Source organism: Alcanivorax sp. DG881 (genome assembly GCF_000155615.1).
Taxonomy (GTDB): Bacteria; Pseudomonadota; Gammaproteobacteria; order Pseudomonadales; family Alcanivoracaceae; genus Alcanivorax.
This window is the reverse complement of the sequence record NZ_DS989915.1, coordinates 2,303,775-2,360,661: the sequence shown is the minus strand read 5'-3', so window position 1 is coordinate 2,360,661 and position 56,887 is coordinate 2,303,775. Positions and strand designations below refer to the sequence as shown.

49 protein-coding genes are annotated in these 56,887 nt (G+C 57.5%); 27 read left to right on the top strand and 22 right to left on the bottom strand.

The window, feature by feature from the left end; genetic code table 11:
* A partial coding sequence (locus ADG881_RS17755; RefSeq protein WP_232211721.1) for a ComEC/Rec2 family competence protein occupies nucleotides 1–350 on the top strand: 350 nt, incomplete at its 5' end.
* 68 nt (nucleotides 351–418) lie between these two features.
* Nucleotides 419–655, top strand: coding sequence for a DUF5062 family protein (locus ADG881_RS10655; protein ID WP_007151596.1), 237 nt, complete (start codon nucleotides 419–421; stop codon nucleotides 653–655).
* A gap of 18 nt (nucleotides 656–673) precedes the next feature.
* On the opposite strand, the gene ADG881_RS10650 is transcribed toward ADG881_RS10655, so the two are convergent.
* The 3 genes from ADG881_RS10650 to ADG881_RS10640 all read right to left on the bottom strand — a co-directional run bounded on the left by ADG881_RS10650 (nucleotide 674) and on the right by ADG881_RS10640 (nucleotide 5,184).
* Entirely contained in the window at nucleotides 674–2,059 is a 1,386-nt protein-coding gene (locus tag ADG881_RS10650) for a PepSY domain-containing protein (protein WP_007150892.1), read from the bottom strand.
* A gap of 17 nt (nucleotides 2,060–2,076) precedes the next feature.
* On the bottom strand, nucleotides 2,077–4,149 hold the full coding sequence (locus ADG881_RS10645) for a TonB-dependent receptor domain-containing protein (RefSeq protein WP_007149584.1): 2,073 nt from the start codon (nucleotides 4,147–4,149) through the stop codon (nucleotides 2,077–2,079).
* A 177-nt stretch (nucleotides 4,150–4,326) separates the two neighbouring features.
* Complete coding sequence (locus ADG881_RS10640) at nucleotides 4,327–5,184, bottom strand: metal-dependent hydrolase (protein WP_050760146.1); 858 nt, start codon at nucleotides 5,182–5,184, stop codon at nucleotides 4,327–4,329.
* A gap of 154 nt (nucleotides 5,185–5,338) precedes the next feature.
* Here ADG881_RS10640 and ADG881_RS10635 point away from each other — a divergent pair, with 154 nt between their 5' ends.
* From ADG881_RS10635 to ADG881_RS10625, 3 genes are all read left to right on the top strand, one after another.
* A complete protein-coding gene (locus ADG881_RS10635; RefSeq protein ID WP_007149302.1) occupies nucleotides 5,339–6,025 on the top strand; it encodes a TetR family transcriptional regulator in 687 nt (228 codons plus the stop codon).
* Between the two features lie 88 nt (nucleotides 6,026–6,113).
* Nucleotides 6,114–8,294 (top strand): OsmC domain/YcaO domain-containing protein, encoded by a 2,181-nt coding sequence (locus tag ADG881_RS10630; RefSeq protein ID WP_007148577.1) that lies wholly within the window; start codon nucleotides 6,114–6,116, stop codon nucleotides 8,292–8,294.
* A gap of 27 nt (nucleotides 8,295–8,321) precedes the next feature.
* The gene (locus tag ADG881_RS10625; protein WP_083787477.1) at nucleotides 8,322–8,786 is read left to right on the top strand and encodes a hypothetical protein; all 465 of its coding nucleotides are present in this window, start codon (nucleotides 8,322–8,324) and stop codon (nucleotides 8,784–8,786) included.
* 32 nt (nucleotides 8,787–8,818) lie between these two features.
* Here the strand turns inward: ADG881_RS10625 and ADG881_RS10620 are convergent, their stop codons facing one another.
* A complete protein-coding gene (locus ADG881_RS10620) occupies nucleotides 8,819–9,775 on the bottom strand; it encodes an NAD(P)-dependent alcohol dehydrogenase (protein WP_007148682.1) in 957 nt (318 codons plus the stop codon).
* A gap of 149 nt (nucleotides 9,776–9,924) precedes the next feature.
* Nucleotides 9,925–10,341, bottom strand: a complete 417-nt coding sequence (arfB, locus tag ADG881_RS10615) for an alternative ribosome rescue aminoacyl-tRNA hydrolase ArfB (RefSeq protein ID WP_007150564.1) — start codon at nucleotides 10,339–10,341, stop codon at nucleotides 9,925–9,927.
* Nucleotides 10,342–10,390: 49 nt separating this feature from the next.
* On the opposite strand from arfB, the gene ADG881_RS10610 reads away from it, so the two are divergent.
* Both ADG881_RS10610 and ADG881_RS10605 read left to right on the top strand, forming a co-directional pair.
* On the top strand, nucleotides 10,391–12,079 hold the full coding sequence (locus tag ADG881_RS10610) for a molecular chaperone HscC (RefSeq protein ID WP_007150896.1): 1,689 nt from the start codon (nucleotides 10,391–10,393) through the stop codon (nucleotides 12,077–12,079).
* The gene (locus tag ADG881_RS10605; protein WP_007148542.1) at nucleotides 12,079–13,353 is read left to right on the top strand and encodes an RDD family protein; all 1,275 of its coding nucleotides are present in this window, start codon (nucleotides 12,079–12,081) and stop codon (nucleotides 13,351–13,353) included. Before ADG881_RS10610 ends, ADG881_RS10605 begins: the two co-directional genes overlap by 1 nt.
* Nucleotides 13,354–13,435: 82 nt before the next feature.
* Here the strand turns inward: ADG881_RS10605 and ADG881_RS10600 are convergent, their stop codons facing one another.
* The 9 genes from ADG881_RS10600 to ADG881_RS10560 form a co-directional block, all read right to left on the bottom strand.
* Nucleotides 13,436–14,788: an SPFH domain-containing protein gene (locus tag ADG881_RS10600; protein ID WP_007150065.1), complete on the bottom strand. Its 1,353-nt coding sequence runs from the start codon at nucleotides 14,786–14,788 to the stop codon at nucleotides 13,436–13,438.
* A 103-nt stretch (nucleotides 14,789–14,891) separates the two neighbouring features.
* Nucleotides 14,892–15,428 carry a cytochrome b gene (locus ADG881_RS10595; protein WP_039926608.1) on the bottom strand — a complete coding sequence of 179 codons (537 nt, stop codon included), beginning with the start codon at nucleotides 15,426–15,428 and terminating at the stop codon, nucleotides 14,892–14,894.
* A gap of 164 nt (nucleotides 15,429–15,592) precedes the next feature.
* Nucleotides 15,593–16,849, bottom strand: coding sequence for a hypothetical protein (locus ADG881_RS10590; protein ID WP_007148562.1), 1,257 nt, complete (start codon nucleotides 16,847–16,849; stop codon nucleotides 15,593–15,595).
* Nucleotides 16,850–16,852: 3 nt separating this feature from the next.
* On the bottom strand, nucleotides 16,853–17,512 hold the full coding sequence (locus ADG881_RS10585) for a DUF4393 domain-containing protein (RefSeq protein ID WP_232211720.1): 660 nt from the start codon (nucleotides 17,510–17,512) through the stop codon (nucleotides 16,853–16,855).
* A 166-nt stretch (nucleotides 17,513–17,678) separates the two neighbouring features.
* A complete protein-coding gene (locus ADG881_RS10580) occupies nucleotides 17,679–19,565 on the bottom strand; it encodes an MFS transporter (protein WP_039927381.1) in 1,887 nt (628 codons plus the stop codon).
* Between the two features lie 164 nt (nucleotides 19,566–19,729).
* Nucleotides 19,730–20,329 (bottom strand): TetR/AcrR family transcriptional regulator, encoded by a 600-nt coding sequence (locus tag ADG881_RS10575; RefSeq protein ID WP_007149083.1) that lies wholly within the window; start codon nucleotides 20,327–20,329, stop codon nucleotides 19,730–19,732.
* A 106-nt stretch (nucleotides 20,330–20,435) separates the two neighbouring features.
* Nucleotides 20,436–21,134 carry a PspA/IM30 family protein gene (locus tag ADG881_RS10570; protein ID WP_007148575.1) on the bottom strand — a complete coding sequence of 233 codons (699 nt, stop codon included), beginning with the start codon at nucleotides 21,132–21,134 and terminating at the stop codon, nucleotides 20,436–20,438.
* Nucleotides 21,135–21,206: 72 nt separating this feature from the next.
* The gene (locus ADG881_RS10565; protein WP_007149258.1) at nucleotides 21,207–21,479 is read right to left on the bottom strand and encodes a YiaA/YiaB family inner membrane protein; all 273 of its coding nucleotides are present in this window, start codon (nucleotides 21,477–21,479) and stop codon (nucleotides 21,207–21,209) included.
* A 105-nt stretch (nucleotides 21,480–21,584) separates the two neighbouring features.
* The gene (locus ADG881_RS10560; RefSeq protein WP_007148370.1) at nucleotides 21,585–22,214 is read right to left on the bottom strand and encodes a DapH/DapD/GlmU-related protein; all 630 of its coding nucleotides are present in this window, start codon (nucleotides 22,212–22,214) and stop codon (nucleotides 21,585–21,587) included.
* A gap of 231 nt (nucleotides 22,215–22,445) precedes the next feature.
* On the opposite strand from ADG881_RS10560, the gene ADG881_RS10555 reads away from it, so the two are divergent.
* A complete protein-coding gene (locus ADG881_RS10555; RefSeq protein ID WP_156790390.1) occupies nucleotides 22,446–23,156 on the top strand; it encodes a DUF4197 domain-containing protein in 711 nt (236 codons plus the stop codon).
* A 202-nt stretch (nucleotides 23,157–23,358) separates the two neighbouring features.
* Here ADG881_RS10555 and ADG881_RS10550 read toward each other — a convergent pair whose 3' ends face one another.
* The 3 genes from ADG881_RS10550 to ADG881_RS10540 form a co-directional block, all read right to left on the bottom strand.
* Nucleotides 23,359–24,090: a glutamine amidotransferase gene (locus ADG881_RS10550; RefSeq protein ID WP_007149567.1), complete on the bottom strand. Its 732-nt coding sequence runs from the start codon at nucleotides 24,088–24,090 to the stop codon at nucleotides 23,359–23,361.
* Nucleotides 24,091–24,226: 136 nt separating this feature from the next.
* Nucleotides 24,227–24,790 (bottom strand): DNA-3-methyladenine glycosylase I, encoded by a 564-nt coding sequence (locus ADG881_RS10545; RefSeq protein WP_007150220.1) that lies wholly within the window; start codon nucleotides 24,788–24,790, stop codon nucleotides 24,227–24,229.
* On the bottom strand, nucleotides 24,787–25,503 hold the full coding sequence (locus tag ADG881_RS10540; RefSeq protein ID WP_007149703.1) for a YafY family protein: 717 nt from the start codon (nucleotides 25,501–25,503) through the stop codon (nucleotides 24,787–24,789). The genes ADG881_RS10545 and ADG881_RS10540 overlap by 4 nt, the downstream gene beginning before the upstream one ends.
* Nucleotides 25,504–25,728: 225 nt before the next feature.
* Between ADG881_RS10540 and glyQ the strand changes: the two genes are divergently transcribed.
* The 5 genes from glyQ (at nucleotide 25,729) to ADG881_RS10515 (ending at nucleotide 30,777) form a co-directional block, all read left to right on the top strand.
* Nucleotides 25,729–26,733 (top strand): glycine--tRNA ligase subunit alpha, encoded by a 1,005-nt coding sequence (glyQ, locus tag ADG881_RS10535; RefSeq protein WP_007150609.1) that lies wholly within the window; start codon nucleotides 25,729–25,731, stop codon nucleotides 26,731–26,733.
* Nucleotides 26,733–28,805, top strand: a complete 2,073-nt coding sequence (glyS, locus tag ADG881_RS10530; protein WP_007149971.1) for a glycine--tRNA ligase subunit beta — start codon at nucleotides 26,733–26,735, stop codon at nucleotides 28,803–28,805. Before glyQ ends, glyS begins: the two co-directional genes overlap by 1 nt.
* A gap of 152 nt (nucleotides 28,806–28,957) precedes the next feature.
* Nucleotides 28,958–29,500, top strand: a complete 543-nt coding sequence (gene gmhB, locus ADG881_RS10525) for a D-glycero-beta-D-manno-heptose 1,7-bisphosphate 7-phosphatase (protein ID WP_007150797.1) — start codon at nucleotides 28,958–28,960, stop codon at nucleotides 29,498–29,500.
* Nucleotides 29,501–29,502: 2 nt separating this feature from the next.
* Nucleotides 29,503–30,231: a 1-acyl-sn-glycerol-3-phosphate acyltransferase gene (locus ADG881_RS10520; RefSeq protein ID WP_007148963.1), complete on the top strand. Its 729-nt coding sequence runs from the start codon at nucleotides 29,503–29,505 to the stop codon at nucleotides 30,229–30,231.
* A 189-nt stretch (nucleotides 30,232–30,420) separates the two neighbouring features.
* The gene (locus ADG881_RS10515; RefSeq protein WP_007150019.1) at nucleotides 30,421–30,777 is read left to right on the top strand and encodes an H-NS family nucleoid-associated regulatory protein; all 357 of its coding nucleotides are present in this window, start codon (nucleotides 30,421–30,423) and stop codon (nucleotides 30,775–30,777) included.
* 116 nt (nucleotides 30,778–30,893) lie between these two features.
* Here ADG881_RS10515 and gyrB read toward each other — a convergent pair whose 3' ends face one another.
* From gyrB to dnaA, 4 genes are all read right to left on the bottom strand, one after another.
* Nucleotides 30,894–33,311: a DNA topoisomerase (ATP-hydrolyzing) subunit B gene (gene gyrB, locus ADG881_RS10510; RefSeq protein WP_007150837.1), complete on the bottom strand. Its 2,418-nt coding sequence runs from the start codon at nucleotides 33,309–33,311 to the stop codon at nucleotides 30,894–30,896.
* Between the two features lie 9 nt (nucleotides 33,312–33,320).
* Entirely contained in the window at nucleotides 33,321–34,430 is a 1,110-nt protein-coding gene (gene recF / locus ADG881_RS10505; protein ID WP_007151545.1) for a DNA replication/repair protein RecF, read from the bottom strand.
* 84 nt (nucleotides 34,431–34,514) lie between these two features.
* Entirely contained in the window at nucleotides 34,515–35,615 is a 1,101-nt protein-coding gene (gene dnaN, locus ADG881_RS10500; RefSeq protein ID WP_007149562.1) for a DNA polymerase III subunit beta, read from the bottom strand.
* A 51-nt stretch (nucleotides 35,616–35,666) separates the two neighbouring features.
* Entirely contained in the window at nucleotides 35,667–37,091 is a 1,425-nt protein-coding gene (gene dnaA / locus ADG881_RS10495; protein ID WP_007151109.1) for a chromosomal replication initiator protein DnaA, read from the bottom strand.
* A gap of 511 nt (nucleotides 37,092–37,602) precedes the next feature.
* Between dnaA and rpmH the strand changes: the two genes are divergently transcribed.
* From rpmH to ADG881_RS10460, 8 genes are all read left to right on the top strand, one after another.
* On the top strand, nucleotides 37,603–37,737 hold the full coding sequence (gene rpmH, locus ADG881_RS17370; protein ID WP_011590025.1) for a 50S ribosomal protein L34: 135 nt from the start codon (nucleotides 37,603–37,605) through the stop codon (nucleotides 37,735–37,737).
* 38 nt (nucleotides 37,738–37,775) lie between these two features.
* Complete coding sequence (gene rnpA, locus ADG881_RS10490) at nucleotides 37,776–38,141, top strand: ribonuclease P protein component (protein WP_007151384.1); 366 nt, start codon at nucleotides 37,776–37,778, stop codon at nucleotides 38,139–38,141.
* A 40-nt stretch (nucleotides 38,142–38,181) separates the two neighbouring features.
* Nucleotides 38,182–39,930, top strand: a complete 1,749-nt coding sequence (gene yidC, locus ADG881_RS10485; protein WP_007149389.1) for a membrane protein insertase YidC — start codon at nucleotides 38,182–38,184, stop codon at nucleotides 39,928–39,930.
* A gap of 107 nt (nucleotides 39,931–40,037) precedes the next feature.
* Complete coding sequence (gene mnmE, locus ADG881_RS10480) at nucleotides 40,038–41,408, top strand: tRNA uridine-5-carboxymethylaminomethyl(34) synthesis GTPase MnmE (protein ID WP_007149537.1); 1,371 nt, start codon at nucleotides 40,038–40,040, stop codon at nucleotides 41,406–41,408.
* 423 nt (nucleotides 41,409–41,831) lie between these two features.
* A complete protein-coding gene (locus ADG881_RS10475) occupies nucleotides 41,832–43,478 on the top strand; it encodes a hypothetical protein (RefSeq protein WP_198005003.1) in 1,647 nt (548 codons plus the stop codon).
* 8 nt (nucleotides 43,479–43,486) lie between these two features.
* A complete protein-coding gene (locus ADG881_RS10470) occupies nucleotides 43,487–44,158 on the top strand; it encodes a hypothetical protein (RefSeq protein WP_007148464.1) in 672 nt (223 codons plus the stop codon).
* Between the two features lies 1 nt (nucleotide 44,159).
* Nucleotides 44,160–45,482 (top strand): hypothetical protein, encoded by a 1,323-nt coding sequence (locus tag ADG881_RS17245; protein ID WP_007149870.1) that lies wholly within the window; start codon nucleotides 44,160–44,162, stop codon nucleotides 45,480–45,482.
* A gap of 9 nt (nucleotides 45,483–45,491) precedes the next feature.
* Complete coding sequence (locus ADG881_RS10460) at nucleotides 45,492–47,645, top strand: hypothetical protein (protein WP_007148511.1); 2,154 nt, start codon at nucleotides 45,492–45,494, stop codon at nucleotides 47,643–47,645.
* Nucleotides 47,646–47,691: 46 nt separating this feature from the next.
* On the opposite strand, the gene ADG881_RS10455 is transcribed toward ADG881_RS10460, so the two are convergent.
* Entirely contained in the window at nucleotides 47,692–48,258 is a 567-nt protein-coding gene (locus ADG881_RS10455; RefSeq protein ID WP_007149360.1) for a carboxymuconolactone decarboxylase family protein, read from the bottom strand.
* Nucleotides 48,259–48,422: 164 nt separating this feature from the next.
* Here ADG881_RS10455 and ADG881_RS10450 point away from each other — a divergent pair, with 164 nt between their 5' ends.
* The 6 genes from ADG881_RS10450 (at nucleotide 48,423) to ADG881_RS17750 (ending at nucleotide 56,867) form a co-directional block, all read left to right on the top strand.
* On the top strand, nucleotides 48,423–49,028 hold the full coding sequence (locus ADG881_RS10450) for a TetR/AcrR family transcriptional regulator (protein ID WP_039926600.1): 606 nt from the start codon (nucleotides 48,423–48,425) through the stop codon (nucleotides 49,026–49,028).
* 83 nt (nucleotides 49,029–49,111) lie between these two features.
* Nucleotides 49,112–50,491, top strand: a complete 1,380-nt coding sequence (locus tag ADG881_RS10445) for a lyase family protein (protein ID WP_007148776.1) — start codon at nucleotides 49,112–49,114, stop codon at nucleotides 50,489–50,491.
* A gap of 257 nt (nucleotides 50,492–50,748) precedes the next feature.
* Entirely contained in the window at nucleotides 50,749–52,380 is a 1,632-nt protein-coding gene (locus ADG881_RS10440; protein WP_007150197.1) for a fatty acid--CoA ligase, read from the top strand.
* Between the two features lie 244 nt (nucleotides 52,381–52,624).
* The gene (locus ADG881_RS10435; RefSeq protein ID WP_007149615.1) at nucleotides 52,625–53,773 is read left to right on the top strand and encodes an efflux RND transporter periplasmic adaptor subunit; all 1,149 of its coding nucleotides are present in this window, start codon (nucleotides 52,625–52,627) and stop codon (nucleotides 53,771–53,773) included.
* A complete protein-coding gene (locus ADG881_RS10430; RefSeq protein WP_007151523.1) occupies nucleotides 53,770–56,763 on the top strand; it encodes an efflux RND transporter permease subunit in 2,994 nt (997 codons plus the stop codon). Before ADG881_RS10435 ends, ADG881_RS10430 begins: the two co-directional genes overlap by 4 nt.
* Nucleotides 56,670–56,867, top strand: a complete 198-nt coding sequence (locus tag ADG881_RS17750) for an efflux RND transporter permease subunit (protein WP_369699528.1) — start codon at nucleotides 56,670–56,672, stop codon at nucleotides 56,865–56,867. Before ADG881_RS10430 ends, ADG881_RS17750 begins: the two co-directional genes overlap by 94 nt.
* Nucleotides 56,868–56,887: the final 20 nt, after the last annotated feature.

The following is a 56,887-nucleotide window of genomic DNA, read 5'->3' as shown; positions in this document are numbered from 1 at the left end:
CCATGCGTGCACTAGTAATGCTGATCGTGGTGGCACTGGCCCAGTGGTGGCGAGTGCCGGTTTCGCTGTGGCGCGCCTTGGGTATGGCCTTGTTGGTGGTGTTGTTGATCACGCCGCTGGATGCGTTGTCAGCGAGCCTGTGGGTGTCATTAGGTGCGGTCGCCTGTATCGCCAGGTTGACCCGCAGCCATGCGACACGGCAGTTGAGCAAGCATCGCTTCCCACAGAAAATCAGGTTTGTTGAGCCTTTCCAGAGTTGCCCCTGCCTGACGAGCCGAGCAGGCTCCCAGCCTTTATGGGCCTCGCGCTTGTTTGCCACTCCGCAACCACTGCTGTTATCACTGGAGTAACCCGCCTCTTATTCCTCCGCCTGCTTTGTGCCAAGCTGCAAGTCGAGCCAGCGGTGACGGAGAGACCCATGAAGAAACTGAAGAACGAGAAAGAACTGGTCAAGAAAGCCATAGTGATGGGCGTCGCCTACGCGGAAAAGCGCGGCGTGGTGGAATTTGAAGCCACCGATTCCGCGTCCGAGAAGCTGCTTTATATTTACCGCCTGCTGGTCCATGACAAGGTCATCCAGCCACTGCCGGAAGACCAGGTGTCACAGCCGGCCATTCAGCACAAGCTGGCGATCTGGGCCTCCAAACAAAAATAACGGAACAATAAAGTCGCGCTACGCCTTGGCGGTTTTACGCGCCGTGAGTACGACATCCAGCAAAATAATGCCGAGCAAGGCGGCAGCGGATAACGGGAAGGCCAGGGCAACCACCAGCATGATCACGGCAACCGCACGGGCCGGTGCTCGCTCCGCCTTCGGTGGCGCCCGCCGTGACTGACGCTTCCACCACAGCAGCGCGCCGGTGACGATCAATGCCATGATCAGGCACACCAACAGCACATTCAGTAGCCAGTTCCACAATCCCAAATCCCCCTGGTGCAAGGGAATAGACGCGGCCATGGCCTTGCCCATAACGGGGTAGTCCGCAAAGCGGATGTCCTGCAGCACCTGACCACTGTGTTGGCCCAGATGCACAATGCGTTCGCCGGTCGGGTTTTCGATATCACCCGCGATGGTGGTGGCAGACACCGTCCACACGCCACTGTCGCCTTGCGGGAAGTGCACCCGGAAATGCTCCAACCCCTGATGAGCGGCCAATGCCTCCACCTCATCCAGTTGCAAGGTGGCCTCCCCGGACGCCGACTCGGGCATGGGGGTTTGCTCCACCGCCCAGGGCACTCGATGCAAGCCTGCCTCGTTCATGGAGGCATGATCGGTCACCGGCGGCCGTTCTGTTTTCTGTTCCGTCTCAACGGCCTGCCTGGCTTTATAGGTGGTGCCGGGCAGCGAGCCCCAGGGCTGTACGATCTTGCCACCCCAGATATTGGTCCAGGCCAGCCCGGAAACCAGAAAGAACAGCAGCGGCAACGCGATCAACCAACCCAGGCTCAGATGCCAGCGGCGCCAGCCTTCCCGTTGGCCTGCTTTTTTGGCCGGCGCCGGAGGCCGCTCGCCGCCCTTGGGCCAGGCCAGATACAAGCCAGAGACGATCATCAATACCGCCAGGCCAGCGGCAATCTCTATCAACGCATCCCCCAGCGAACCCATAAAAAGCGAGCCATGGAATGTTTTGATACGAGAATACAGGCTTGCCGCCGGGTCCTGGTCACCCAGTATCTCGCCGGTGTATGGGTTCAGGTACACCAAGGTAGAAGGCGCATGGTGGCCACCATGGCCCGCATGCGAATGGGGCTGCAGGGAAAATCGGGCTGACTGATCTTCCGCCTCCGGCGGCAAATACAATTTCACCGACGCCAGTGGATAGTGCTGCTCGACGCTCTCCAGCAACACGGTTACCGGCAGCGGCTTCTCGCCCACTTTCACCGTCAACAACGATTCGTTCAGAACACTATCCAGTGGCTTGCTCAACAGCATGAGCAAACCACTGAACGCCAGCAGGAACAGGAAGGGAATGACCAGCACGCCAATCATAAAATGCCAGCGCCATACGGCCGCATAGAAACGACGGGACGCAGACGAAGAGGGTAATGTGCGGGTCATGTCAGACACTCTTTAATTCAAAAGTCGAAACGGACGCCAGCATAAACAGAGCGCGGTTCGCCCGCCTGAATGCCGACCGGATTAATGGTTTCGTCGTTACTGACGCTCACATTGGTGACATACACTTCGTCGGTGAGGTTGCGACCTTCCAGATAGACTTCCCAGCTATCGCGGGTAACGCCGGTGCGTAAACCCAGCAGCTCATAACCGTCCACATCCTTGTTATTGGCGAAGTCACCGTAACGATCATCGACAATGTCGAAGGTGGGGCCGGCGAAGAAGCCATTGCCATGGCGATACATGACTTCGCCCTTGATGAAAAAGGTTGGCGCCACCGGCAGTTGGTTATCGCCATACTCCGGGTCGTTGTCGAAGGTGAAATCGTTGTAGGTCATGCTCAGCAGCGGTTCAATACGCTGGCCGTCATTACCCAACGCAAAGCTGGCGCCGACCAGCGCTTCCACGCCGGCGTGAATGGTATCTTCCACGTTCAGGGCCAGGCTGGTGCCAGATGCCGACGGGTTATCCATGGACAGGATTTCATCTTCCAGCTGGGCATAGTAAACCGATACTTCCCAGTTCCATTCGCTGGCCTGCCCCAAAGGGGCCGCACCGCGGGTACCGATTTCCCCGACCACGCCCTGCATGGCATTCAGGGTTTCATCGCTGGCATCCGCATCGTCTTCCAGTTCGTACAAGGTAGGCGCTTCATAAAGCTTGCTGACATTGGCAAACAACTCACTGCGGTCCGCTACCTGATAAATCACCCCCACACGCGGATTGATGGATTCATAGTCATCTTTGGGATTGCGTTCCGCGCCTGAAGCAACCGTCACATTATCCACTTCGCGGGTGCCGGTAACCGCCTGGGCGCCGTAGATCAGCGTCCAGCGATCGGCAAAATGCCAGCGATCCATAGCGAAGATTTCCAGGTTATCGGCCTTGTTATCGACCCGTACATCAAGGGCGCCACGAATGCCGCCAGTATGAGAATAATTACCACCCTTCACCCGGGTTTCGCCATAGTTGAGGCCAAACAGCAAATCGTGGTTACCCAACTGCTTGTCATAACGAATGTTGGTACCAAAGGTGGTCTGGTCGTTATCGATAAGCAGGCTGAAGAAAGGGTTTTCAACGATGGGGTGGTAAAGGTGCTGGTCCTCAAAGGAGAAGCCCACAACCAGATTGCTGGTGTCGCTCAATTGCCACTGGGTACGGTTGGCGACACGCCAGCTTTCCACATTCTTGAGGAAGTTACCGGGGATATTATTCGGGTTCGCCTGATAGGGGTCGTCGTCAAACTGAGCTTGTGTCAGTGAGCCGGGAAGCTCCTGATCATTGTCCACATAGGTGAAATAAAACCGGTTCTCCACCGCGTCATTGATCTGCCAGCCGGTGTTGGCATAAACGCTACCACGCTGTTGTTCCTGGTGATCGCGAAAACCGTCATAGCTGCGCTGCTCCACCGTCACCAGGCCATCCAGATCACCCTCAACACCACCCGCCGTAATGCGGCTTTGTACGGTGCCGTGGCTACCGCCGCTCAGGTAAATCTGATTGTCGGTATTGCGCGCCGTGGGGCTGATGAAATTAATCGCACCGCCCAGGGTGCTGGCCCCATACGTGAGCGCGTTGGCGCCACGGGCAATCACCGCATATCGGGCCGCCAGCGGATCGATAAAGCTGTTGTGGTTGTTGCCATCGGCAGCAGTCACCGGCAACCCGTCGACCATCAACTTGATGCCATTACCATCGTAGGCAACCGCATCCAGGTTGGAACCCCGGCTGGAAATAAAGGTGTCGTCACCGGTGGAGCCAGTGCCTGTCCACATCCCCGGCACATAACGCAGCATATCGCCGATACTGACCACGTTACGCTCGGTCAGGTCTTCCGCTTCCAGCAAGGTGACCCCGCCCGGCGTCAGGGCCTGCTCGCGCTCCAGGTCCACTTTGCCTTGTGCTGTCGGACCAGGTTGAGCCTGTACCGTCACCGCATCCAGAACATACGCATCCTGGTCTTCGGCAAACGTGACCAGTGGCAGGAAGACGCCCAGACAGGCAATAAAAGGCTGGCGTGCGGTCAGAAACATGGCGTACTCCCCCAATGAACCGATTCCGGTTCATGAATGACTTTAATGCGCAGTGCATCGGCGGGGGGATTCTATGGGACCGGCCGCACCACCAACATGCGGCATTTTGTCGCAGGTCGGTGAATGCCGAAGGCAAGAGGGAGGCACTCCCTTCTATACCAACGGCCGGGCGATGGATCAGGCTGCCTCTATTTCCTTTTCCAGTGTGTCAATCTGGGCAAGTAAAGCACGGTTGTCATGGTCCCAGGGATGAAACGATGGCCGAAAATAGTCCATCCACGGACCCGCCAGTTTACGCAGGACACCGATTCCCCCAAACGCATACTGAAACAGCTGCCCCCAGCCCTTCAGATTGGTCAACTGCTTTTCGTGAAAAATCACCCGGAGGTAGAAAGGCACAGCTATCGACCAAAAGACTACAGACGCCACCAGCAACCCTCCTGTGCGCAAGAGATACGCGTAAGGGCCTTTGCCCATAACACCGACCCAGACATCATAAGCCACGGCCTTATGCTCGGTTTCTTCCAGGGCGTGCCAGAGCCACAAGCGAGAATAACGTATATCCGCGTCTTCCAGGATGCGCGGCTCGGTAAGCAGAGCATCCGCAAGAATGGCCGTAAAATGCTCCAATGCGATGGTTGCAGACAGCTGCCAACTTTTCGGCAGTCTCTGTACCTGCCTGAGAAGCCCTGCCACAAACGCTTCCATTTTTCGTGTTGCAGGTATGCGGTCAAACAACGCACCGTTATATTCGTCATGCTCCCGGCCGTGCATGGCTTCTTGGCCAATAAAAGCCGACACCGCCTTTTTCAGCTCGCTATCACTCACTGTGTCACGATAGTTACGAACACTATCAATGAAGAAACGCTCCCCCACAGGGAAAAATAGCGACAAAGAGTTCATGAACTGGGAAAGATGGATGCTCCCCTTGTTCCAGGTGGCAATTTTTTGCGGGTCCAGATTGAAACGCAGATTGCGCAAGGTCGGCATATATGTCATGCCGGATTCTGGTCGGTTAGTTGTTGATGTTGTCATGATAAAACCTCCTCCAGTCGGGCCGTCATCACCCTGACGGCAAAAGTATACATCTGTGCACTAACGGCAATGTAGACACTCGTATACCCACTGTCAACCAAGCCATTCTCATGACTGCTTGGAATCATTCCCGAAAACTCCGTAACCTATAGGCATGAGTGACAAGAATGAATCCAGGCAAGACAACAAAAAGGGAGGCGGCCGGGATCGATTAATCCAGGCCGCCTTGATATTGGCCTCCACCACACGAAGTCTGGCTTCACTGGGATTGCGGGAAATCGCGCGCGTAGCCGGGCTGAACCCCAATACCTTCTACCGCCATTTCGAGAATTTTGACGACTTCGCCCTCACCATGATTCACCAGCTTGGCGCAGGACTTCGAGCTTCTGTGCGTGATTGCTGGCGCCTCCCCATGCGCGACATTCCACAAAGCAAAACCAAGGAGTTGGCTGCAATCATAGAACGTGCACAGCGGGTGGTGAGTGCGTCTCTGGACCTGACGCTGGATCATTTTGCTGCCAACAGAAATGCTTACATCACAGGCATCCGTGAAATACACGGTGCCTCGCCACTGTTGCGCAAAGCGACCCAAGAGCTGGTGAGTAACATCGCCAAGGATTTAGCCAATGATCTCACCCTCGACCTGACACTACCGATGACGGATGAAAAAATGATTCCCGATATCGCCCATGCCGTTATCCGGCAGATGACTTTTATCGGCTTTGAATACCTGGAGGAGCCTGAGCGGCGTGAAGAGCTAAAGGAACAGGCAGAGCGGTTTATCCTGTTGCTGGGCTGGGGGGCACTGGCCATGCAGCAGGGTAACGAAGGGCAAATATAAAGACGCTCGCGCCCGCCGCCCAAGACGGCACCCCCCAAAAGCTGGATAATGGCCGCCACAGTCATTCCCCCGACCCGGTAGCCCCGCCATGGAAATCAACGTCAACTTCCTCGACAACCTTCGCCTGGAAGCCAAGTTCGACGACTTCACCGTCATCACCGACCAACCCATCCGCTACAAGGGCGATGGCTCGGCACCCAGTCCGTTTGACTATTTCCTGGCATCGTCCGCCATGTGCGCGGCCTATTTCGTAAAGGTGTACTGCAAGGCCCGGGACATCCCCACCGACAATATTCGCCTGTCGCAGAACAACATCGTTGACCCTGAAGACCGCTATAACCAGATCTTCAAGATTCAGGTGGAGCTGCCGGAGGATATTTCCGACAAGGACCGGCAGGGAATTCTGCGCTCCATCGACCGCTGCACAGTGAAAAAGGTGATCCAGACCGGGCCGGACTTCCAGATCGAACAGGTGGACAGCCTCACCGAAGACGCCCAGGCCCTGCTGATGGTGGAGCCGGACGAGGCCCACCGCACCTTTATCGAAGGCAAGGACCTGCCGCTGGAGCAGACCATCGCCAACATGACCGCGATCCTCGCGGAGCTGGGCATGAAGATCGAGATCGCCTCCTGGCGCAACATCGTGCCCCATGTGTGGTCACTGCATATCCGTGATGCGGCCTCGCCCATGTGCTTTACCAACGGCAAAGGCGCCACCAAGGAAGCCGCCCTGTGTTCCGCACTGGGCGAGTTTATCGAGCGCCTCAATTGCAACTTCTTCTATAACGACCAGTTCTTCGGCGAAGACATTGCCAACAGCGACTTCGTCCATTACCCCAACGAAAAGTGGTTCAAACCCGGACCCAACGACGCGCTACCCGAGGGCATTCTGGATGACTACTGCCTGGGCATTTACAACCCGGAAGGGGAACTGGGCGGCTCCAACCTGATTGATACCAACTCCGGCCGGACCGACCGGGGAATCTGCGCGCTACCGTTCGTGCGCCAGTCTGATGGCGAGACGGTGTACTTCCCCTCCAACCTGATTGAAAACCTGTACCTGAGTAACGGCATGAGCGCGGGCAACACCCTGGCCGAAGCCAAGGTCCAGTGCCTGTCGGAAATTTTCGAGCGCGCGGTCAAGAAGCACATTATTGAAGAAGAAATTGCCCTGCCGGATGTGCCCCAGGACGTGCTGGCCAAGTACCCCGGCATTGTCGAAGGCATCAACGCACTGGAGGAGCAGGGCTTCCCGGTGCTGGTGAAAGATGCGTCCCTGGGCGGGCAGTTCCCGGTCATGTGCGTAACCCTGATGAACCCGCGCACCGGCGGCGTTTTTGCCTCCTTTGGCGCCCACCCCAGCTTTGAAGTGGCCCTGGAGCGCAGCCTTACCGAACTGCTGCAGGGGCGCAGCTTCGAAGGCCTCAACGATTTGCCGCCACCCACCTTCAATAGTCAGGAAGTCTGCGAACCCAATAATTTCGTGGAACACTTCATCGATTCCAGCGGTGTGGTGAGCTGGCGCTTCTTCAGCGCCCAGGCGGACGAAGATTTCTGCGAGTGGGACTTTTCAGGCACCACCGAGGAAGAAAGCGCGCGCCTGTTCGGCATCCTTGAAACACTGGAAAAGGACGCCTATGTGGCCGTGCACGAAGAGCTCGGTGCCCCGGTGTGCCGCATCCTGGTTCCCGACTTTTCCGAGGTGTACCCGGTGGAAGACCTGATCTGGGACAACACCAATATGGCGCTGGATTATCGCGAAGACATTCTCAATCTGCACCGCCTCAGCGATGAGCAACTGGGGCAACTGGCCGAACGTCTGGAAGAAAGCCAGATCGACAACTACACCGACATCATCACCCTGATCGGTATCGAGTTCGACGAAAACACCGTGTGGGGGCAGCTCACCATCCTGGAACTGAAGCTGCTGATTTACCTGACGCTACAACGCCATGAAGACGCCCTGGAGCTGGTAGAAATGTTCCTGCAGTTCAACGACAACACCGTGGAACGGGGCCTGTTTTACCGGGCCGTGAATGCGGTACTGGAAATCACCCTGGATGACGAGCTGGAACTGGACGACTACCGTCACAACCTGGGGCGCATGTACGGCGAAGAGACCCTGGCAACGGTCATCGGCGCGGTTGAAGGCAGCGTTCGCTTTCCCGGCCTGACCCCCACCAACATGCAACTGGACGGGCTGGAAAAACACCAGCGCCTGATTGAAAGCTATAAGAAGCTGCACGCTGCACGGGCAGCGAAAACCTGAGTGTAAACGAAACGCGGTGGAGTCCCGATGACAGCCATTACGAACTCTGTTTGGCGAATAGTGTTCTTCCTGTTACCCGCTGTTGTACAAGCCGATACAGCCTCGCTGGACGCCTTTCTTTCCGCCACACCGTTGCAGTTGGAAGTGCGTTATTGTGAATGCGCGGCTGTGGCCCCTGATGGGCACTCGCCAGACCCGTTGCCGGCCTTTATGGACGCGGCCAACGAGCTGACCGTTGCCGTTCATATCGGGGATAAGAGCTTCGTCTCCTCCCAACAGTTTCTGCTGGGCTACGCTGTACAGCCAGCGCCAGACACGGCCAATGCCTTCCGGTTTGAATACGCCGGTGACTACACCACCCGAAAAGGGCGCAGTACAGCACAGGGCACACTGATTTTGGAAAGAGGGCGGTGGATCAGTCTGTTCGGTTCTCAACATGGCGACACCGCAACGGGCGTTGCGGTGCGATTGATGGGGACAAGGAGCGACTAACGACGGTGTTTGGGAAGAGGCTGAAGCGCCTCTTAATCGCTGGCCACTTCAATCACCACCTTCCCCCGACAGCGCCCGGAGCGGCTGCGGTTATAGGCCGCCTCGCTTTCTGCCAGCGTGAAAGTGCTGTCGATAATTGGCGTCAGGGTACCGGCTTCCACCATGGCCTTCAGGGTTTCCAGATCACGACGATAGGATTCCACCACCACTGTGCCGGCTTTTTTGCCCAACAACCGGTAGAACGGCGTGCCCAACATGGATTTTCCATCGCCACCGGTAGAAATGAAGTAGCCTTTCTTGCCCAGCAACGCCGCGCAGGTCAGCGGGGTTTCATAGGACGTCACATCAAACACCAGGTCGAATACACCGGCCGATTGGCGGTAATCCCCCTGGGTGTAATCAATCACCGCATCGGCACCCAGCTCGCGAACAAAGTCCGTATTCCGGCCACTACACACCCCGGTCACATGCAGGCCCAGATTTTTCGCTATTTGCACTGCAAAGCTACCGACGCCACCTGACGCGCCAATAATCAGCACGGATTTTCCGGCTTCGGCCTTCCCTTTATGCAACCCCTGCAACGCAGTGAGGGAGGCCAACGGCATGGCCGCGGCTTGCGCAAATGACAGGCTCTCCGGTTTTTTGGCGATGCGACGCTGGCTAATGCGGGCCAGCTCGGCCAGGGATGCGGTGCGCAGGCGCATGTCCATACCGTAGACCGCATCACCGATCTCGAAATCTCGCACGTTGCGGCCCTTGTCCACCACGATGCCGGCCAGATCATCACCAAAAAGCGGCGGCAGGTGTCTGACCATGACCGGGCTGGCCGCCACCGCCAGATTGTAATTCAGCTTCCAGTCCTTGGGATTCACCGACGCCGCATGGACCGACACCAGCACGTCATCCGGTTTCAATCCGCCGGGTTCATCAGTCTCAATCAGGGAAAGGACGGGCTTGAGGCCCCAGCCAGTGGTGGCAATGGCTTTCATGGTATGGCTCCGCAGGGGTGGATGCGTAAGGATTGATGCGGCCCCAAGCTTAACAAAGGGCAGGGCGATGTGAGCAATCCAATAGCGCCAAAGAGACGGGTCCATTGTGTCAATCCGGCGCGTCGCTGGTGACGCTGCTGCAGAAAACGTCAGTTCGGATCCACCTTGCCGCGCAGGGACTTGGTCTTGCCCCGTTTGGTCTTGCTGTCCAGGCGTCGGCGCTTGCTGCCCAGTGTCGGGCGCGTGGCCTTGCGGGGCTTCTGCTCCACGGTCACACCCTTGATCAATTGAGCCAGCCGCGCCAGGGCATTTTCCTTGTTCATTTCCTGGGTGCGGAACTGTTGGGCCTTGATGACGACGACACCGTCGCTGGTAATACGCTGGTCACTCAACGCCAGCAGTTTTTCCTTATAACGGTCGGGCAGGGACGAGGCGCGAATGTCGAACCGCAAATGGATCGCCGAAGCGACCTTGTTCACATTCTGGCCACCACTGCCCTGGGCACGGATCGCCTGCAGGTCGATCTCGTTGTCGGGAATCTGTAAATTACGGCTGACTTGAAGCATAACCACGGCGACTGCATCGGGGCTGTCAGCCTAACAACAAGGAACGCGCATGACCATTATCGGTATCGACCTGGGGACCACCAACAGTGCCTGTGGCATCTGGACGGACGAGGGGGTCAAACTGATACCGAACCGGCTGGGCGAGGTGCTGACGCCCTCGGTGGTGGGGCTGGACACCCAGGGCGAGCTGATCGTCGGCCGTACTGCCCGGCAACGCTTGATCAACCACAGCGACAGGACAGTGGCCGCTTTCAAACGGCTGATGGGCACCGACCACAAGATCAAACTGGGGCGCCAGGCCTTTACGGCCACGGAGCTGTCGTCGCTGGTGCTGCGCTCGCTCAAGGATGACGCCGAGGCCTACCTGGGTGAGGCCGTCACCGAGGCGGTCATCAGCGTGCCCGCCTACTTCAACGACAACCAGCGCCACGCCACCAAGCAGGCCGCCGAACTGGCGGGCCTGAAAGTGGAGCGCCTGATCAACGAGCCCACGGCGGCAGCCATTGCCTACGGCCTACACGAAAAACAGGAAGGCCTGTTCCTGATTCTGGATCTGGGCGGCGGCACCTTTGATGTATCACTGCTGGAATTTTTCGACGGCATCATGGAAGTCCACGCCAGCGCCGGGGACAACTTTCTCGGCGGCGAAGACTTCGTCGATGCCATGGTCGATGACGTGCTCCGCGAACATGCCCTGCGTCGTGATGACCTGAAGCCTCAACGGCTGCAACAACTGTACCTGCAGATGGAAGGCGCCAAGCGCAAGCTGGGCCCGGCAGACCAGACCCTGTCACTGGACCTGGGCAGCAAGACCGTGGAGCACGTGGTCACCAGCGACTGGTTCACCCAGGTCAGCACGCCGCTGCTGTTGCGCGCCAAGCACCCTATCGAGCGGGCGCTGCGCGATTCCAGTACCCACCCGAGCAAGATCGACGACGTGGTGCTCGTGGGTGGCTCCACCCGACTGGCCATTTTCCGCTCCACCGTGGGCAAGATGTTCGGCCGCCTGCCGTCCTGTCATCTGGACCCGGATACCGTGGTGGCCATGGGCGCGGCGATCCAGGCCGGCCTGATGATGCGCAACGAAGCCCTGGACGATGTCGTGCTGACCGATGTGTGTCCGTACACCCTGGGCACCGGGGTGATCAACCGCGACAACAGCAAGCTGGGCGATTATTTCATGCCCATCATCGAGCGTAATTGCGTGGTTCCCGTGAGCATTGCCCGGCAGGTATGCACTGCCTACGACGACCAGACCGAACTGACCATCAAGGTATACCAGGGCGAAAACCGCTACGTGGAAAAGAATGTCTTTCTTGGCGAATTGAATGTGCGGGTGCCCAAAGGCCAGCGAGGCGAGCAAGCGGTGGATATTCGCTACAGTTACGACATGAACGGTTTACTGGAAGTGGACGTGACCGTGGAATCCACCGGCCAGGTCCACAGCCACCTGATCGAACACGCCCCAGGCGCCCTGAGTGACGAGCAAAAACAGGCCGCCCGGGAAAAACTCGCGGCCCTGAAATTTCATCCCCGTGATGGCGAAGACAACCGCGCCCTGATTGCCCGAGGCGAGCGCCTGTACGAATCCAGCCTGGGCGATCGCCGTGAGTATATCGCCGACGTCATGAAGCGGTTTGAAAAAGTCCTCGACGATCAGAACCCCGCAGACATTGCACGCATTCAGAAACAGGTGAAAGAGGCGCTGGATAGCCTGGAGAGCGAGGACTGGTTCTGATGCCGCCCTGGGATAGCCTGCAGATTGAACCGACCGCCGACGCGCGGGCAATCAAGCGCGCCTACGCCAAACAACTCAAACAGACCCGCCCGGACGAAACCCCCCAGGGCTTCCAGCAACTGCACCAGGCTTACAAGCAGGCACTGGCCTGGGCCGAACAACAGTCATCGCAAGACGCCCCGGCGTCACCCCCGGAAGGCTGGCACAGCGAGCCGCTCTCGCCCGCGCCCCAGGAACCAGTGGAAACCAGGCCGGAACCCGAGCCGGAACTGGTGCCGGGCCCAGCCCATACCCCGCCGCCCAGCCACGACACCTTTGTCACTGACCCGGAACCGGACGAAACGCTGAAACAGGCCAGCTGGTCGGTACAACTTGCGCCCACGCCGCCCCCTCCCATTGACGACGAACCCGCCCCTCTGGATACCCCTGGCGGGCCCGTGGTCGGTACCGATGAGCAGGATCAAACGCTGGCAGCACTGTTGGCTCAAGCCCGCGAGCTTCTGCAGCAACCGGAGGGGGCGCAACAAGCTGATCGCTGGCATTTTCTTACCCGCACACCACTGATACTGGACGACGCCTTTAACCACCGGCTTGGCCATGCCCTGTTTGCCGTGCTGGCTGAACAGCAGCAATCCGGTCAGCCGCCGCTGTCGTACCCGGTGGTCCGTTACCTGAACGGACTGTTCAACTGGGAAGGGCAGCGGCGCTGGCTGAATGAGGATTTTGGTGAAGACACCTGCGATTCACTCTTTCGTATCCTCGACGATACCCCGCTGAACCAGGACGCCATCAAGGCCGTACGCGGTGGCCAGGGGGTGTTCGCACAGAAAAAGAAACCCCCGCAAGTGGCACCGGAGGAAGTGATCATGGGCAGTTATTTGCTGCGCATGCTGGCCTTTGCCATGGACATGTTTCTGGTGGTGGTCGGCGCTATTTTTGTGGCCGAGGCGCTGCACCGTTTCGGCGGCAGCAGTGACGAAAGCGGCGCACCACTCGCCATAATACTGGCCGTACCACTCTATTTGCTGATGGCGCTGATCATGGAATCCAGCTCGATGCAATCCACACCGGGGAAACGATTGTTGGGCATGCGCGTTACCAGTCGGCGGCTACAGCGACTGCACCCATTACACAATGTCGGGCGCATCATCGCATTTTGCCTGACCGGTATTTTGTGGAAGGTGATTTTTATTGTGAATGCCTTTATGAAAGGGCATCTGCTGCACGACCGCATCAGCCGCAGCTATGTGATTCAGTATCGCAAATCGGAATAGGGCGGGGAAATATCCACGCCCGGCCAAACAAAACGACCAGAAGGACGCCGAGTTAGCAAGGCGCTAACCCGGCGAGCCGGGCTTACTTATTCAGGTCCCGTTCATAACTCAAGCGCTTGGCCGCATCCAGCGTCAACATCTGCATAAACGCCTTGGTTTCCGTATCCGCTCCTGTGGGCGTGCCATTGCTGCCACCACCAAACACATACTGCGGCACTTTGCGCTGCGCAAAGGCTTCTGCCCAGATCTTCTGAATCTGGATTTCGGCATCCAGCTTCTGGGCCAGGGCGTTATCCGCGCGCAGAATTTCCCGCTTCTGGTAAGCTTCTGCATCGGCCAGGGTGCGACGTGTCTCCGCTTCTACCCGCGCTTTCTCCAGATTGATTTCTGCAGTCTGTTTTTCAATTTCCGCCTGTTCCTTAAGCTTTTGTGCCTTGGTAATCGCCAGCTGCTTTTCGGTTTCCGCTTCCGTGGTGCGCTGAATCTGGTCTACCTTGGCTTCCGCCTGGCGCTCAGCCACTTCCCGCTCACCACGGGCAATGGCCAGCAGCCGCTGTTCTTCTTCCTGCACCCGTTGCTCGCGGGCGATGGCCCGGTCTGCAGAGGCTTTCTGCTTGAGCTGCATGCGTTCCACGAAGCGCTGGTTGGGATCCATCTGGGTCACCCGGGCTTCCACTACGGTGACACCGTAATCAATAAAACGCTGGGACTTCCGCCGGGGCACGCCGGTATCGTCGAGCATCTTGCGTACCACGAAGACCACCTTGGCATCGTCGCCGTAGTCTTGTTGCTCGGTGCCCATGGCCACGTTGGCACTGCCTTTGATTTCACCCACGCGTTTCTGGCTGATTTCTTCACGGCGGACAATGTAGATGCCATTGATCATCTGGTTTTCGAACTCGGTATTGAATTCGGTACGCCCGCCGGAGTAATACTCTTCGGCGCTCATCAATGACGCATTGGCTTGCAGGGTTTCCTTGAACGCAGGGATCAGTGCCGTGCGTAGTAGATTCGCTGGCGTACGGTACTCATGGGCCAGGTGCAGAAAGCTTTCCTGATCGGTGGGAATGGTAAAGCGCACCGTGGCCTGGGCATTGGCATCCACCTGGTCCAGGAACATGATGTTCTGCGGTGGCAGGGCCGCCGACGTTTCCGAGTTCTCCACTTCCACGTAATCCAGGGTTTCACTGCCACCCCGCACCGCCTGCACGGTCAGGGCGCGTTTCCAGGAATTCCAGCGGCCGAAAAGAAAGAACTGATAACCCACATCCGACACCACCTTTTCCTGCCCGGTGATGGTACGCACGTGATACACGTAACCCGGTTCCGCGTAGAAAATGGATTTGTTGGCAACAATAAGCAGCGCCAGAATGCTGATAACCCCAACCGCAACGCGCCCTAACGGCATTGCCCCCTTCAATTTTTCCGTAATCATGATGCCCCCAGTCTCATTTTTAGAAGGGCATATTTTACGGCGCGATTTCAATAACGGTAGTGGCCAATGTCTTACATTTCGAAAACTCGCACAGGGTCCCGATTCAGTCTTTTCCCCACATGCGTGGCAGCACATTAATCTGCCCGGATTGCTTGCGGTGCAGCAGGGCCATACCGATATGGCCAACGATCATGGCCAGCAGCACCCAACCCAGCACACCGTGAAGCAGGTTACCCGGTTCCACCATCCAGGCTATCTTGTCGCCGTCGAAACCTGACATCAGTGGTAGCCCGAACGGCTCAAATGCACGGCCGGAGCCGTATTGACGCAGCAGGGCAAGGGCGGGAATCAACAGTAATAATCCATACAGTCCGGCGTGCCCCAATTTAGCCGCCAGGTTGATGGAAGGCGGGCGCCGACTCAGATTCACCAGCGCCCACCCCAACCGGATCACTGTCAATACAATCAAAATCAAGCCAAGGGGTTTGTGCGTTGGCCAGAAAAACGATTCAAACGCCGTGTCTTCGAATCCGTAATGCGCCAACGCAGAGAGAAACTGCCAGATTAACAACAGCGCCATACTCCAGTGCAGCAACCGAGTGAAGCTACCGTAACGCTTGGGGGAATCGTTCAAAGACATGGACCTCTCCTGTTAGGTGGCGCAAGGGCTGCCTGGGGATGTTCGTGTAAAGGCTATAACCATGGCAGGGAAATGTGCAGACAATATGGATCTAGACACGGTTTGGGAGAAGAATCGAAGCGCAGGCCGACCCGATGTCGACCTGCTCTTATGGTCTTGTCCCGTCAGACTACCGGAACAGCAAAGTGGATCATCACATGCACCTGGAGCTCGCCGACCAGGAACCCCAGCAGCGCCCCCACGGTAATCAGAATCCATTCATCCTGCTGGAATGCCGGGCGCAGTAACCCTTCAAATTCTTCCTCGGTGAGTTCCTGCATTTTTTCCACCATCAGGTTTTTCAGGTCCATGGCTTCTTCCGCATACGCCTCCATGTGGCTGAGGGTTTCCGGCAAATGCTGCATGACCTTTTCCGACACCGAGCGTTTCATTTCCTGATATTTGGTGCTGCCAACAGCAAAGACGACCAATGGCTTGGCGAACCCTGACTGTTCATCCAGGGTTCGCTGCACCTGCTTTTGCACCAGGCCGAACAGACGGTCCGACATGGGGCCCTTGAGAATGGCTTCGATCACCGCTGCCGGGGTAACGATTTCACTGGCGACCAGCTCCCCGTAACGGGCAGCAACCTGTTTGCGCCGCTTGAGGAACAACCCCTGCCATTCGAACAGGCCCAGATAGCGCACCGGCTGTTTGGGGTTAAAGATCATTTTCAGCGCCAGCCAGTCGGTGAACCAGCCGGTGAACAACCCGAACAGGGGAATCACCCAGATATTATGAGTAAAGGCCCATACCACCGCCTGAATGATGCCGATGGCAAAACCGAAATAGATGCCGGAATTACGGATGAACTTGAATTCCACATGGCCGGCTTCCAGAAACACCCGGTTGAGCAATTCCTTGTCGCGCACCAACGCATTGATCACCAGATCCTTGAGGTCAAACACCCGGGTAATATTGCTTTTGATGTCCTCCATGATCTGCTCGACCATGTGGGGTGCTTCATTCTGGATCCGCTGGATGATCAGCCGTTTCACTGATTCCGGTGCCGCTTCCCACAGGCCCGGCTGATATTCCGCCGCCACTTCCCGGGTGATGTCTTCCACTGATCGGATCAGCGGATCACGAATTTCCTCCGCCACCCGGTGAGGATCCAGCTTGTTGAACACGTCCTCCGGTTTCAGCAACCGTTCCATCATCAAATCGCAGGCAATGCTGGCCATGGTGGCCGCCTTGCTGGGCACGATGCCCTGCCAGCCAAAAAAAGGACGCCAGCCGACAAACTTCAGTGGCTTGAACATCATCTTGATGGCCACCACCTTGGTGCCATAGCCAATCGCCGCTGCCACAAACGGCATGGAAAGATACAGTATCCAGTTAGCCTGCAAGTCGGCCAGAATCAAATCCAGATCGGTAATCACGGGCTACTCCTCAACGTCCGCAGGGATGGTCATCAACGCCCACAGCTGACGACCCAATGGACTGATTCGCAGGGTTTCCCGGCGGGTGGACAGTTTTGGCAGGTGGGTTTTCAGCTCGGCTTCCGCTGAGCGGAAACCGCTATCGCCTTCGCACAGCTCGTAATCCGTGCGCAGGGATTCGGTGAACGCGCTGGCAATCACCAGGCCCTGGGCAAACAACCGGCTCAGGTACAGGGCAATAAAGTCATTGCACTGAATCCCGGCGGCCCGGCCCACGTTGGAATAACGATGCAGCACTTCGCCACGGGAGAAACGCCCACCGCTTTGTACCGTCAGCAGGGGAAAGGCACTGCCGTCAGAAAGCGCAGCCAGCAACCGTGCCTCATCTGCGGTGAGCTGCTCCAGCTGGCGCTGCAACAACATGGCCTGGGCCTGGGAAACACTTTGCTCCATGGACACATCCAGCAACTCGTGCAGGCTGTGCGGCGGGCCTTCCAGCTCACCGGGCTCATTGAGCGATTCCAGGCGATGCTTCAAGCCGTGAAGCAGCTCCTGCTCCACCTCGTGGTAACGGGCGTCTGCCCGTTGTACCGGAGGCAGCTGCAACAACAGCTGCTGGATTCGCGTCCGCAGCGAAGCGGGCGAGAGGGGGGAGTCAGACACATTCGTTCCCTGTTGTTATTGTCGTTGTGGGCGCCACTTGGCTTACGTTCCATCCATACCCGCAAAGGATACACAGCGCCCTTTATTATTGAGTGTCCGGTCTTTTTAACCGACTGCAAGTTACTGTGCGTATGTTTTACGCAACCGACCTGCCCGCCAGGCTGAATCAGGGGCGCTCGCGCAGGGCCAGCACCCGCTCACGCAGATCACTGGCCTGCACGTCCTGGGGAGGCACACCGGTGCCAACGGCCAGTTTGATACGCGACCAGAAACGGCGGGGCAGACGGGTCAGGGCCTTGCCGCCCTTATGGCTGAAAAAGCTCCCCCACAACCCCGACAGGGCCATGGGGATCACTGGCACCGGGCTGTCATTGACAATTTTCTCAATACCGGCGCGGAATTCATCGATCTCACCGTCTTCGGTCAACCGCCCTTCCGGAAAGATACAGACCACTTCCCCAGCGGCCAATTCTTCCCGGATACGCTCAAACGCCTGCTGATAAATCTCCGGATTACGGGTCTTGGAATCAATCGGGATGGTCTTGCCGGTGCGGAAAATATAATTGAGCAATGGCATGTCATAGATCGGTTTAAACATGACAAACCGGACCGGGCGGCGAATGGCACCCCCCAGCAACAGGGCATCCACATAACTGACGTGGTTGCAGACCAGCATGCAGGGGCCTTCATCGGGAATATTGTCCATGCCCGTGTGTTTTACCCGGTACATGGTGTGGGTGAGCATCCACACCAGCAAGCGGATCAGGAATTCCGGTACCACGGTGTAAATGTAGGAGGCCACCAGAATATTGGTCAGCGCCAGGGCCAGGAAAAACTGTGGCACAGTCAGTTCCAGCAACCCGATCAGCACAATCCCTGCCACCGCTGACAACACCATCAGCAGGGCATTGAGAATATTGTTGGCGGCGATGATCCGTGACAGGTGTTTGGGGTTGGCCCGGTGCTGGATAAAGGCAAACAGCGGCACGATATAGAAACCGCCGAACACCCCGATACCAAGCAGGTCCATCAACACCCGGTAACCACCGGCCTGCTGCAGGAAACTGGCAATGCCGATGGTGTTACCCGTTACCTGCCCCATGCCTGCCAACCCGGCATAGGAGAAGAACAAATCGATACCGAACACACTCAGGCCAATGGACCCCAACGGCACCAGCCCCAGCTCTACCCGTTTGCCGGAGAGTTTTTCACACAGGAATGAACCCAAACCAATCCCCACGGAAAAGGTACCCAGAAGCAGAGCGTACAAACCATCGGTGCCGAACAGGTAATCGTCCACATAGACCTTGAGCTGGGTGGTATAGGCCGCGCCCATGAACCAGAACCAGGAAATTGCCAACACACACATCCATACGGATTTCACTTCCCGTGCATAGCCGACGATGTGCCAGGTTTCTTTCCACAAATTCCAGTTGATCTTGATTGACGCATCCGCAGCCGGGGCGGCAGGAATGCCTCTGGCGGCCAAATACCCCAGAACCGCCAATCCCACCACTGTCATGGCAACGACGCCATCACCCACGCCATCCATCTTCAGCAGCACGCCGGAAATGGAGCCCAGCAGGATCGCCAGGAAGGTGCCCATTTCTACCAACGCATTACCGGATACCAGCTCCTTGTCGGTCAGGTGCTGGGGGATAATCGAATATTTAATCGGCCCGAAAAAGGTGGATTGCAGGCCCATGCAAAACAGCACGGCCAACAGGAAATAGACGCCATCAAAAAAGAAACCCACTGCGGCAGCAGACATGATGAACACTTCCACCATCTTGATCTTGCGCACCAGGGTGGCCTTGTCGTACTTGTCTGCCACTTGCCCGGCCAGTGCGGAAAACAAAAAGAACGGCACAATAAACAGTGCCAGCGCGACATTATTCAGGGTGTTAACACTGACCGTGCTAACCACACCGGAAGCAATCAGCAGAATCAGCGCCTGACGAAATACGTTGTCGTTGAAAGCCCCCAAAAACTGGGTAAAGAAAAACGGCCCAAAACGCCGTGAAGCCAATAATGAAAACAACCCTTTCTGCATTTTTTCGCCCTTGGTTTTGTTCGGGTTTGAGTTCAACGTTCAAAGTTTAAAAGCGCGATCCTGATTGTCAGATTCTGGAAAGCTCTGCCCGCGCCATTACCCATGAACGCGGGCACCACATTTGCCGTAATGTAGAACATCGTTCGCGTTGCAACTTTGAACTTTCAACTCTCCCTCGCCCAGCTTTTCAGATAGTTTTCCAGCAACGAATCCAGCATGGCCTGTTCATCCACATCACCGGCCACTTCCAGTTTGTTTTCTGCCGCCAGTACCGCGATACCATGGACACTGCTCCACAGGGTTCGGGCTGCCAGATGGATCGCCTCGGTGGACTGCTGGTCTGCCATCCGGGCCATTTGCTGTTCTACCCGCTCAAACAATTGCGCCGTGCGCTGCTGATACCAGGGCGGCACCGGCGCCGCATGTTGCATACGGTGCATAAAGACCATCTGCCACAGAGCGGTTTGCGTGCGCGCCAGGGACAGGTAGGCGCTAGCCATCTGATGCAAGGCCCGGGAGGGGGCCAGATCCGCTGATGCCTTCATGTCCGCCAACAAGGTGTCGAGGGTGGCCGCATTGGCGTGCAGGATCAGGTCATCCAGATTGGCGAAGACGTGATAGAGCATGCCCGGGGTATAGCGTATTTTTTCAGCCACCTTGCGAACACTGAGTTTGGCCAGTCCATGCTCCGCGACCAGCTCACGCACGGCATCGATTGCCAGGGCCTGTAATTCTTCACGGCTATGTTGGTTTCGGCGTGCCATGTTAATGCTCAATAGTCGTTGTTGTTTCAGTGGCTGCCCAGGCAAGCAACGACGATACGATAGCCCGGCAAAGGCATGTCGTAACGCCGCTCTTGCCCGCGCGCCTTTATTCCCGGCTCAGGCGTTGCAGAATCTCCTTGGCCCGCTCACTGCGGCTGTCACCGATACCGGCTTCTGCCATGCGCTGGTCCAGGCTGTCACCCGGGAATGAGCCGGGCTGATCGCGACAATGGATCTCACTTTGCCACAACCACCGGCATTCTTCCTGCCGTTGTTGAATCTGTAGCAATGTCTGCTGGCTGTCGGTCAGACGTTGTGCCAAACCCCGCCCCTGTTGCTGGCGCGCCTCAGCCTGACCGAACAAGGCTTCCTGGGTACGGGCCATGGACTGTTCATGGCGCAAGCTTCTCAGCTGCTCTGCGGCCTGTTGAATAAAGCGCTGGAATTCATTTTCCTGTTGGCCCAGTGACACCCCTTGTTGTTCCAGGCGAGCGTGCTGTGCTTCCAATTCTGCCAACCGCTGACCAATGTCCAGTGCCAGGCCCTCTTCCTCATGGGCCATTGCCTGCCGGGCACCCGCTTCGTAGTGTTCTTGCTGGCGCGTTAACTGTTCGCTTCGCTCACGGTTTCGTTTCTGTTCCGCTTTCAAGCGCGCCAGCTGGCGGCGTGCATCCCGTAGCGCATGTTCGGTTTCGTATAATTGCTGATCCAGCAACAGCATGTCGTTAGCGTCGACAAGCCGTTCCATGCTGACGCGGGCCTGGCCACGCATCACCGTTTTCAGTTTGTTCCAGGCTGTACCCATTGTCGTTCTCCCTTTGTTCATTGGGCCTGTGGTTTTGCCTTGTCTGGCATCCGGCATCAGGCATCCAGCGTTCTATTCCGTATATTCCTTGAGCAACCGTTCGGTCTTGGCTTCACTGATCCGGTTAACCAGTCGGCGTGCCTCGTGATCATCACGCAGGGTTTTTGCCAGGGTGATGGTGGAACCCACCACAAACATGCTGCCCATCACCAGGTACCCCTTGATCCACAGGTCCGTGGGCAACCACACAATGCCCAGAATCATCAGGCCCAGGCTGATGCCAAAAGCGGCTTTGACATAAAACAACCAGCCACCGGAATGTCTCTGAATCGCGCTCTCGTCCATGGGTTTTCCTCTCAGTCGTTATTGTTTGTTTAACGGCGTTCAATTAACCACAACAACTAAACACCGTTCAATAAAGCGACTGTTACCGGGTATGACACAAGGTGTTCAAGAAGATGGCAGTGGCGGGGCGCCCGGACGACGGCCAATCGGGCGGGCGGGGTTGCCGGCAACGATGGTCCAGGGCGGCACATCACGGGTAACCACCGCCCCCATGCCCACCACGGCATGGTCCCCCAGGGTAACGCCATCAACGATGCCCGCACGGGCGCCGATCCAGACGTCACTGCCAATGCGAATCCCCCGGGAACTCACAGGCTGCTCGCGCACCCGCCGGTCCGCATCCATGCCATGATTGAAAGCAAAGAGGGTGCAATAGGCGGCAATGCGGGTGTCATCACCAATGTCGATACCCGCCGCGCCTCCTTCCAGGCTCACATGGTGGTTGAGGCTGACACGCTGACCCAGTCGAACAGGGCCGTGAATGACGCAATCAGCAGCGATCAGGCAGTCATCTCCCACGATAATATCGCGACCCGGCTCGGCGAACAGAGCCGCCTGGGGCGCCACAAAGCAATTTTCACCAAGGTGGACTGTCTCCAACGCCATCAACCGTTGCTGGATCCCCTGTTGCCAGGGTTCAGCCCAGGCCCGGTGCTTTGGCTTCAATCGCCCGTACAGCCAGGGCATGTAGGCAAGGCGCTGTTTGTGCTGTTGGCGGTAATCGTCGTCGGTCATAAAAGCAGGAGCGAGTTGAACGTTTAAAGTTGAAAAGCGCGAGTCAGGTCATTGGGCCCTGAAAGCCCGTGCCCGCGCAACCGCTGATACCCTAACCGCGGTGAAAATCGTTTTATCGACGATAAGGCCTTGTCCGCGTTTAAACTTTGAACTTTAAACTTTCCACTCAATGAAGTGTTTAGCCGCCTCCGCCCATGCAGTAGCATGCCCGGCAACAACAAGGAGAACACCGTGAAGAAACTACTTCCTCTTGCTCTGGGCCTGGCGCTGGCAGGCTGTCAGCACATGGAATCGGCCATGCCCTGGATCAACATGGGTAATCAGATGGCCAAGAATGCCGGTTACAACACCGATGAAAAGCTGGCCGCCGGTATTAAGGAAGCCCTGATCAAGGGAACGGATGTGGCCGCCAACCAGCTGTCGCAGGAAGGGGCCATGAACCTGAAGCTCCCCAAGGCTGCCGATCCGGTGACCGATACGTTGCGTAAATTTGGCCTTGGCAGTTACGTGGATCAGTTGGAAACGGCCATGAATCGCGGGGCAGAAAAGGCGGTGGCCTCCGGCGCACCGGTATTCAAGAACGCCATCAATGCCATGAGTGTGGATGACGCCCTGGGGATCATTCAGGGGGGCGATACGGCGGCGACCCAGTATTTCCGCGGAGAGACCGAAAACAGCCTGCGTCAGCGCTTCCAGCCGATTGTGGAAGAGAACCTGCGCAAGACCGGATTCTACGACCAGTATCAGACATTGCTTGGCGCCTACGATAAGTTACCGCTTACTAACAAGCCCAATCTGGACCTGGAAAGTTACGTCATCGACAACAGCATGGACCAGCTCTATACCCGCATCGGCCAGCAGGAAACCCTGATTCGCCAGAACCCCATGCAGCAGGGTAGTGCGCTGATCGGCGCGGTGTTCGGTTCAGGCCAGGGCGGGTAAAACAGGGTTTTCGGCAGGAGCGTAGCGCAGCGGAGCAACGACCGAAGGTCGGCCCATAGGGTGAGCGTAGCGAATAACGTCGCTGGTGGCGCGATCAAGACAGTATCGAGTTGCGAGCAGCGAGTTTCGAAAGTCAAAACCCGAAAGCCGGGACAGCCAGGTTTTCGCTTCTCGCTCCTCGTGACTCGTACCCCGGTTATCCCTACGCCACCTGCGCCAGGGTGAGCTGGGCGAAGCGCGCGAGGATGGCGCTGGCATCGTGGCATTCACGTACCTCCTGCAGATGCGCATCCACCTGCTGCTGGCTCAGGCTGTCGCCACTCAAGGCCTGCAGGTAGGCGCGCATCACATCGGCACTGAATTCCGGGTGGAACTGCACCCCCCATGCCCGCTCGCCATAGCGGAAGGCCTGACAGGCATCATGCACGTTACTGGCCAGCACGGTGCAGCCTGGCGGCGAAGTAAGCACTGACTGTTTATGCACCACTTGCGCCCACGGGTGACCCACCATGGCGCCCAGCAACGGATCCTGATACCCCGCCGGGGTGAACCGTAACGGCACCGTGCCCATTTCCATCCCCAGCGGATTATCCGCAACCTCTCCGCCCAGGGCCTGGGCCAGCAACTGGTGGCCAAAACACAGACCCAGCACGGGTAACTGCGGGGTGCTGTGTAGCGTGGCAAACAGCCAGTGCGCCAGCTGCCGCATCCACGGCTGTGCTTCAGTCACCATGGCATGGGAGCCAGTAATCACCACCCCCGCCAGCGATGCCGGAGCAGGCAGCGGACGCTCATCGGTGGCATCCACCTTTATGACCGGCAATGACAGGCCCAGTCCCTGGGCAATCCAGTCATCGAAATCACCGTAATGCTCGCGAATTTGCGGGTAGGTGTGTCCGGTTTGAATAATGGCTATCGGCTTGTGATTGTTCATAACACTCTCCTTGTGAGGACAACCTCAGCAAGGGGTGTACCAACTTTTCAGAAGCTATGAACCTCAGTTGTAGGAGAGTCTACAGCGGCTTCGAAACAGCTCGGGCAGCAGCCTCCCGCAGAAACAGGTTTAGCCGCTACATGAGATCCCGATACCGCGGGCAGCTGGTAAGGTGGTCGTTGACCATGCCGGTGGCCTGCATGAAAGCATAGACGATGGTGGGTCCGACAAATTTGAAGCCGCGTTTTTTCAGGGCCTTGCTCATGGCCTCGGCCACCGGGGTGGTGGCCGGTACCTCCTTGAGGCTGCGGAAGTGGTTGATCTGCGGGCTGCCGTCGACAAAATCCCAGAGGAAATCACTCAAGGTCAGGCCCTCATCACGCAGGGTCAGGTACGCCTGGGCGTTGCCGATGGTCGCCGCCACTTTCAGGCGGTTGCGGATAATCCCCGGGTCGGCCAGTAACGCGGCCACCTTGGCCTCGTCATAACGCGCCACCTTCTCGGCATCGAAGCCATCGAACACCTGCCGGTAATGTTCCCGTTTACGCAGCACCGTAATCCAGCTCAATCCGGCCTGGGCGCCCTCCAGATTCAGGCACTCGAACAGGCTCCGGTCGTCATGGTCCGGCACGCCCCACTCGTGGTCGTGGTAGTGCTGGTAGAGCGGATCATCCCCGCACCAGGGGCAACGGTCGTTCATGATGGTGTTTTCTCCTCGACGGTGGACTGTGGATCGGTACACCGCGCATCCATGGCGGCTTCATAATCGGCCAGGGTGTGGCCGGGCAGATGAGGATAACGATCCCCCAGGGTCTGCAGAATCACGATACGGTCCACCCGGAAATGGCGAAACGCTTTGCGCAATTCACACCAGCCCACCAGCGTCCAGCAGTGGCCCCAGAAATACAGCCCCAACGGCCAGATGATCCGTTTGCTGAACTGCTCCTGAACGTCACGATAATGCACCCGCACCTTGCTGCGTTCGCGAATGGCCCGCTGTAGCGGATCCAGCAACGCCCCGAGCATGCGCCGTTCCGGCAAGGCCGGGGCTGACACTGGTGAGGCCAGCGCGCGCAGGTGGCTGGGCACCGCCATGGCCAGCTTTTCCTGCACCGCACGCAGGGCCTCGGCCTGGCGTTGACCGGCCCAGCCCTGGGCCATGGACAGACCGGTCAGCAGGGCCTGCCATTCTTCCACGCTGAACATCAACGGCGGCAGCTGATAGCCTTCCAGCAGGGCGTAGCCTTTTCCCGCCTGGGAATACAGCGGCACGCCGCTGGCCGACAAATGGTCCACATCCCGGTAAATGGTGCGCTCGGACACCTGCAGCCGCTCGGCCAGCGCCTGGGCGGTGGTCCACTGGCTGGCCCCGATGACCTGCACGATCTGAAACAGGCGCTCTGCTCGACGCATGATCCTTCCCTGTAGTTAACCTGACGCGGCACTTATCTTCCGCCGTTCCCGATCCGCATTCTAGCGCCAAGCTACTGACACCGTGCTGTCAGTATCCTGCCGGGGCCGCCACCGGTATCACCGACCGGGCGGGGCCGGTATACTTGGCGCCTTTCGCGGCAATCCCTCGCGATAAATTGTCATTATCAGGTACCGGAACACCATTACCGAATAACAGGATTCACCATGGCGGAACAACCGCAAACGGATATTTTGACTTTTCAGGGCCTGATTCTGGCCCTGCAACAATACTGGGCGGAGCAGGGCTGTGTCGTTGTGCAGCCACTGGATATGGAAGTGGGCGCGGGCACCTTTCACCCCTCCACCTTTCTGCGCGCCATCGGCCCGGAAAACTGGAACAGTGCCTATGTGCAGCCGTCTCGCCGGCCCACCGATGGCCGCTACGGGGAAAACCCCAACCGGCTGCAGCACTATTACCAGTTCCAGGTGGTATTGAAGCCATCGCCGGACAATATCCAGGAGCTGTATCTGGGGTCGCTGCGTATGCTCGGCTTTGATCCGCTGGTGCACGATATCCGCTTTGTGGAAGACAACTGGGAATCGCCCACGCTGGGCGCCTGGGGCCTGGGCTGGGAAGTCTGGCTCAACGGCATGGAAGTCACCCAGTTCACCTATTTCCAGCAGGTGGGCGGCATCGACTGCTATCCGGTCACCGGGGAAATCACCTACGGCCTGGAGCGCCTGGCCATGTACATCCAGGGCGTGGATTCGGTCTACGACCTGGTGTGGTCCGACGGCCCCTTCGGCAAGGTCAGCTACGGCGATGTGTTCCTGCAAAACGAAGTGGAGATGTCCACCTTCAACTTTGAACACGCCAATGTGGATGAGCTGTTCAAGCAGTTCGATTTGTTCGAGGGCGAGTCCACCAAGCTGATCGCAGCGGGCCTGCCATTGCCTGCCTACGAATACGTCCTGAAAGCCTCCCACACCTTTAACCTGCTGGATGCCCGCAAGGCCATTTCGGTCACCGAACGGCAGCGCTTTATTTTGCGTGTGCGCACCCTGGCCCGGGCCGTGGCCCAGGCCTATTTCGACAAGCGCCGTTCACTGGGCTTCCCCATGGCGGATGACACCATTCGTGAAGAAGTGATGGCAGAGCTGCAAAAGCAGGATGACAAGGCCGCCAAGCAGGCCCAGAAAGACGGCCAAAAGAAAAAGGGGAAGCAATAATGTCCCGGGATTTGCTGATTGAACTGGGCACCGAAGAGCTGCCCCCGAAAGCGCTGGCATCACTGAGTGCCGCGCTCACCGACGAATTTGTTCGCCAACTGGATGAGGCCGGCCTCAACCACGGTAACGTGGAACGCTTTGCCGCCCCTCGCCGTCTGGCCCTGCTGGTGCGCGACCTGGACGAGAAACAGGCCGATCGCGATATCGAGCGCCAGGGCCCCGCCGTGCAGGCAGCCTTCGACAGCGACCGCAACCCGACCAAGGCCGCCCAGGGTTTTGCCGCTTCACTGGGCCTCACCGTGGACCAGCTGGGCCGTCAGGACACCGGCAAGGGCGAGCGCCTGGTGGCGCAGATTACCGAGAAGGGGAAAAGCGCCGCCGAACTGGTTCCGGCCTTTTTCACCCAGGCCATCCAGAAACTGCCAATCCCCAAGCGTATGCGCTGGGGCAAGCGCAAGGTGCAGTTTGTGCGCCCGGCCCACTGGCTGGTGGCGCTGTTTGGTGACGAGGTGATTCCCTTCGAGTTGCTGGATCTGCAATCCGGCCGCACCAGCTATGGCCACCGTTTCCATGCTCCGGGCGCTATCGACCTGGCGACCGCTGGCGAGTATGCCCAGCGCATCGAACAAGACGGCCACGTCCTCGCTGACTTTGATCGCCGTAAAGCCATGATCGAAGAGCAGACCCTGGCGGCTGGTAAAAAAGCAGGCGGTGTCGCCCAGATCGACCCGGACCTGCTCAACGAAGTCACCGCTCTGGTGGAATGGCCCGAAGCGCTAATGGGCAGCTTCGATGACGACTTCCTCCGGGTTCCCCAGGAAGCGTTGATCAGTGCCATGGAAGAGCACCAAAAATACTTCTCGGTGCTGGATGCTGACGGCAAGCTGATGCCGCGCTTTATTACCATCAGCAATATCCAGTCCAAGGATCCCCAACAGGTGATCCACGGCAACGAGAAAGTGATTCGCCCACGCCTGGCCGATGCCGCTTTCTTCTACGACAACGATTGCAAACGCACCCTGGCCCAGCACGCCGAAGGGCTGGCCAATGTGGTATTTCAGCAACAGCTGGGCACCGTGGCCGACAAGTGCCAACGCATCGGCAGCCTGGCCGCCGTGATTGCCGGGCAAATCGGTGGTAACGCAGACAACGCCAAGCTGGCCGGCGAACTGAGCAAGGCCGATCTGAACAGCGAAATGGTCGGCGAGTTCGACACCATGCAGGGCATCATGGGCTTCTACCTGGCCCAGCGCGAAGGCCAGCCAGACGACGTGGCCAAGGCCCTGTACGAGCAATACCTGCCGCGCTTTGCCGGCGACACCTTGCCGCAGAGCAAAACCGGCATGGCGGTTTCCCTGGCCGACAAGATCGATACCCTGGTGGGCATCTTCGGTATCGGCCAGAAACCCAGCGGTACCAAGGACCCCTACGCGCTGCGTCGCGCCACCCTCGGCGTGCTGCGCATCATTATTGAAAATGAACTGGCCCTGGATCTGCGTGAACTGCTGGACCAGGCCGCCGCCCAACTGGGCGAGCGCATCGATGCCAATCAGGTGGAAGACGCCTTCGACTTTATCAAGGGTCGCTATCGCGCCATCTACCAGGAACAGGGCATTGCCACACCGGTGATTCTCTCGGTGCTGGCCATCGACGAGGCCTGTCGCAAACCACTGGATTTCGACCGTCGAGTAAAAGCCGTGGCCGCCTTCCAGCAACGCGAAGAAGCCCAGGCGCTGGCTGCCGCCAACAAGCGGGTATCCAATATTCTCGCCAAGCTGGACAGCGCACCGCCGGAAGAAATTGACGGCGCCCTGCTGGAAGACGAGGCTGAACAAACGCTCACCAACATGGTAGTGGCCGCGTTCGAACAGTCCTATGAACTGCTGGAAGCCGGCGACTACGCCAGCGTGCTGGAAATGCTGGCAGACCTGCGCGAGCCGGTGGATGCCTTCTTTGATACCGTCATGGTGATGGCGGAGGATGAAGCGGTGCGCAATAACCGACTGGCGCTGCTGGCATTCCTGCGTGACCTGTTCCTGAACGTGGCGGATATCAGTTTGTTGCAGGAATAAGAGACGCAACACGCCCGACGCTTCATGCAACACGCTAAATCAAAGGCCGCTTAATCAGCGGCCTTTGTGTATATCACCGTAGCGTCGCTAACCTAACGTTTGGCATCGCGCCGCCAGCGACGCTCCTACGGTAAAGAAAGGGATCTTCATCCATGAACAAACTCATCATTCTGGATCGCGACGGGGTCATCAACGAGGACTCCGATGCCTACATCAAGACCGTGGACGAGTGGATTCCCATCCCCGGCAGCATCGAGGCCATCGCCCGGTTGAGCAAGGCGGGGTATACCGTCACGGTGGCGACCAACCAGTCCGGCATTGGCCGTGGCTATTATGATGTGGCCACCCTGGATGCCATGCACGCGCGCCTGCGTGAGTTGGTGGCGGAGCAGGGCGGTGCACTGGGCAAGATCGTCTATTGTCCCCACGGGCCCGATGACGGCTGTGATTGTCGCAAGCCGCTGCCAGGCCTGATCGACCAGATTGTTACCGAGTATGGCGATGTCACCGGTGCCCCCCTGATTGGTGATAGCCTTAGGGATCTTGAAGCGGGAGTCGCTCGCCATTGCACACCGGTACTGGTGCGAACCGGCAAAGGGAACCAGACCCTGGAAAAAGGTCTGCCTGAATCCCTGGGCCCGGTTGCCATTTACGACTCACTGGCTGACTTTGTTGATCACACCTTGAAGGATTAGGCATGACCCAGCACGCGCCACCGTCGCTGTCGATCAAGGTCCGCAGCGCGCTGTTTTTCGTGCTGTACAACCTTGCCGGTATTTTCCACAGTTTCCTCTGTGTCCTGATTGGCCCCTTCCTGCCACTTCACGCCCGCCACCGGTTTATCAACCTGTGGACCCGTTTTGCCATGTGGCTGGACCAGCACCTGAATCGCATCACCGTGAAGATAGAAGGGCAGGAACATCTGACGGACGATCCCTGCGTTATTCTGGCCAACCACCAAAGCAGCTGGGAAACCTTTTACCTGCAGGTACTGATCAGCCCGCAGGCCACGGTGCTGAAACGGGAACTGCTGTGGATACCATTCTTTGGCTGGGGGCTGGCACTGCTTAATCCCATTCGTATTAACCGCAGCGATGGCAAGGCCGCGTTAAAATCGGTGCTGTCCCAGGGTAAGCAGCGTCTCAAACGTGGACTGCGTGTGGTGATTTTCCCGGAAGGCTCCCGACAAGCCCCAGGTACCCATGGCAAGTTCAACCACGGTGGCAGCATGCTGGCTACGCAGGCCGGGGTGCCTGTCATTGCGCTAACCCATAACAGTGGTGATTGCTGGCCCCGCAAAACCTGGGTGCGTTACCCCGGCACGATCACACTGCGTATCAGCCCTCCCATCGACACGCACAATAAAAAAGCCAAGCAAGTCAGCGCTGAAGCCCAACAGTGGATTATGGAGCATTACCCCGGTTAACAGCCGGTGCGTGTTATCCACAAAAATGGCAGGAAGGCGGTGATTTTATAATCACCGCGGTGAAAATATTATTCTTTGCCACCGTATTTTTTATTTTCCGCTCTGTGTTTAAGCCTCTATATTGCCAATGCTCATTAAAATAATTACAGTCTTTGCCGTTATTCAATGACCTAAAACAAGGGCACCTTAATGAGCATCAATCTTGACGAACTGTCTGTCGACGAGCTGGAAAAACTGATCAAGCAGGCAGAGTCTGCGCTCGACAAAAAGCGTAAGGCCGAATTGAAAAATGCCCAGGCAGTACTGGAAAAAATGGCCAAGGATCTGGGTGTCGATCCCCAGGACCTGCTGAAAAATGCTGCCGACAAGAAGAAAACCACACGCAAAAAAGCCGCCAAGAAAAAAACCGGTGTTCGCCGTCCGGCCAAAGTAAAGTTCCGCGACCCGAACAACAGCAGCAACACCTGGACCGGCCGCGGCAAACGCCCGCTGTGGTTGCAGGATGCCCTGAGCAAAGGCGCCAATCTGGACGATTTTTTGGTGTAATTTACGCCAAACGCCTAGAGCCTGAAGCTCAACGCTAGAAGCAAATAAAAAAGCGAACCCAATGGGTTCGCTTTTTTTGTTTTAACATCCGGCGTCAGGCACTCGACATCTGGCGTTCAGACATCCAGGTTGGATACCTGCAGCGCATTGGACTCGATGAACTGGCGGCGTGGGTCCACGTCGTCGCCCATCAGGCAGGTAAAGATCTGGTCTGCCGCGATGGCATCTTCGATGGTTACCTGCAGCATACGGCGGCTTTCCGGGTCCATGGTGGTTTCCCACAGCTGGTCCGCGTTCATCTCACCCAGCCCCTTATAACGCTGGAAACTGGTACCACGGCGCGCCTGCACCATCAGCCAGTCCAGGGCTTCGGCAAAGTGGCGAATAGGCCGCTGCGACTCACCACGCTGGATGTAGGCATCCTCTGCCAGCAAGCCTTCCAGGGTTTCCCCCAAGGCCTTGATCTTCTGATAGTCCGGGGACTGCAGAAAATCCAGAGTGACACGATATTCGCGGGGTACACCGTGAGCGAGTACTTGCACACGTGGCAAGTACAGGCCTCGCTCTTCATCACGCTGGGCGGTAATCGTAAACGCCTGGGTCGCATCGGTGATGGCATCCACGCGCTTGCCCAGAGTCTCGCACCACTGCGCCATGGCGGCTTCGTCTTTCAGCGAGGCTTCATTGAGTGACGGCATGTAGATCATCTGCTCCAGCACTTCTTCCGGGAAGACCCGGGACTGACGGTCGACAATCTTCATGACACCGCGGTACTCGGCGATCAACTTGGCCAGCGGCTCACCACTGATCGGTGGCGCATCATCACCCGGGTACAGGCCGGTTTTGTCCAGCGCCAGAGTAGTGAGGTATTCCTCCATGGCCGGATCGTCTTTCAGATAGGTTTCCTGCTTGCCCTTTTTCACCTTGTAGAGCGGCGGCTGGGCAATGTAGATGTAACCACGCTCAATCAGCTCCGGCAGCTGACGGAAGAAGAAGGTGAGCAGCAGGGTGCGGATGTGCGAACCATCCACGTCCGCATCGGTCATGATGATGATGCGGTGATAACGCAGTTTGTCGATATTGTATTCGTCGCGGCCAATGCCACAGCCCAGCGCGGTGATCAGGGTGCCCACTTCCTGAGAAGACAACATCTTGTCGAAACGGGCTTTTTCCACGTTCAGAATTTTACCCTTGAGCGGCAGAATCGCCTGATTCTTGCGATCCCGACCCTGTTTGGCCGAGCCCCCCGCAGAATCACCCTCCACAATATAGAGTTCGGAGAGCGCCGGGTCTTTCTGCTGGCAGTCCGCCAGCTTTCCGGGCAGGCCAGCGATATCCAGGGCCCCTTTGCGCCGCGTCATTTCACGGGCTTTACGGGCGGCATCGCGGGCGCGGGCCGCATCGATGATTTTTTGTACAATACTGCGCGCTTCGCCCGGGTTTTCCAGCAGGTAATCCTGGAAAAGATCGCCCATGGTCTGCTCCACCGCACTTTTCACCTCGGAGGAGACCAGCTTGTCCTTGGTCTGGCTGGAAAACTTGGGATCCGGTACTTTCACCGAAATCACCGCCGTCAGGCCTTCCCGTGCATCATCCCCCGACGGGTTGGCTTTTTCCTTTTTCAGGAAGCCTTCCTTGTCCATATAGCTGTTCAGGGTACGGGTCAGCGCCGCCCGGAAACCGGCCAGGTGCGTGCCGCCATCGCGCTGGGGAATATTGTTGGTAAAGCAGAAAATGTTTTCCTGATAGGAATCATTCCACTGCATGGCCACTTCCACCGCAATACCGTCTTCCTCCCGCTCAAAATTGAAGTGGAAGACCTGGTTGAGGGCGGTTTTGTTGGTATTCAGGTAGCTGACAAAAGCACTCAGCCCGCCCTCATACTCGAACACATCTTCATCGCCGCTGCGCTCATCCATCAGGTGGATACGCACCCCGGAGTTCAGAAAGCTCAGCTCACGCAGCCGCTTGGCGAGGATATCGTAGTGGAACTTGATATTGCTGAAGGTTTCCGGGGAAGGGCGGAAATGCACAGCGGTACCGCTGGAATCCGTCGTTCCCACCACTTCCAGGGGGTTGGCGGGCACACCGTGGTGATAAATCTGCTCGTGAACCTGACCATTACGGCGAATTGTCAGCTTCAATTCTTCCGACAGGGCGTTCACCACCGACACGCCCACACCGTGCAGGCCACCGGACACCTTGTAGGTGTTGTCGTCGAACTTACCGCCGGCGTGCAGCACCGTCATGATCACTTCGGCAGCGCTCACGCCTTCTTCTTCGTGCAGCTCGGTAGGAATACCACGGCCATTATCCTGGATGGACATGGATTCATCCGGGTGGATAACCACTTTGATCTCGGAGCAAAACCCGGCAAGCGCTTCATCGATGGAGTTATCCACGACCTCAAACACCATATGATGCAGGCCCGTGCCATCATCTGTATCACCGATATACATGCCGGGACGTTTACGTACGGCATCCAATCCTTTCAGCACCTTGATGCTGGATGAATCGTAATTTTTCTCCGCCATGGTATTTCCTTATTTGCTCTCGGTGAGGGGTCGCAGCTTGCCATGTTCCACGTGGAACATTTTGCTCTCAACCGCCTGTAATGCGTTATTGTCATTAACGATGGCTGCCCATTGGGGCATATCCAACGCTGTGATCAATGTCTGGTGGCCTGTTGTGGCCAGATAACCCAGCAACTGATTGCGGTGCTCTTCATCCAGCTCCGCGGCCAGATCATCCACCAGCAAGGTACACACCTTCCCGGCCTGACTAATTAACGGTAGCTGGGCCAACACCATGCCATAGGCCACCAATTTGGCCTGCCCGCGAGATAAACGGTCACGAGCCACAACGCCGTGGCTTTCAATACGAATGTCACTGCGATGAAATCCAGCCTGGCTGAATCCCCGCCGCAGATCATCCGTCTGCAGGCGATCCAGCGCTTGCCCGTAGGACTCATCCTTCTGCAGCCCTGTTTGCAGCCTGAGCCGTATTTTCAGCTCGGGAGCCAGTACCACCAGGACTTCATCCAAACCGCGCTGTAGCGCAGCCAGATAGCTTCTGCGTAACCCTTCGATTCTATCAGAAGTCTGCGCCAGTTGCTGATTCCAAAAGCCCAGTTCTCTCTGACTCGGACGACCGGTGCGCAGCAGGGCATTGCGCTGCTTAAGAGCCGCCGACCCCGCTCGCCACACAGGCATAAATTGATGTTCCACGTGGAACATTCCCCAGTCCATAAAGCGACGCCGCAGTTGCGAGGAGCCGAACACGAGCTCCACAGACGTGGGGTGTAGCGCCAATACCGGCAGCAGCGCAGCCACCTCGCTCAGCGCTTTGGGGGTCTGGCCATCCAGTTTGATTGCATCAATTCCGCCCGGGGTGCGACGCACCCCAAGCCGGTGCAATTCCTCAGCGGCTAAAACCTCCGCATACAACGTGGCGGCTTCCGCACCATCGCGCACCAGGCGCGACAAACGACCGCCCCGAAACGAACGACCGCCACTGCCGATAAAGTAAATGGCTTCAAGAAGACTGGTCTTGCCGCTGCCATTATCCCCCAGGATCACATTCAGGGACGGGGACAAATCCACCTCTGCGCTGCCGTAATTACGGAAATCGCTCAATTGAAGGCGGCTAAGCATCAGGGGAACAACAGCAAGGGAAAAGGAGAGGGGACAACAACGGCGGGGTGGCCATCGCGGCCACCCCGGCAAGGGGCATCATGCTCAGAGGCGCATCGGCATAACCACATACACGGCAGCCTTACTCTCTGGGTCAAAGACCAGGGCACTGCTATTGCTGTCGCCCATTTCCAACTCTGCCTGGGTGCCACCCATGGTGTTCAGCACATCCAGCAGGTAGCTCACGTTAAAGCCGATTTCCAGCGGCGAGCCATTGAAATCCACGGACACTTCCTCTTCCGCTTCTTCCTGTTCCGGGTTGTTGGCCACAATTCTCAGGCTGCCCTCTGACAACTGCACCCGCACACCGCGGTACTTTTCGTTGGAAAGGATAGCTACCCGGGCCAGTGCCTGGCGCAGGGTTTCGCGGTCTGCGACCACTTTGCGCGAGCCTTCCTTGGGAATCACCCGGTCGTATTCCGGGAACTTGCCATCCACCAGCTTGGACGTGAAGGTGATGGCACCCACCACGATGCGGACGTGGTTACGGCCAATGGTCAGGCGAGCTGCCTCACCGCTGTCACCCAGAATACGCGACAGTTCCATCACCCCTTTGCGGGGGAGGATCACGGAGGCTTCTTCCACAGGCGCATCCAGCTCGGCATCACACAGCGCCAGGCGGTGGCCATCGGTGGCCACGGCACGCAGACGGCCCGGCTTGAGCTCGAACAGCATGCCGTTCAGGTAATAACGCACATCCTGCTGCGCCATGGAAAAGGCGGTGCGATCGATCAGGCCACGCAGCACATCCGGCTTCATTTCCAGGCGGCTACCCGCAGCATCCTCTTCCAGATTGGGGAATTCCGAGGCGGGCAGGGTGGACAGGGTAAAACGGCTGCGGCCGGAACGAACCAGCATGCGCTCACCATCCACCTCGAAGCGAATGTCCGCTTCCGCCGGCAGGCTCTTGGCAATATCTACCAGCTTGCGGGCCGGCACGGTGGTCTCCCCCGGCTCCTGCTCACCTTCCAGCGGCAGACGCGCCACCAGCTCCAGCTCCAGGTCTGTCCCGGTCATGGAAAGCTGGCCGTCGCCCACTTCCAGCAAAACGTTGGACAGCACCGGCAGGGTCTGTCGCTTTTCCACCACGGCGGCGACCTGCTGTAGCGGCTTGAGCAGTTGTTCTCTATTGATTGAGAATTTCATTGCGCTTTCCCGTTCTGGTTATTGGGTTTGCTCGCCACAGAGCCACCCCGATTAGGACGTCAATGTCCGTAACAGATTCTGATAATCTTCTTCGATTTCCGGATTGGATTCCCGCAACTCCAGCACCTTGCGACAGGCGTGTAGCACGGTGGTGTGATCCCGGCCACCAAAATTCTCACCGATCTCCGGCAGGCTGTGGCTTGTCAGCTCTTTCGACAACGCCATGGCAACCTGACGGGGGCGCGCCACCGAGCGTGTCCGCCGGGGCGACAGCAAGTCGTTAATCTTGATTTTGTAATACTCGGCCACGATGCGCTGGATATTGTCGATGCTGATTTGCCGCGCCTGCAGCGCAATCAGATCCTTCAGCGCTTCCTTGATCAGGCCGATATCAATCTGCGCCCCGGTAAAGCGCACATGGGCGATCACCCGGCGCAACGCGCCTTCCAGCTCCCGTACATTAGAACGGATTCGCTGGGCAATAAAGAAGGCCGCATCGTTGGGCAGATCCACCTTGGCCTCTTCCGCCTTCTTCTTCAGAATCGCCACTCGGGTTTCCAGCTCCGGCGGCTCCATGGGCTGGGACAAGCCCCAACCAAACCGGCTCTTCAGACGCTCCTCCAGCCCATCCACCTCTTTGGGAAACTTGTCACAGGTGAGGATGATCTGCTGACCATTTTCCAGCAACGCGTTAAAGGTATGGAAGAACTCTTCCTGGGATTGCTCTTTACATGCAAAGAATTGAATATCATCAATCAGCAGCGCATCCACGGAACGATAGAACCGCTTGAACTCGTTGATGGTCTTGTTACGTAGCGCGGAGATCATATCTGCCACAAAACGCTCACTGTGCAGGTAGACCACTTTGGCATTGGGGTTGCGCCGCAACAACTCATTGCCCACCGCATGCATCAGGTGAGTCTTACCCAGACCAACGCCCCCGTATAACAGCAACGGGTTATAGCCATGGCTAGCCGGGTTTTCCGCAACCTGCTGGGCAGCCGCCGCCGCCATGCGGTTGGACTTGCCCTCGACAAAGGTGGAAAAGGTAAAGCCGGTATTGAGGTTACTGCGATGCTTGCGGGCGCCGCCCAGCGCCGTGGGCTGCGGCCTGCTATCGGATTCAGGCTGACGGGGCGCTGGCGCCACCGCAGGCGTGGTTATCGGCCCGCTGCTGGCTGCTGGCGCAGAACCATTGAAAGACGCCGCTACGGGCGTGCTGGCGCGGGTAGAGCCCACTTCCAGGCGCAACTGCGGCAGTGGACCTGATTGCAGCTCGCCCAACACCTCGCCGATACGGTCCAGGTATTTGTCGCGGACCCAGTCCACCACAAAACGGTTGGGGGCAAACAGGGTCAGCTCCGCACCATCCGCAGATGCAGCCACCTGAAGCGGCCGGATCCACATGTTGAACTGCTGCGACGGCAACTCATCCTCGAGTCGCGTCAGACAGCGTTGCCAGAGCTCTTCAGACACACACCCGCCTTTATTTCCTTGATGTATTGCTCGCGGGGATCGCGGAGAAACCGTTCATGCACAACCGCCGTCGAGCCAGCCATTCTACCCCTACAGAAGCCCACCTATCCACAGGCGACTGGGCTTTTTTTAATGACAACTTTCTGTGGATAACTAGGGCCATAACCCTGTTGACCGGCACCGGTACAACCCGGTGGATAACCTGGGGCACAACTTATACCCACATTTAATGACAGCTAGTCCCCACACAACCCCCAGCACTTACACACAATGATACGCAAGTTATCATTACGCCAAGCAATTGAAATAAATACGATTTTCAGGTTTACCCACAAAAACCGCCTTCCCCTATAACTACTACTACAATCAATAAATACTTAAATATATAAAATCTATTAACAGTCTTTTCTTTTCTTCTTTCGAGCAGGCTGAAAAGCGCGTTGACACAACCCCTCGGTTTCCCTAGACTTTCCGCCCTTCTAATCGCTGTCTAATCCATGGGGAAGACGCCATGAAACGTACATTCCAGCCAAGCGTGCTCAAGCGCAAACGTGCTCACGGTTTCCGTGCTCGTATGGCCACGAAAAATGGCCGCAAAATTTTGGCCGCTCGTCGTGCCAAGGGCCGTAAGCGGTTGGCTGCATAAGCCAACCGTTTTACCTTGCCTTCCTGGCTGAGGTAACAGTGCCCATCTCACAGGCCTTTACCCGCCAACACCGCCTCCTTACCGGTTCCCAGTATCAGACCGTCTTTGATCAACCTGAATGGAAGGTTGGCCTGGGCAGTTACTTGCTTCTGGTAACACGCAATACCCAACCGCAGCCCCGACTGGGCCTGGTGATTGGCCGTAAACGCGCCAAACGCGCCGTAGACCGTGCCAGAATCAAGCGGCGGGTACGCGAACAGTTCCGTTGCCGGCAGCAGGAACTGGCTGGTCTGGACATAATCCTGCTGGTCAGGGGCCGAATCGAGAACCCGGATCCGGATCAGGTTACCCGCGATATCACCCGGCTATTTGACAAGCTGCTTGCTAAGTGTCGGCAAGCTTGAGAAACTGCGGCCCGTTTTTCACGCCACAGATAAGCCTCTTATGGAAATCCAGCGCGCCCTAGTTATTACCGGCATTGCCGTTGTCTCATACCTGATGATTCAGGCCTGGCAGCGGGATCACGCAGACTCGGCAACCCCTGTCCCTGTTGAACAGGTGGCAGAGCAAGGGAGCCCTTCATCCGCAGACAGTGCGGATTTGCCTGCGCCGCAGCCGGAAACCGAGAACAGCATCCCGGCCGCCCAGGCTGACGGTGATCAGCCTGTCGCTCCCCAAATCGATACTCCGGATACCGCCACCTCCTCCAGGCGCATCGAGGTCAGCACCGATGTGCTGCGGGTAGAAATCAACCCGGTCGGCGGCGATATCGTTCGTCTGGCGTTGCCCGATTACCCCAAACATATCGACACCCCTGATCAGCCCTTTGTGTTCATGGATCAGAGCAACAGTGGCACCTACGTGGCCCAGAGTGGCCTGGTAGGCAAGAACGGCACCGATTCCAGCAAAGGTCGCCCGCACTGGAGCAGTGCCCAGCAGAGTTACCAGCTTGCCGAGGGCAGCAACGAGCTGAATGTGGATCTGACCCTGACCCAGGACAATGGCGCCGAGATCATCAAGCGCTATACCTTCGAGAAAGGCAGCTACCTGGTTCGTGTCAGCCATATCGTCCGCAATAACGGCAGCAGCCCCTGGACGGGCGCCCTGTATGGCCAGATCAAGCGCGATGGTAGCGATGACCCCGGGTTGTCCACCACCGGCTTTGCGCCCATGCCCACCTACCTGGGGGCTGCGTACTGGAATCCGGAGAAGCCTTACAACAAACTCACGTTTGATGACATGAGTGAAGACGGGGTCAAGCTGGACCAGACCGTGGAAGGCGGCTGGCTTGCCATGGTCCAGCATTACTTTGTGTCTGCCTGGATTCCCGACGCCAAACAGAAAAACCATTACTCCAGCGTGTACCTGCAATCACGCGACCAGTACCTGCTGCGATTCGTGTCTCCGAATACCACGGTGCAGCCGGGTGAAGAGTCGGTGCTGTATGCCGAGTTCTATGCCGGTCCCAAGCAGCAGGACAACCTGGAAGCGATCAGCCCGGGCCTGAACATGACCGTGGACTACGGCTGGTTGTGGTTTATCTCCCAGCCCATCTTTGCCCTGCTGGTGTTCCTGCAGAGCGGGGAAGTGTCCGTCTTCGGTATGGATATCGACATCGGTGGCGGTGTGGGTAACTGGGGTGTGGCAATCATCCTGCTGACCTTCATCATCAAGGCGATCTTCTTCAAGCTCAGCGCCACCAGCTATCGTTCCATGGCCAAGATGCGCAAGGTTGCGCCGGAAATGCAGCGCATCAAGGAGCAGAACAAGAACGACAAGCAGAAGCAGCAGATGGAAACCATGAATCTGTTCAAGCGGGAAAAGATCAACCCGCTGGGTGGCTGCTTGCCCATGCTGGTACAGATGCCGGTGTTTATCGCCCTGTATTATGTGCTGCTGGAATCCGTTGAGCTGCGCCAGGCGCCATTCTTCCTGTGGATCAACGACCTGTCCGTGATGGACCCGTACTTTGTGCTGCCGATCCTGATGGGCGCGTCCATGTTCCTGCAGACCCGCCTGAACCCGACACCGGCGGACCCGACCCAGGCGCAGGTGATGAAATGGATGCCGATGATCTTTGCGGTGTTCATGCTGTGGTTCCCGGCCGGCCTGGTACTCTACTGGCTGACCAACAACATCCTGTCCATTGCCCAGCAGTGGATCATTACCCGCAAGATCGAGAATGAGGCCTGACGCACCGCACTGGCCGCAAGACAGAATGAAGCCGATCGAAAGATCGGCTTTTTTCTTTTCTGTCCGGCGTCTGGTGCGAGGCGCAAGACGCTCTCTATAATTCCCTTATGCAGACCTCTTCCCCAGATACCATTGTTGCCATTGCCACCGCTCCCGGCCGGGGCGGCGTTGGTGTGGTGCGTCTTTCCGGTCCGCAGGCCCTGAGTATCGCGTCTCTCGTTGTTGGTGAGCAATCACTGTCACCCAGGGTGGCGCACTTTCGGCGTTTTCGTGATCAGGCTGGGGAGGTTCTTGACGAAGGCCTGGTCATTACGTTTCCGGCACCGCATTCCTTTACCGGGGAAGATGTGGTGGAACTCCAGGGCCACGGCGGCCCGGTTATTCTGGACATGCTGGTAGCCGCCTGTATCGCAGCCGGTGCCCGTCAGGCCCGTGCCGGAGAATTCTCCCAGCGGGCCTTCCTCAACGACAAGATGGATCTGACCCAGGCGGAAGCCATCGCCGATTTGATTGATGCCGGCACCAGCGCCTCCGCCCGTGCCGCCCTGCATTCCCTGCAGGGGGTGTTTTCCGATGAAGTGAACCAGCTGGTCGAAGCACTGATTGGGCTGCGCATCTATGTGGAAGCGGCCATCGACTTCCCGGAAGAGGAAATTGATTTCCTGTCCGACGGCAAGGTGGCCAGCGACCTGACGGCGGTACGACGTCAGTGCCTGCGTGTGCTGGATGAAGCCAACCAGGGCCGGCTGGTACGTGAAGGCATGACCCTGGTGATCGCCGGCAAACCCAATGCCGGCAAGTCGTCCCTGATGAATGCCCTGGCCGGTTTTGATGCGGCTATCGTTACCGATATTGCCGGCACCACCCGGGACGTGCTGCGCGAATCCATTCAGCTGGACGGCATGCCCCTGAACCTGATCGACACCGCCGGTCTGCGTGACAGTGCTGACGTGGTGGAACAGGAAGGGATTCGCCGTGCCTACGCTGAAATGCGCAAGGCCGACCGTTTGCTGGTGATGGTGGATTCCCGCGATAGCGAGGGGGATATCAATGATATCCACAGCCTGCTCCCGCAAAGTCAGCAGCAGCTGGAAAACCTGGAACTGCCCGTCACGGTGGTGCTGAATAAAGCAGACCTGTCCGGGCTGCCGGCCGGTCAGCGTGAAGACGGCGCCTTTGTGATTTCAGCGGCCAGCGGTGATGGGCTGGAGGCGTTGCGCCGTCATCTGAAAGACGCCGCCGGCTACCAGGGCGAAGGGCAAAGTCGCTTTTCCGCTCGCCGTCGTCATATTACTGCGCTGGAGCAGGCGTTGGCGGCCCTGGACAGTGGTGAGCGGCAATTGCATGGCCATGCGGCTGGTGAGCTGCTGGCCGAAGACCTGCGCGCCGCCCAGAAAGCCCTGGAAGAAATCACCGGTACCTTTACCGCTGATGATCTGCTGGGGCGAATCTTCTCCTCGTTCTGCATCGGCAAATAAGTGGCCGGATCACCTCGGTAGCGTCGCTTGCGGCCCTATCCTCCCCCCCCAAAAAAACGGCAACCCGCGGCGTAGCACCAGCCAGGTTGAAACCTGCCGTTTGCATTCAGCTAAAAATTACGGTTCCAGTTATTATTCGGGTGTTAGCCAATCCGTTGATATTAAAGGGGTTTATTAATATTCAACTTCCCTGGTTGGCCTGAATATTTGATTTATGACTTTTTCGCCCATTTGCCATTGATAAGAAAAAGTCATTTAAAACAGTGACCTGAAAGTTTGTATACAAAAAATTGCGATGTGGTCATTGTTTGATCAATACGCCCGCGCCACTTTGTGTAAAACCATAGCAACCATCTGTGAACATGTGTTGGCAGATAGGAAATAAGAATAACGAAAAAGTATACGGGAGAGCGCGTGATGCGAATGGCACATCATCGCAAGCGTATTGTATGCAACGCAATGCAGGCAGTTCTGTTCGGATGCCTGACCTTCCTGCCCTTGCCGGGTATGGCGGCGCTTGAACAGATGGATGAGGCTGCCATGTCCAATGTCAGTGGCGCCGGGCTTGCCTTTGTCTGGGAGGACTTTCGCTGGCTCACCAAGCCAACCAGCTATTTCGAGCAGGTGGGTTCCGGCACAGACCCGGAAAGCACCTTCCTGCGTGGCGACCTGCGCTGGTACGGCATCAATGTGTCGGCCAAAGGTGCTGGTACCACCTGGACTGAAACCGGAAGCAGCATGGATGCTTGCGCAAGCCAGGGGTATGGCGGACTGGGATGTCCGCGTGGTGGCACCATTGCACATTTTGCGGCCCACGATAATCCCTATGTCCTGCGCGTCATGGACTATTCGGGCAAGGGCAGTGGTGCCAATCAAATAGGCAATGGCGTTGTCACCTGGGGCGGAGATACCTCAACCAGCAAGACCGTATTGGAATTGTTGGCACCCACCTTTCAGGAAGACTACCGCTTTTCATTTTGGGGGGAAATTGAGGCCGGCAAAGGTGGTCCGGCTACGGATTACGGCCTTTTGAAAACCCAGACGATTATTCAGGGCAGTGCCGCAGGAAGTGTCCTGCAGTTTTTCCAGTCCACGGAAGCGGGCAATCCCAATTTTGCCTTTCTCTATAAAAGCCATCTGCAAGGTGACTTTCGGTTCAGTGCCAATCAGGTAAACGGCAAGGATTCAGACGCACTGGGAACACCGGTGCAGTTCGATGCTTTCGAGGGGATGCATTTTCGGAACGTAGATGCCTTTTTGCCGCTGGGTCACCTTTTTTACCAGGCATTCACGATTGATGTTCCAAAGGATGCAAGTGGTAACGATATTACCAACGGTAATTTTGTTCTGGCCCTCAATGAAATCCCCGATAACCCCGCTGTTTATCGCCGTCATTACAGTCTGGCCGTGGCTGATTCGGTTGATGCCGGTTATCAGACAGCGCGCGCTGCGTTACTAGCCAATACCTATGGCGCAACGCCTTCGATCACAGTGCCCGAAAACTATTTCCAGACCCATGGCTATTCACGCTGGGGCGACTGGTTCCCGTGTCAGGGAATGGGGTGTCCTGCGGTACCGACCAGCATGACAGTCACGGATGGGACAGGGGCGATCATTGCTCAACGAAATACCTTTAACGACACCAGTGACGGCATATTTTTCAGTAAGTGCAGCGGATGTACTGACTTCGATGCCTTTGCTTACACCATGACGGCGGTGGATGTCAGAGCCGGGCAAAGCCAATACAACTGCCCTGGGGGAACGGGGTGCTCCGGTGATGGTTACAACCCGCGTGGAACAGGAAGCCGCTTTTACAAGCAAAATGACAGCTGCACACCATCCGGTGGCACAGGGCTGAATTGTGGATATGGCGGTGGATACAGCATCTCCGCAGGTAGCGCGTACACCAACACCAGCAAAGTTAATCCACAGGCCTTTTTCGATGCTGCCTCTGCAGGCACACAAACATTACCGGTAATACGAACGGGGGTAGCCAACCTGGGGGACTCAAGAGCGGAAGGCTTGCTGATAAACAGTTTTAAATTCACCAGCCTCGGCGCCCAGTACTAGGAGGTTCTATGAAAAAAACTCTGTTTTTCCTCCTGGTCCTGAATGTCCCCGCCGCTGCTTTGAGCGCGGAGCAAATGGCATTGCTCGATGATGAAGAGTTATCCGATGTATCGGCCAGGCAGGGGATCGCTCTGAATTTTGAAATGCTTATCAATGCGACGCTGAATGCATCGGGAGAGGTGGTACCGGATAACTGCCCAACCGCTGCCTTGGTGGCTTCCGGCACACCGGATTGTCGATTTGCGCTCCAATTTAATGGCATCAACGATGCCTGGCTGGTGGTAAAGGAATACTACGGGGTTTTTAAACTCAACGAGGTCCACGTTGATGGTGTGCGAACTCAGGGCAGCGCGTCCGGGTATTGCGATGCAGCATGCCAGGAACGATTTGGGGTGGGGTTTGACCCTGATGATCGCCCGGCAATCCAGTTGAGCTATGACCACTCCGATCCGGGCAGTAATACCGCCTTCTATAACGATGCAGAAATATTCCTGAATGCCGGCAAAGTGGCCGCTGAGTTCAATCAGAGCGACCCCGGTGGAAATATCATCGTGCCAGGTTACCTGAGAAATGAAACACCGGGTGCGGCGATCGGTTTGAGAATGGCGGATGGCGTTAATGGATCCGGAGGGCCTGCCCAGCTGCGTTTTGATGGCAACATGATGATGTACGGATACTAGGATGAATAAAAATAAAGCCGGTACCTGTCTTTTTATTGGGGGATTGGTTCTTTCTTTTTGGCAATCCTCAATGGCCAATGTCAGCGAAATGATACCTCTGGAAGATAATGATCTCAGGCAAGTGGCAGGTCAGGGGTTGATATTGAATGACAAAATATCGGGCCGTGAGCTTGATGGTTCCAATGCCTATTCCGAGCCTTTTGATTTTTATCGTATGGGCTTGAACGGTGAGCTGGAAATGAACATGAACATTTCCAAGCTGCAGCTTGGCTGTGGGGGGATTAACGATCACCTTTCCGGATTTGCAGGCTGCGATATTGATATCGACTATGCATCCTTGATGGGAAGAAATGGAACAGAGCCTGGAGCATCAGGTAGTCCATTCAAGCTGACCAGGCCCTATGTGGAAATAGCTATCAAGAATGATGATACCGCCACGTTGAGAGAAGTGGCGGGGATAAAGATAGGGGGGGAGTCTGCCGATGGGGCCATGGTTGCCGGTCGAAGATACACCCAGAATGGCGCGATCAACCAGGAAAATACGGCGTTTGCGAATAGCTGTGATACCGGTGTTTCAACAGGATCAGGGGTTGCAGGTTGTCACTCGGGTATTAATACCGTCAGTGGTTTCCTGGGTACTGAGCTTTCCATCACCATGCGAGTCCGTGCGAATATTTGCGGTGGTGCAGTGATTGGAGATTTCTGTTTGGGAATTCCTATCCCACTTGATGCCTGGGGATGTGCGGGCAGGACGCAGACGGACCTTGATTCATGCGGCACAGGAAAAAATGACGCGCTTTTCGTTGATGTGGCTGGTACCAGAATGCAGACGTTGGGGTTACGCTCAGCACAGCTGAACCTTCAGGGGAATGGTCTTTCGGGAATTTTGACTCAAATCCTGGATTCCGCCTATGCGCAACTGAATACAGATCTTCGTCTGGCGCATAAATTGACTTTCGAAAATACCGGCGATTTTTTCCTTTCTTTCCAGCGAGAGCCTATCGCTTACCCAAGATATAGCAAGATCACACCAATACAGGAGTTTCAGAATGCGGGTACCTATAACACCGCAGTTGATGCCTGTACAACCAGTTACGCGACAGAAAGATGTAACAGCGCTTACTCCGTTCCAGCAAATACAGGGTGGTGGCTAAATGCACCGAGCGTGAAACTGATGGATATTGTGAATGAGAATGCTCAGTTGGGAACCTTGTCTATCGGTGATGCGCTGGATCTTTTAGGGGCGCCGGGCTATCTCATTGAGCACCCGGAGTTTGAGATGACTCCTCAACAGAATTGTCACGGTTCTACCAGGTTTTGTTAGGGGGACGCGATGCTCAATAAAATAAGTCAGAAAATAGCTGCCGCGAAAATTTTCATTCTGACGATTCTTCCCGTGTTGGTCTTTGCATTGGAGCCGATGACTGAAGGAGAGCTTTCCACTGTTCAGGGAAGGGATGGGGTAACGGTCAGTTTGAATGCTGCTGGCATATCCGCTCAGCAATTATCCTTGCAGATTGATACTCCCACAGCCAGCCAGTCCGAAGGGTTGTATTTGAATAATTTGCAGCTGACAAAAACGGGCACGAAAGAAAACTGGTTCAGCACCGACATTGATGTGGGGTCCAATGCGAATGGCCCTTTGCTCAGCATCAAGAGCCATGTAGATACCAGCCGTTTCTCCTTCAGTTCCATGACATTGAATGATTCGACTCGATCATTCGGGGAATGGGCGATGGTGGGGGGAGTGGATTTCCGTTTGATCAATCGCGGACTGTTCTTTACGGACGATCTCAACAAGCCGGCTTCCCTGTATTTCGCTTTAACCGACGCCAAATGGTTCTATCGGCAAAACTGGTATTACCACGCCAACCTCACGTTCGATAACTTGGATTTTGTCTGGGATATGCCTGAAACCTCCATCGGAGTCACCAATGATGGATTGCGACTGTATGGCGATGTTAATTACCTGCTGAATTTTGATCTTCTCTACAAATTCCACCCTGATCAGGATATGACCACAGTGACCGCCAATGATAAGCGGATGCTGAATTTTGGCTGGGAAGGCACGCTGTATGACACTGAGTTGCAGGTTCGTGGTGGGGGAATCTGGGATGGCAGCGAAGTGGCCGGCGCCTATGATACTTCCGCACGAACCCAAGGCCTGAACTTTGGTGTCAGCTGGAATTACAAGAAAAACCAGGGGGATGGGGTTAAATCCACAGACCTGCGCTGGCAGATTGGTCAGGGCGGTGGAGAGCAGGTTTTGCTGGAGTTTGGCGATTGGAGGAACCTTCAGGACAGCAGTGGTAATCGGGCTCCCCTCGGTTTTGATTTCCGCAATATCACGCTGGATGTGGTGACTGCCGGAAATGGCCCTGGGGGCTTGTGTTGGGGGGCTGCCACTCATGGTTCGGGATGCAGCGGAAAAATGCTGGATTTTGATACCGGATTGATCAACAGCTACAGCAACCAGATTAATCGCACGGATGGTGGGGCGCTAATGGCGGCTATCCGTGATGGAAACCTGCTGGCCTATTCAAACCAGGTGACAATCAGCTCGAATAGCATGGCGCCGGAAACGTATGACTGGGGGTTGATTTATACCCTGGCCAACATCGATGCCAATATTGCCATGTATCCCGGTGGGAGCCCGTCGCATGTTACCGCAGACAGTGAAAATCAGGGATTTATTATCGATCTACTCCTGATGTCGCAGACACTGGATGGCGCTGGCAATCAGGGTAGTAACTGGTCCCGGGGTACCCATTTCATGATTGCGGACACCGACCCATCGGTGAATATGGGCATCGGCATGTTAAATGCCAACTTCCTTCTGGCTGCTGATGATATGCGCTTGTGGATAAAGAATTCCGGAACCGTAGGCAGCGCAGCTTACGGTGGAGGTATCGACCTGCTTTCCCCTCGAGTCAGGATGCAGCTTTCCGCTGAGCTGGCCGGGGTTTCTCTGCCGCGGGGGGATGACAAAGTAGCGATAGCCGATGTGGATCTCAATCTTGAGGGCCTGGTGAATTTCCGGTTATCTCCACCACCGGATGGGGAGAATTTTCTGGCTTACAGTGCTGCCATCAGACTTTATTCCATGAGCGATACCACGGACAGTGCCTTGGTGAGTGGTCAGGGTTCGTTCTGGTCCATTGCTGAACCGGGGCGGCCGGAGGTTGAGTTGAGGCTGGCGAACATAGAGGGGGACTTGGCTATTGTGGTCAGCAAACTGGAATTGCACGAACGAAACCACGGTGGTAACGGAGAAAGCCCTCAACTGGAAATTTCCAACAAGATTGTGTTCGGCGGTAGCGCTGTGCAGCGGTTGCAGGATGGTACAGAAGGGCTTGCCTCGGTACCTGGCGGCGCCTTGGGGCAGGAAGTGAAATCGGATATTTATTTTGGCTCAGATCGTCTGGGACAACTGGTCATTCCCAATGGCAGCATCCGCACCACGATCGGTTTACTCCCTCAGGAATAAGCCCTGCTCCACACCGGTTGGTGGAAGCAGGGCGAGCAGCCTGGTTTCAGGATGTGGGGGCGCCATCTGCATGCCATTCAAACTTTTTGAACGGTTTGTCGACGGGGGTGTTGGCCAGGTGATTGGTGTAATTACTCATCACCTTCTGGGACAGGCCCAGAATCACTTCCAGAATATGCCGCTTTTCAAAGCCGGCGGCGAGGAAAGCCTTCACTGCTTCATCGTTCACTTCGCCGCGATCGCGGACCACCGATAACGTGAAGTCTCGCAGGGCTTCCAGTTTATCTGTGGGCAAGGGTGTCTTGTCGCGTAGCGCGTCGGTGATGCGGTCGTCCACTTCCATGGATTTGGCAATGCCGGTATGGGCGGGGACGCAATAGTGGCAGGCATGTTCCACGTTAATGGTTTGCCAGACCACGGTCACTTCCTCGTCGGTAAAGCTGGTTTCCAGGAATAAAGCGTGCAGTTTTTGGTAGCCCTCCAGCAGGCCGGGGGCTTCAGCCATGACGGCATGCAGGTTGGGAATCATGCCAAAGCTTTTTTGCGATTCTTTCAACAGCGCTTGGCTGGCTTCGGGGGCCGTCTCTTCAGTGTGCAGGGTGAAATCGGTCATGGTGTCCTCCTTTGGATCAGCCGGGATAGGCGATGTCTTTATTTGAGTGATCGCTCAAAAACAGCGTCACCCTAACACGTGTATGAGCGACTGCAATACCTTTTTTGAGTGAATACTCAAAAATTGTTAAACTGCCCTCATTGTTTGCATGGTGGAGATAACAGATGCCCAGAATGGCGGCGTACGATCGGCAAGATTGCCTCGAGAAGGCCGTGACCCTGTTCTGGGAGAAAGGCTTTCATGCCACCTCTCTCAAAGATATCGAGCACGCGCTGGATATGCGCCCTGGCAGCATCTATGCCGCGTTTGGCAACAAGGAATCGCTCTATAGTCAGGCCCTGGACTTGTATGCCGGCACCATGGGCAAGGATTTCCTGGATAACCTCCGTGGCCAGCAAACCCCCATTGAAGGGCTGGCAGAGTATCTGCGCGAACTGGGCAAGCTGCGCGACACCAACCCGCCTTCCCGGGCCTGCATGCTGGTAAAGGGGCTACTGGAAGCGGGCGCAGAAACCCCGGCGTTACAGCAGAAAATCGAAACACGCCTGGCCGATATGGAGGCTATTTTCCGCCAGGCCTTTGCGGAGGCGAAAGCGGCGGGGCAGATACGCGACCCCGACGATCCAGCCCATCAGCCGGATCGATTGGCGCGCCGTCTGCAGTGCGAAGTCATGGGATTGCGGGCGTTCGCCCAGCGTTCCGGCGACAGGCAGGAATTGCAGCAACTGGCGGGGGACCTGGCAGATACGGTGCTATCCCTTCAGGCCTGAGGCGGTCCGACTTGTAATGAATCCCCGTTGTCGCCATGCCATGATGAAACAACACAGGTTTTATTGTTGGCAGGAGGCTGATCATGTCCACGCACCATTCCGATACGCGCATAGAAACCGATTCCCTGGGTGACATAGCGGTTCCGGCCAGCGCGCGTTGGGGTGCCCAGACCCAGCGCGCGGTGGATAACTTCCCTATCAGCGGCCGTCAGTTGCCAACCCGCTTTATCCAGGCCGTGGTCCGCATCAAACGGTGCGCGGCGGAAACCAACCGGCAGCTTGAAACGTTGTCAGCCGACAAGGCCGTGGCCATTGTCGGTGCCTGCAACGATCTGTTGGAGGGCCATCACCTGGACCAGTTTCCGGTGGATATCTTCCAGACCGGCTCCGGCACCAGCACCAACATGAACGTCAATGAGGTGATTGCGCATCTGTGTGAGGAAGCCGGTGCCTCCATTCACCCCAATGACGATGTGAACCTGGGCCAGAGCAGTAACGACACCATTCCCACGGCCATTCATGTGTCTGCCGCGCTGGCCGTCACGGAAAACCTGATCCCGGCGCTTGAGCAACTGATTGCCGAGCTGGGCCTGCGCGCCCGGGAGCAGCGGGAGACCGTGAAAACCGGCCGCACCCACCTGATGGATGCCATGCCGGTGACCGTGAAGCAGGAGCTGCAGACCTGGGCCATGCAGTTGCAGGATGCCTGTGGGCGTGTGGCGCGGGCCCGTGATGACCTGTTGGCGGTGCCCCAGGGAGGAACGGCGGTGGGCAGCGGCATTAATGCCCACCCGGATTTCGCCGACACCTTTGCCCGCCACCTGGCAGAAGAAACGGATCTGGCCTTTCGCGCGATGCCCCACCCCTTTGTAGCGCAGAGTGCGCTGGACAGTCCGCTGGCGTTATCCGCGGCGCTGCGTGGCGTGGCGGTGGTGCTGATGAAGATCAGTAACGACCTGCGCTGGATGAACTCCGGGCCGATCCATGGGCTGGGTGAGGTGCAGTTGCCAGCCACCCAGCCAGGTTCGTCGATCATGCCGGGCAAGGTGAATCCGGTGATTTGCGAGTCCGCCACCATGGTGGCGACCCAGGTGATGGGGCTGGATCAGGCCAATACCATCGCCGCCCAGAGCGGCAACTTCCAGCTCAACGTGATGTTGCCGCTGGTGGCCAGTAATCTGCTGGATATGACCGAGTGGCTGGCGAACAGCTGCAGCAATCTGGCGGAGCGGGCAATCAAGGGCATGACGTTCAATGAAGCGCGTCTGGCCGAAGGCGTGGGGAAGAACCCCATTCTGGTCACCGCCCTGAACCCGGTTATCGGTTACGAAAAAGCCGCGAAGATTGCCAAGGAAGCGTTTGCCAGTGGCAGGGCGGTGCTGGATGTGGCCGAAGAACAGTCCGGGCTGTCCCGGCAGGAGCTGGAAAAGCTGCTGGATCCGAAAGATCTCACCCATCCTTGATCCGCCAACAGGATGGCATCCCCACCATAAATTGGTGCACCACGATGAGCCGCAAGAGCAGCAAACAGGCGCGGAAAAGCAGTGCTAGACAAGGTGTCTACAACGGGTAGTATTTTGTAACCTATTGGGCCTGATGGCAGATGACCTGTGTGGAGGTCTGTGTCAGTCTTGAACGCCCACATACTGATGGGTAGGAAGGAGCGTGCCGCTTTTTTCCTGCCCGTGAACGGCAGAATAACAAGGTAACGGAGCAAGTTATGAGTAGTCACCTGAACATCCCCCGCAGCGCCTCTGCGGTGGAGTCGTCACTGGTCATCAACCATATTCTGGAAGCTGGTGTGCGCAAGGCACCGGACCAGACGATTACCTATGGCGATCGCACGTTCACCTACCGCGACCTTAACGAGCGCGTGCACCGTCTGGCCGGGGCGCTGGCGGCGCAGGGCGTGAAGCCCGGTGATACCGTGGCGGTGATGGACTGGGACACCAACCGTTACCTGGAAGCTTTTTTTGCCATCCCGATGATGGGCGCGGTGCTGCACACCGTGAACGTGCGCCTGAGCCCGGAGCAGATTCTCTACACCATCAACCATGCGGAAGATGATGCGATTCTGGTTAACAGCGAATTCCTGCCGATCCTGGAAGAGCTGAAAGACCGTGTCGAGACGGTAAAGACCTACATCCTGCTCGACGACGATGGTGTAAAGGGGAGCGACAGCCTGCCGCTGGCCGGTGAATATGAAGAGCTGCTGGCCAAGGCACCGGCCCAGTACGATTTCCCCGAGCTGGATGAAAATACCCGCGCTACTACCTTCTACACCACCGGTACCACCGGCCTGCCCAAGGGCGTCTATTTCTCCCATCGTCAGCTGGTGCTGCATACCTTTGCCGGCCGTAACACCATGGCCGGCGTAGGCCAGGGGCGTTTCAACGAAGACGATGTCTACATGCCGATCACGCCCATGTTCCATGTGCACGCCTGGGGCATTCCGTTCATGGCCACCATGATGGGGGTGAAACAGGTCTACCCGGGGCGTTACGAGCCGGCCACCCTGCTGAAATTGCTGGTAACCCACAAGGTCACCTTCTCCCACTGTGTACCCACGATTATTCAAATGTTGTTGCAGGCAGAAGCGGCCAAGAGCATCGACCTGAGCGGCTGGAAGGTGATCATCGGTGGCTCGGCCCTGCCCAAGGCGCTGGCCATGGGGGCGCTGGAACGTGGCATCGATATCTATACCGGTTACGGCATGAGCGAAACCTGCCCGCTGCTGACCCTGGCGCAGCTGACCCCGGAACTGGAAAACGCGGATCTGGAAACCCAGGCGGATTACCGCACCCGCACCGGTCGCCCGGTGGCCATGGTGCAGATACGCATCGTCGACGGTGAAATGAACGACGTGCCCCATGACAACAAGAGCCAGGGGGAAGTGGTCGTGCGCGCGCCCTGGCTGACCCAGGGCTACCTGAACGATCCCGACAAATCTGAAGAACTCTGGCACGGCGGCTGGTTGCATACCGGTGATGTGGCGGTGATGTCGGATGATGGATGGCTGAAAATCGTCGATCGCATAAAGGACGTGATCAAGACCGGTGGCGAATGGGTGTCTTCCATCGATCTGGAAGGCCTGGTGCTGCAGCATCCGGGAGTCGGCGAATGTGCCGTGGTCGGTGTGCCCGATGATAAATGGGGCGAACGCCCGGTGGCGCTAGTGGTGAAAAGCGGTGACGCCGACGAAGACGGTATCAAGGCACTGGTTGCCGACTATGCCGATAAAGGCGTGATCAGCCGCTACGGTATTCCCGATCGAATCGTGTTTGTGGATGCCCTGCCCAGAACCTCGGTGGGCAAGCTCGACAAGAAGAAGATGCGCGCGGAAATGGTGTAAAAAGAGACGCATCAGGCTTCATGCAACACGCGAGATGAAAGAAAAAGCCCACCATGCTGGTGGGCTTTTTCTTTTCAGGAAGCTACCACTAGGACAGCGTTTCGCGCCGCTGACGATCTTTACATGAACCCTCTTCAATTTATTTGTTCTGACTAACAGCGGTTACGCATTCCTTGCATAATTGCACGCTAGACTTTCCTGTCGTGAATCAGACTTGGCTTGAATCAGAATAACGGAGAATGGCATGGCGCGGATTATCGCGGGACTGGTGCTGGTTGCACTGGTGGGAATGGGGGCTTGGTGGCTGTGGCCGGCTGAGCAGGCGCCCATGGGAACCCGCCCGCCAACCGTGGTGAACCTGGCGCCGAGCATTGAGCGCCCCCTTTACGATCGGGTGGAAGCCGTGGGCACCGCCCGGGCGGCCCAGGCCGTGGTGCTGTTGGCGGAAGTGCCGGGCCGGGTGGCGGAGATCCATTTCCAGCAGGGGCAGCAGGTTACCCGGGGCCAGCTGCTGGTGACTCTGGATGACCGCAACGCCCGTGCCGAACTGGCCCGGGCCGAGGCGGAGTACCAGCGGGCCAGGGCCGATTACCGCCGCGGCCAGCAGCTGGTGGAGCGGCGTGCCATCTCCCAGTCTGAAGTCGATACGTTCCGAACCACCCTGGAAGCGGCCGAGGCCAGCCGCAATGTGGCTCGCGCCAATTTTAACGACCATACCATCCGGGCGCCGTTTGCCGGCGTGTTGGGGTTGCGACAGGTGGACCCCGGGGCCTACCTGCAGACGGGTAACCCGATAACGACCCTGGACAACCTGGGGCACCTGGAGGTGGACTTCCAGATACCCGAACGCTATCTGGCCAAGCTGTCCGTGGGCTTGCCGGTACAGGCCCGTAATTCCGCGTTTGAAGAGCAGATTTTTGAAGGCGCTATCACCCATCTGGATTCCCGGGTAAGCAGCAGCAGCCGCAGCCTGACTGTGCGCGCTCGCCTGAATAATCCACAGGGTCAGTTGTTGCCGGGCCAGTTTCTGCGGGTGTCTGTGCAGCTGGCGGAACGGGCCGCGTTGCTGGTGCCGGAACAGGCTGTCATCACCCAGGGGGCGCAGAGTTATGTGTTCACGGTGAGCCCGGACAATCTCGCCCAGCGTCACCCGGTAACACTGGGCGGCCGCCGTGATGGCTGGGTGGAAGTGACCAGCGGGCTGACCAACAAACCGGACGTGATCGTCAATGGCCACTCCCGCCTGGGCAGCAGCCAGCCGGTGAAGGTGATTGACGATCCGGAGGCGCTATTGCCCGGTCAGCGGGTGTTGTTGAACCCGGCACCGGCAGTAGACGACCCATCCGGTGACTCGCAAGCGGATGATCCGGCCACCACCGAGGCGGCTGCATGATTCTGTCGGATGTCTCCATCAAGCGGCCGGTCTTTGCCACGGTGATCAGCCTGCTGATCGTGGTGTTTGGCGTTAGTGCCTTGATGAAATTGCCGATCCGGGAATACCCGGATATCGACCCGCCAGAAGTGTCCATCAGTGTGGATTATGCCGGCGCCGCGCCGGAAGTTATTGATACCCAGATCATTCAGGTCATCGAAGGGGCAATTTCCGGGGTGGAAGGGGTGCGCAAGATCGAATCGCGCAGCCGCCTGGGCTCGGCCCGTACCACGGTGGAATTCACCCTGGAGCGGGATGTGGATATCGCCGCCAACGACGTGCGCGATGCGGTATCCCGGGTGCTCAACCGGCTACCGGAAGAAGCGGAAACCCCGGTGATCGCCAAGGCCGATGCCGATGCCCGGCCGATTATCTGGGTCACCCTGACCAGCAGCACCCTGGCGCCCCAGGAGCTGACCGATTTTGCCGAACGGTCCCTGGTGGATCGCTTTGCCGTGCTCGATGGGGTATCGGAAGTGATTATCGGTGGCGAGCGCCGCTATGCAATGCGCGTGTGGCTGGATCGCCAGAGCATGGCCGCCAACCAGGTGACGGTCACCGATATTGAACAGGCCCTGCGCAGCAACAACGTGGAATTGCCGGCGGGCAAGCTGGAATCGGAATCCCGCGGCTTCACCATTCGGGCGGACAATCGCCTGGCCACCGTGCAGGCATTCGAGGCCCTGGTGGTGAGTCGCCAGGGCGATTACCTGCTGCGCCTGGGCGATGTGGCGCGGGTGGCGCTGGGCGTGGAAAACGATGATTCGGTGCTGCGCGCTAACGGTGAAGCGGCCATTGGCCTGGGCGTGGTGCGCCAGTCCAAGGCCAACACCGTGGCGGTGTCGGACCGGGTGCGCGAAGAGATCGTGGCGGTGCGCGACAACCTGCCCGCGGACATTCACCTGGATATCAACTCCGATGAATCCCTGTTTATCCGCGCGTCCATTCGTGAGGTGCTGATTACCCTGGGGATTTCCGTGGTGCTGGTGATCGCGGTGATCTTTGCCTTTCTCGGCAACCTGCGTGCCACCCTGATCCCGGCGGTGACCATTCCGGTGTCGGTGATCGGTGCCTTTATCGGTTTTGGGGTGATGGATTTTTCCATCAACGTGCTGACCCTGTTGGCGCTGATTCTGGCCATCGGCCTGGTGGTGGATGACGCCATCGTCATGCTGGAAAACATTCAGCGGCGCATCGATGAAGGTGAGTCGCGGTTGGTGGCCGCGTATCTCGGTGCCCGTCAGGTGGCCTTTGCCGTGGTCGCCACCACGCTGACCCTGGTGGCGGTGTTTGTGCCCATTTCCTTTATGGGCGGCGACGTGGGGCGGCTGTTCAGCGAATTCGGTTTTACCCTGGCCTCGGCGGTGATCATCTCCAGCATCGTGGCGCTGAGCCTGGCGCCCATGCTGTGTTCGCGCTGGCTACATCGGCATAGCCGTAAAGAAATGCAGGGGCAGAATAATTTTCTGCAGCGCGGCCTGACACGCCTGAATCAGGCCTACGCCAGTCGTTTGCAACGGACCCTGGCAAGCCCCTGGCCGTTGGCCGTGGGTTGCGTGCTGTTGTGCCTGGCGGCGGCGTTGCTGTTCCGGCAACTGCCCCAGGAGCTGGCACCCACGGAGGACCGTGGCGTCTTTATTATTCCTGCCACCTCGCCCCAGGGCTCCACGGTGGAATACGGCGCTCACCACACCCAGGCGGTAGAAAAAATGCTCATGCCCCTGGTGGAGAATGGCGAAGCGGAACGAGTGCTGGCGATCATCGGTTTCCGGGGTGTGCCGGAGCGGGCGTTTACCATCGTGCGGCTGAAAGACTGGGAAGAGCGCGAGCGCACCCAGCAGGAGATTGTTGGCGAGTTGCGCGGGCAGTTGTCCCAGGTCACCGGCTTGCGTGCCTTTGCGGTGAATCCGCCGGGGCTGGGCCAGAGCGCCTTCGACCAGGCGCTGGAAGTGGTGGTGGCCGGGCCGGACTATGAGCAGGTGCTGGCCTGGAGTGAAACCCTGATGGCGGCCCTGCGCGAGAACCCGAACCTGACCAGTATCGATACCGACTTCGAACAGACCCAGCCGCAACTGGATGTGAATCTGGACCGCGAGCGGGCGGCGGACCTGGGCATCACAGCCACGGATGTGGGGGAAACCCTGCAGGCCATGTTTGCCACCCTGACCGTATCCACCTATGTGGATCGGGGGCGTGAGTACGACGTGTTACTGGAGGCGGAAAAGAGCGCCAGTGAAGTGCCTGAAGATGTACTGCCGATCTATCTGCGCAGTGACAGTGGTGGCTTGGTGCCGTTTTCCAGTGTGGTGGAATTGACCACCACTGGTGATGCACCGGAGCTGCGCCGGGTGGATCGTCTGCCGGCGATTACCCTGTCCGCGAACCTGGCCGATGGTTATGACCTGGCCACAGCCATGGGCTATGTGGAAGAGCAGGCCCGGGAGCGGTTACCGCTGGAAGCGCGCATCGGCTACAAAGGCATGGCCGAGGAACTGAAGGAGTCGGCGTCGGCGATTCTGGTGACCTTTGCGCTGGCGCTGGTGATTGTATTCCTGGTACTGGCTGCCCAGTTTGAAAGCTGGATTCACCCGTTGATTATCATGCTCACGGTGCCGCTGGCGTTGGCTGGCGCGGTGATTGCCATCAGCGTTACCGGCGACAGCCTGAATATTTACAGCCAGATCGGCATGATCATGTTGCTGGGGCTGATGGCGAAAAACGGTATTCTGATCGTGGAGTTTGCCAATCAACTTCGCGACCAGGGCCGCAGTGTGAAAGAGGCCATCTATGAAGGCGCCATCGTGCGGTTCCGTCCGGTCTTGATGACCGGTGTCTCTACCATCTTCGGTGCCGTGCCGTGCCGCTGGTGCTGGCCACCGGTGCCGGCGCGGAAAGCCGCTTTACCATTGGTGTGGTTATTCTCGGCGGGTTATTGTTTGCCACCGTGCTGACCCTGTTTATCATCCCGGTGTTGTACCAGTGGCTCGCGCCCTATGCGTCACCGGCAGATGCGGTCAGCCAGCAGTTGGACAAGGAACTGCCGAACAGCGATTAACGTAGCCGTAGGAGCGTCGC

Coding starts and splice junctions, on each gene's coding strand:
- rpmH (WP_011590025.1), top strand. CDS start 37,603: ATGAAACGTACATTCCAGCCAAGCGTGCTCAAGCGCAAACGTGCTCAC.
- ADG881_RS10595 (WP_039926608.1), bottom strand. CDS start 15,428: ATGTCTTTGAACGATTCCCCCAAGCGTTACGGTAGCTTCACTCGGTTG.
- ADG881_RS10445 (WP_007148776.1), top strand. CDS start 49,112: ATGTCCACGCACCATTCCGATACGCGCATAGAAACCGATTCCCTGGGT.
- ADG881_RS10560 (WP_007148370.1), bottom strand. CDS start 22,214: ATGACCGACGACGATTACCGCCAACAGCACAAACAGCGCCTTGCCTAC.
- ADG881_RS10580 (WP_039927381.1), bottom strand. CDS start 19,565: ATGCAGAAAGGGTTGTTTTCATTATTGGCTTCACGGCGTTTTGGGCCG.
- ADG881_RS10520 (WP_007148963.1), top strand. CDS start 29,503: ATGACCCAGCACGCGCCACCGTCGCTGTCGATCAAGGTCCGCAGCGCG.
- ADG881_RS10515 (WP_007150019.1), top strand. CDS start 30,421: ATGAGCATCAATCTTGACGAACTGTCTGTCGACGAGCTGGAAAAACTG.
- ADG881_RS10655 (WP_007151596.1), top strand. CDS start 419: ATGAAGAAACTGAAGAACGAGAAAGAACTGGTCAAGAAAGCCATAGTG.
- ADG881_RS17245 (WP_007149870.1), top strand. CDS start 44,160: ATGAATAAAAATAAAGCCGGTACCTGTCTTTTTATTGGGGGATTGGTT.
- recF (WP_007151545.1), bottom strand. CDS start 34,430: ATGCTTAGCCGCCTTCAATTGAGCGATTTCCGTAATTACGGCAGCGCA.
- ADG881_RS10435 (WP_007149615.1), top strand. CDS start 52,625: ATGGCGCGGATTATCGCGGGACTGGTGCTGGTTGCACTGGTGGGAATG.
- ADG881_RS10545 (WP_007150220.1), bottom strand. CDS start 24,790: ATGAACGACCGTTGCCCCTGGTGCGGGGATGATCCGCTCTACCAGCAC.
- ADG881_RS10570 (WP_007148575.1), bottom strand. CDS start 21,134: ATGGGTACAGCCTGGAACAAACTGAAAACGGTGATGCGTGGCCAGGCC.
- glyS (WP_007149971.1), top strand. CDS start 26,733: ATGTCCCGGGATTTGCTGATTGAACTGGGCACCGAAGAGCTGCCCCCG.
- ADG881_RS10600 (WP_007150065.1), bottom strand. CDS start 14,788: ATGATTACGGAAAAATTGAAGGGGGCAATGCCGTTAGGGCGCGTTGCG.
- gmhB (WP_007150797.1), top strand. CDS start 28,958: ATGAACAAACTCATCATTCTGGATCGCGACGGGGTCATCAACGAGGAC.
- dnaN (WP_007149562.1), bottom strand. CDS start 35,615: ATGAAATTCTCAATCAATAGAGAACAACTGCTCAAGCCGCTACAGCAG.
- ADG881_RS10650 (WP_007150892.1), bottom strand. CDS start 2,059: ATGACCCGCACATTACCCTCTTCGTCTGCGTCCCGTCGTTTCTATGCG.
- yidC (WP_007149389.1), top strand. CDS start 38,182: ATGGAAATCCAGCGCGCCCTAGTTATTACCGGCATTGCCGTTGTCTCA.
- ADG881_RS10575 (WP_007149083.1), bottom strand. CDS start 20,329: ATGGCACGCCGAAACCAACATAGCCGTGAAGAATTACAGGCCCTGGCA.
- ADG881_RS10475 (WP_198005003.1), top strand. CDS start 41,832: ATGGCACATCATCGCAAGCGTATTGTATGCAACGCAATGCAGGCAGTT.
- ADG881_RS10470 (WP_007148464.1), top strand. CDS start 43,487: ATGAAAAAAACTCTGTTTTTCCTCCTGGTCCTGAATGTCCCCGCCGCT.
- ADG881_RS10610 (WP_007150896.1), top strand. CDS start 10,391: ATGACCATTATCGGTATCGACCTGGGGACCACCAACAGTGCCTGTGGC.
- ADG881_RS10540 (WP_007149703.1), bottom strand. CDS start 25,503: ATGCGTCGAGCAGAGCGCCTGTTTCAGATCGTGCAGGTCATCGGGGCC.
- ADG881_RS10440 (WP_007150197.1), top strand. CDS start 50,749: ATGAGTAGTCACCTGAACATCCCCCGCAGCGCCTCTGCGGTGGAGTCG.
- glyQ (WP_007150609.1), top strand. CDS start 25,729: ATGGCGGAACAACCGCAAACGGATATTTTGACTTTTCAGGGCCTGATT.
- mnmE (WP_007149537.1), top strand. CDS start 40,038: ATGCAGACCTCTTCCCCAGATACCATTGTTGCCATTGCCACCGCTCCC.
- gyrB (WP_007150837.1), bottom strand. CDS start 33,311: ATGGCGGAGAAAAATTACGATTCATCCAGCATCAAGGTGCTGAAAGGA.
- ADG881_RS10640 (WP_050760146.1), bottom strand. CDS start 5,184: ATGACAACATCAACAACTAACCGACCAGAATCCGGCATGACATATATG.
- ADG881_RS10565 (WP_007149258.1), bottom strand. CDS start 21,479: ATGGACGAGAGCGCGATTCAGAGACATTCCGGTGGCTGGTTGTTTTAT.
- ADG881_RS10430 (WP_007151523.1), top strand. CDS start 53,770: ATGATTCTGTCGGATGTCTCCATCAAGCGGCCGGTCTTTGCCACGGTG.
- ADG881_RS10550 (WP_007149567.1), bottom strand. CDS start 24,090: ATGAACAATCACAAGCCGATAGCCATTATTCAAACCGGACACACCTAC.
- ADG881_RS10450 (WP_039926600.1), top strand. CDS start 48,423: ATGCCCAGAATGGCGGCGTACGATCGGCAAGATTGCCTCGAGAAGGCC.
- ADG881_RS10635 (WP_007149302.1), top strand. CDS start 5,339: ATGAGTGACAAGAATGAATCCAGGCAAGACAACAAAAAGGGAGGCGGC.
- ADG881_RS10605 (WP_007148542.1), top strand. CDS start 12,079: ATGCCGCCCTGGGATAGCCTGCAGATTGAACCGACCGCCGACGCGCGG.
- ADG881_RS10625 (WP_083787477.1), top strand. CDS start 8,322: ATGACAGCCATTACGAACTCTGTTTGGCGAATAGTGTTCTTCCTGTTA.
- arfB (WP_007150564.1), bottom strand. CDS start 10,341: ATGCTTCAAGTCAGCCGTAATTTACAGATTCCCGACAACGAGATCGAC.
- ADG881_RS10620 (WP_007148682.1), bottom strand. CDS start 9,775: ATGAAAGCCATTGCCACCACTGGCTGGGGCCTCAAGCCCGTCCTTTCC.
- ADG881_RS10630 (WP_007148577.1), top strand. CDS start 6,114: ATGGAAATCAACGTCAACTTCCTCGACAACCTTCGCCTGGAAGCCAAG.
- ADG881_RS10645 (WP_007149584.1), bottom strand. CDS start 4,149: ATGTTTCTGACCGCACGCCAGCCTTTTATTGCCTGTCTGGGCGTCTTC.
- ADG881_RS10455 (WP_007149360.1), bottom strand. CDS start 48,258: ATGACCGATTTCACCCTGCACACTGAAGAGACGGCCCCCGAAGCCAGC.
- ADG881_RS10460 (WP_007148511.1), top strand. CDS start 45,492: ATGCTCAATAAAATAAGTCAGAAAATAGCTGCCGCGAAAATTTTCATT.